The organism is Streptomyces sp. NPDC059874 (assembly GCF_042731135.1).
GTDB lineage: Bacteria > Actinomycetota > Actinomycetes > Streptomycetales > Streptomycetaceae > Streptomyces.
Genome location: NZ_JBHWJY010000002.1, coordinates 159,017 through 213,905 on the forward strand (window position 1 = coordinate 159,017; position 54,889 = coordinate 213,905).

At 73.4% G+C, this 54,889-nt stretch carries 51 protein-coding genes and 1 pseudogene (1 of these 52 only partly in view); 21 read left to right on the top strand and 31 right to left on the bottom strand.

Translation table 11 applies throughout. The features are described 5' to 3' along the window. Positions 1–162: 162 nt before the first annotated feature. Positions 163–366, bottom strand: a complete 204-nt coding sequence (locus ACFV9H_RS01945) for a cold-shock protein (protein WP_030036890.1) — start codon at positions 364–366, stop codon at positions 163–165. A gap of 535 nt (positions 367–901) precedes the next feature. On the opposite strand from ACFV9H_RS01945, the gene ACFV9H_RS01950 reads away from it, so the two are divergent. The 3 genes from ACFV9H_RS01950 to ACFV9H_RS01960 all read left to right on the top strand — a co-directional run bounded on the left by ACFV9H_RS01950 (position 902) and on the right by ACFV9H_RS01960 (position 3,045). Next, complete coding sequence (locus ACFV9H_RS01950; RefSeq protein WP_385391914.1) at positions 902–1,399, top strand: SigE family RNA polymerase sigma factor; 498 nt, start codon at positions 902–904, stop codon at positions 1,397–1,399. Next, the gene (locus ACFV9H_RS01955) at positions 1,392–1,748 is read left to right on the top strand and encodes a hypothetical protein (RefSeq protein ID WP_385391916.1); all 357 of its coding nucleotides are present in this window, start codon (positions 1,392–1,394) and stop codon (positions 1,746–1,748) included. The genes ACFV9H_RS01950 and ACFV9H_RS01955 overlap by 8 nt, the downstream gene beginning before the upstream one ends. A 79-nt stretch (positions 1,749–1,827) precedes the next feature. Beyond that, positions 1,828–3,045, top strand: coding sequence for a mannosyltransferase family protein (locus tag ACFV9H_RS01960; protein ID WP_385391919.1), 1,218 nt, complete (start codon positions 1,828–1,830; stop codon positions 3,043–3,045). 32 nt (positions 3,046–3,077) lie between these two features. On the opposite strand, the gene ACFV9H_RS01965 is transcribed toward ACFV9H_RS01960, so the two are convergent. Together ACFV9H_RS01965 and ACFV9H_RS01970 are read right to left on the bottom strand one after the other, a co-directional pair. Continuing rightward, positions 3,078–3,746: a response regulator gene (locus ACFV9H_RS01965; RefSeq protein WP_385391922.1), complete on the bottom strand. Its 669-nt coding sequence runs from the start codon at positions 3,744–3,746 to the stop codon at positions 3,078–3,080. Further along, complete coding sequence (locus tag ACFV9H_RS01970) at positions 3,743–4,984, bottom strand: sensor histidine kinase (protein ID WP_385391925.1); 1,242 nt, start codon at positions 4,982–4,984, stop codon at positions 3,743–3,745. Before ACFV9H_RS01970 ends, ACFV9H_RS01965 begins: the two co-directional genes overlap by 4 nt. 263 nt (positions 4,985–5,247) lie before the next feature. Here ACFV9H_RS01970 and ACFV9H_RS01975 point away from each other — a divergent pair, with 263 nt between their 5' ends. From ACFV9H_RS01975 to ACFV9H_RS01985, 3 genes are all read left to right on the top strand, one after another. Next, positions 5,248–6,615, top strand: coding sequence for a tannase/feruloyl esterase family alpha/beta hydrolase (locus tag ACFV9H_RS01975; RefSeq protein WP_385391928.1), 1,368 nt, complete (start codon positions 5,248–5,250; stop codon positions 6,613–6,615). A 40-nt stretch (positions 6,616–6,655) separates the two neighbouring features. Continuing rightward, entirely contained in the window at positions 6,656–6,895 is a 240-nt protein-coding gene (locus ACFV9H_RS01980; protein ID WP_385391931.1) for an antitoxin MazE7, read from the top strand. Between the two features lie 142 nt (positions 6,896–7,037). Next, positions 7,038–7,616 carry a hypothetical protein gene (locus ACFV9H_RS01985; protein WP_385391934.1) on the top strand — a complete coding sequence of 193 codons (579 nt, stop codon included), beginning with the start codon at positions 7,038–7,040 and terminating at the stop codon, positions 7,614–7,616. On the opposite strand, the gene ACFV9H_RS01990 is transcribed toward ACFV9H_RS01985, so the two are convergent. The 10 genes and pseudogenes from ACFV9H_RS01990 to ACFV9H_RS02035 all read right to left on the bottom strand — a co-directional run bounded on the left by ACFV9H_RS01990 (position 7,607) and on the right by ACFV9H_RS02035 (position 18,985). Beyond that, a complete protein-coding gene (locus tag ACFV9H_RS01990) occupies positions 7,607–9,040 on the bottom strand; it encodes an ABC transporter ATP-binding protein (RefSeq protein ID WP_385391937.1) in 1,434 nt (477 codons plus the stop codon). The two genes, ACFV9H_RS01985 and ACFV9H_RS01990, sit on opposite strands and share 10 nt — an antisense overlap. Continuing rightward, on the bottom strand, positions 9,037–9,831 hold the full coding sequence (locus ACFV9H_RS01995; protein ID WP_385391940.1) for an ABC transporter permease subunit: 795 nt from the start codon (positions 9,829–9,831) through the stop codon (positions 9,037–9,039). The genes ACFV9H_RS01990 and ACFV9H_RS01995 overlap by 4 nt, the downstream gene beginning before the upstream one ends. After that, the gene (locus tag ACFV9H_RS02000) at positions 9,828–10,784 is read right to left on the bottom strand and encodes an ABC transporter permease (protein WP_385392120.1); all 957 of its coding nucleotides are present in this window, start codon (positions 10,782–10,784) and stop codon (positions 9,828–9,830) included. Before ACFV9H_RS02000 ends, ACFV9H_RS01995 begins: the two co-directional genes overlap by 4 nt. Then, on the bottom strand, positions 10,772–12,331 hold the full coding sequence (locus tag ACFV9H_RS02005; RefSeq protein ID WP_385391943.1) for an ABC transporter substrate-binding protein: 1,560 nt from the start codon (positions 12,329–12,331) through the stop codon (positions 10,772–10,774). The genes ACFV9H_RS02000 and ACFV9H_RS02005 overlap by 13 nt, the downstream gene beginning before the upstream one ends. After that, a complete protein-coding gene (locus tag ACFV9H_RS02010) occupies positions 12,328–13,146 on the bottom strand; it encodes a class I SAM-dependent methyltransferase (RefSeq protein WP_385391946.1) in 819 nt (272 codons plus the stop codon). Before ACFV9H_RS02010 ends, ACFV9H_RS02005 begins: the two co-directional genes overlap by 4 nt. 353 nt (positions 13,147–13,499) lie before the next feature. Continuing rightward, positions 13,500–14,729 (bottom strand): annotated as a pseudogene (locus tag ACFV9H_RS02015) (MFS transporter); the annotation flags it as partial. After that, on the bottom strand, positions 14,726–15,781 hold the full coding sequence (locus ACFV9H_RS02020; protein WP_385391949.1) for a dipeptide epimerase: 1,056 nt from the start codon (positions 15,779–15,781) through the stop codon (positions 14,726–14,728). The pseudogene ACFV9H_RS02015 and the gene ACFV9H_RS02020, both read right to left, overlap by 4 nt. After that, positions 15,778–16,866: a PLP-dependent cysteine synthase family protein gene (locus ACFV9H_RS02025; RefSeq protein ID WP_385391951.1), complete on the bottom strand. Its 1,089-nt coding sequence runs from the start codon at positions 16,864–16,866 to the stop codon at positions 15,778–15,780. Before ACFV9H_RS02025 ends, ACFV9H_RS02020 begins: the two co-directional genes overlap by 4 nt. Then, positions 16,863–17,699 (bottom strand): Rossmann-like domain-containing protein, encoded by an 837-nt coding sequence (locus tag ACFV9H_RS02030; RefSeq protein ID WP_385391953.1) that lies wholly within the window; start codon positions 17,697–17,699, stop codon positions 16,863–16,865. The genes ACFV9H_RS02025 and ACFV9H_RS02030 overlap by 4 nt, the downstream gene beginning before the upstream one ends. Beyond that, complete coding sequence (locus tag ACFV9H_RS02035) at positions 17,696–18,985, bottom strand: ATP-grasp domain-containing protein (protein ID WP_385391956.1); 1,290 nt, start codon at positions 18,983–18,985, stop codon at positions 17,696–17,698. Before ACFV9H_RS02035 ends, ACFV9H_RS02030 begins: the two co-directional genes overlap by 4 nt. Positions 18,986–19,132: 147 nt before the next feature. Here ACFV9H_RS02035 and ACFV9H_RS02040 point away from each other — a divergent pair, with 147 nt between their 5' ends. Both ACFV9H_RS02040 and ACFV9H_RS02045 read left to right on the top strand, forming a co-directional pair. Beyond that, entirely contained in the window at positions 19,133–19,705 is a 573-nt protein-coding gene (locus ACFV9H_RS02040; RefSeq protein WP_385391959.1) for a GNAT family N-acetyltransferase, read from the top strand. A gap of 112 nt (positions 19,706–19,817) precedes the next feature. Next, on the top strand, positions 19,818–20,648 hold the full coding sequence (locus tag ACFV9H_RS02045) for a class I SAM-dependent methyltransferase (RefSeq protein WP_385391961.1): 831 nt from the start codon (positions 19,818–19,820) through the stop codon (positions 20,646–20,648). Here the strand turns inward: ACFV9H_RS02045 and ACFV9H_RS02050 are convergent. Beyond that, positions 20,602–21,594: a LysR family transcriptional regulator gene (locus ACFV9H_RS02050; protein WP_385391963.1), complete on the bottom strand. Its 993-nt coding sequence runs from the start codon at positions 21,592–21,594 to the stop codon at positions 20,602–20,604. The genes ACFV9H_RS02045 and ACFV9H_RS02050 overlap by 47 nt on opposite strands. 181 nt (positions 21,595–21,775) lie before the next feature. Between ACFV9H_RS02050 and ACFV9H_RS02055 the strand changes: the two genes are divergently transcribed. Then, complete coding sequence (locus tag ACFV9H_RS02055) at positions 21,776–25,249, top strand: M28 family peptidase (protein ID WP_385392122.1); 3,474 nt, start codon at positions 21,776–21,778, stop codon at positions 25,247–25,249. Between the two features lie 153 nt (positions 25,250–25,402). On the opposite strand, the gene ACFV9H_RS02060 is transcribed toward ACFV9H_RS02055, so the two are convergent. Next, entirely contained in the window at positions 25,403–25,927 is a 525-nt protein-coding gene (locus ACFV9H_RS02060) for an FxLYD domain-containing protein (protein WP_385391966.1), read from the bottom strand. A gap of 134 nt (positions 25,928–26,061) precedes the next feature. Then, positions 26,062–26,670 carry a TetR/AcrR family transcriptional regulator gene (locus tag ACFV9H_RS02065; protein WP_385391969.1) on the bottom strand — a complete coding sequence of 203 codons (609 nt, stop codon included), beginning with the start codon at positions 26,668–26,670 and terminating at the stop codon, positions 26,062–26,064. A 132-nt stretch (positions 26,671–26,802) separates the two neighbouring features. On the opposite strand from ACFV9H_RS02065, the gene ACFV9H_RS02070 reads away from it, so the two are divergent. Next, positions 26,803–28,296 (top strand): APC family permease, encoded by a 1,494-nt coding sequence (locus ACFV9H_RS02070; protein WP_385391973.1) that lies wholly within the window; start codon positions 26,803–26,805, stop codon positions 28,294–28,296. A 5-nt stretch (positions 28,297–28,301) separates the two neighbouring features. Beyond that, on the top strand, positions 28,302–29,159 hold the full coding sequence (locus ACFV9H_RS02075; RefSeq protein WP_385391975.1) for a carbon-nitrogen hydrolase family protein: 858 nt from the start codon (positions 28,302–28,304) through the stop codon (positions 29,157–29,159). 69 nt (positions 29,160–29,228) lie between these two features. On the opposite strand, the gene ACFV9H_RS02080 is transcribed toward ACFV9H_RS02075, so the two are convergent. Together ACFV9H_RS02080 and ACFV9H_RS02085 are read right to left on the bottom strand one after the other, a co-directional pair. After that, positions 29,229–31,016 carry a DUF2264 domain-containing protein gene (locus ACFV9H_RS02080; RefSeq protein WP_385391977.1) on the bottom strand — a complete coding sequence of 596 codons (1,788 nt, stop codon included), beginning with the start codon at positions 31,014–31,016 and terminating at the stop codon, positions 29,229–29,231. A gap of 64 nt (positions 31,017–31,080) precedes the next feature. Continuing rightward, positions 31,081–31,371: a hypothetical protein gene (locus tag ACFV9H_RS02085; protein WP_385391979.1), complete on the bottom strand. Its 291-nt coding sequence runs from the start codon at positions 31,369–31,371 to the stop codon at positions 31,081–31,083. Positions 31,372–31,437: 66 nt separating this feature from the next. Between ACFV9H_RS02085 and ACFV9H_RS02090 the strand changes: the two genes are divergently transcribed. Beyond that, a complete protein-coding gene (locus tag ACFV9H_RS02090; RefSeq protein WP_385391981.1) occupies positions 31,438–31,827 on the top strand; it encodes a two-component system response regulator in 390 nt (129 codons plus the stop codon). A gap of 195 nt (positions 31,828–32,022) precedes the next feature. Here the strand turns inward: ACFV9H_RS02090 and ACFV9H_RS02095 are convergent, their stop codons facing one another. Beyond that, on the bottom strand, positions 32,023–32,433 hold the full coding sequence (locus ACFV9H_RS02095; RefSeq protein WP_385391984.1) for a rodlin: 411 nt from the start codon (positions 32,431–32,433) through the stop codon (positions 32,023–32,025). Positions 32,434–32,544: 111 nt separating this feature from the next. Beyond that, complete coding sequence (locus ACFV9H_RS02100; RefSeq protein ID WP_385391987.1) at positions 32,545–32,733, bottom strand: hypothetical protein; 189 nt, start codon at positions 32,731–32,733, stop codon at positions 32,545–32,547. Positions 32,734–32,811: 78 nt separating this feature from the next. On the opposite strand from ACFV9H_RS02100, the gene ACFV9H_RS02105 reads away from it, so the two are divergent. The 4 genes from ACFV9H_RS02105 (at position 32,812) to ACFV9H_RS02120 (ending at position 37,736) form a co-directional block, all read left to right on the top strand. Then, the gene (locus ACFV9H_RS02105) at positions 32,812–33,243 is read left to right on the top strand and encodes a GNAT family N-acetyltransferase (protein ID WP_385391990.1); all 432 of its coding nucleotides are present in this window, start codon (positions 32,812–32,814) and stop codon (positions 33,241–33,243) included. A 70-nt stretch (positions 33,244–33,313) separates the two neighbouring features. Next, positions 33,314–34,159, top strand: coding sequence for a PhzF family phenazine biosynthesis protein (locus ACFV9H_RS02110; protein ID WP_385391992.1), 846 nt, complete (start codon positions 33,314–33,316; stop codon positions 34,157–34,159). Between the two features lie 408 nt (positions 34,160–34,567). Next, on the top strand, positions 34,568–34,996 hold the full coding sequence (locus ACFV9H_RS02115; protein ID WP_385391994.1) for a hypothetical protein: 429 nt from the start codon (positions 34,568–34,570) through the stop codon (positions 34,994–34,996). A 199-nt stretch (positions 34,997–35,195) separates the two neighbouring features. Continuing rightward, positions 35,196–37,736 carry a D-alanyl-D-alanine carboxypeptidase family protein gene (locus ACFV9H_RS02120; RefSeq protein WP_385391996.1) on the top strand — a complete coding sequence of 847 codons (2,541 nt, stop codon included), beginning with the start codon at positions 35,196–35,198 and terminating at the stop codon, positions 37,734–37,736. Positions 37,737–37,760: 24 nt separating this feature from the next. Here ACFV9H_RS02120 and ACFV9H_RS02125 read toward each other — a convergent pair whose 3' ends face one another. The 3 genes from ACFV9H_RS02125 to ACFV9H_RS02135 form a co-directional block, all read right to left on the bottom strand. After that, positions 37,761–39,560: a serine/threonine-protein kinase gene (locus ACFV9H_RS02125; RefSeq protein WP_385391998.1), complete on the bottom strand. Its 1,800-nt coding sequence runs from the start codon at positions 39,558–39,560 to the stop codon at positions 37,761–37,763. Between the two features lie 97 nt (positions 39,561–39,657). Continuing rightward, entirely contained in the window at positions 39,658–40,482 is an 825-nt protein-coding gene (locus tag ACFV9H_RS02130; protein ID WP_385392000.1) for a hypothetical protein, read from the bottom strand. Continuing rightward, entirely contained in the window at positions 40,482–41,759 is a 1,278-nt protein-coding gene (locus tag ACFV9H_RS02135) for a VWA domain-containing protein (protein ID WP_385392003.1), read from the bottom strand. The genes ACFV9H_RS02130 and ACFV9H_RS02135 overlap by 1 nt, the downstream gene beginning before the upstream one ends. Positions 41,760–41,889: 130 nt before the next feature. Here ACFV9H_RS02135 and ACFV9H_RS02140 point away from each other — a divergent pair, with 130 nt between their 5' ends. Further along, entirely contained in the window at positions 41,890–42,255 is a 366-nt protein-coding gene (locus ACFV9H_RS02140; protein WP_385392005.1) for a DUF6204 family protein, read from the top strand. Positions 42,256–42,375: 120 nt separating this feature from the next. Here ACFV9H_RS02140 and ACFV9H_RS02145 read toward each other — a convergent pair whose 3' ends face one another. Both ACFV9H_RS02145 and ACFV9H_RS02150 read right to left on the bottom strand, forming a co-directional pair. Continuing rightward, positions 42,376–44,010 carry an FAD-dependent monooxygenase gene (locus ACFV9H_RS02145; RefSeq protein WP_385392007.1) on the bottom strand — a complete coding sequence of 545 codons (1,635 nt, stop codon included), beginning with the start codon at positions 44,008–44,010 and terminating at the stop codon, positions 42,376–42,378. Between the two features lie 75 nt (positions 44,011–44,085). After that, the gene (locus tag ACFV9H_RS02150) at positions 44,086–44,496 is read right to left on the bottom strand and encodes an organic hydroperoxide resistance protein (RefSeq protein ID WP_328929362.1); all 411 of its coding nucleotides are present in this window, start codon (positions 44,494–44,496) and stop codon (positions 44,086–44,088) included. 127 nt (positions 44,497–44,623) lie between these two features. Here ACFV9H_RS02150 and ACFV9H_RS02155 point away from each other — a divergent pair, with 127 nt between their 5' ends. Both ACFV9H_RS02155 and ACFV9H_RS02160 read left to right on the top strand, forming a co-directional pair. Continuing rightward, positions 44,624–45,109: a MarR family winged helix-turn-helix transcriptional regulator gene (locus ACFV9H_RS02155; RefSeq protein ID WP_385392009.1), complete on the top strand. Its 486-nt coding sequence runs from the start codon at positions 44,624–44,626 to the stop codon at positions 45,107–45,109. A gap of 46 nt (positions 45,110–45,155) precedes the next feature. Continuing rightward, positions 45,156–46,190 (top strand): PHP domain-containing protein, encoded by a 1,035-nt coding sequence (locus ACFV9H_RS02160; protein ID WP_385392012.1) that lies wholly within the window; start codon positions 45,156–45,158, stop codon positions 46,188–46,190. A gap of 27 nt (positions 46,191–46,217) precedes the next feature. On the opposite strand, the gene ACFV9H_RS02165 is transcribed toward ACFV9H_RS02160, so the two are convergent. The 3 genes from ACFV9H_RS02165 to ACFV9H_RS02175 form a co-directional block, all read right to left on the bottom strand. Then, positions 46,218–46,706, bottom strand: coding sequence for a hypothetical protein (locus tag ACFV9H_RS02165; RefSeq protein ID WP_385392014.1), 489 nt, complete (start codon positions 46,704–46,706; stop codon positions 46,218–46,220). Positions 46,707–46,742: 36 nt separating this feature from the next. Then, entirely contained in the window at positions 46,743–47,531 is a 789-nt protein-coding gene (locus tag ACFV9H_RS02170) for an ArsR/SmtB family transcription factor (RefSeq protein ID WP_385392124.1), read from the bottom strand. 135 nt (positions 47,532–47,666) lie between these two features. Next, positions 47,667–48,653, bottom strand: a complete 987-nt coding sequence (locus ACFV9H_RS02175) for a hypothetical protein (protein ID WP_385392016.1) — start codon at positions 48,651–48,653, stop codon at positions 47,667–47,669. A gap of 174 nt (positions 48,654–48,827) precedes the next feature. Here ACFV9H_RS02175 and ACFV9H_RS02180 point away from each other — a divergent pair, with 174 nt between their 5' ends. After that, entirely contained in the window at positions 48,828–50,492 is a 1,665-nt protein-coding gene (locus ACFV9H_RS02180; protein ID WP_385392127.1) for a carboxylesterase/lipase family protein, read from the top strand. Here the strand turns inward: ACFV9H_RS02180 and ACFV9H_RS02185 are convergent. Further along, positions 50,476–51,177: a hypothetical protein gene (locus ACFV9H_RS02185; RefSeq protein ID WP_385392019.1), complete on the bottom strand. Its 702-nt coding sequence runs from the start codon at positions 51,175–51,177 to the stop codon at positions 50,476–50,478. The two genes, ACFV9H_RS02180 and ACFV9H_RS02185, sit on opposite strands and share 17 nt — an antisense overlap. Positions 51,178–51,242: 65 nt before the next feature. On the opposite strand from ACFV9H_RS02185, the gene ACFV9H_RS02190 reads away from it, so the two are divergent. Continuing rightward, on the top strand, positions 51,243–51,731 hold the full coding sequence (locus ACFV9H_RS02190; protein WP_385392022.1) for an HAD domain-containing protein: 489 nt from the start codon (positions 51,243–51,245) through the stop codon (positions 51,729–51,731). Here the strand turns inward: ACFV9H_RS02190 and ACFV9H_RS02195 are convergent. Both ACFV9H_RS02195 and ACFV9H_RS02200 read right to left on the bottom strand, forming a co-directional pair. Then, positions 51,721–53,595 carry an SWIM zinc finger family protein gene (locus tag ACFV9H_RS02195; protein WP_385392024.1) on the bottom strand — a complete coding sequence of 625 codons (1,875 nt, stop codon included), beginning with the start codon at positions 53,593–53,595 and terminating at the stop codon, positions 51,721–51,723. The genes ACFV9H_RS02190 and ACFV9H_RS02195 overlap by 11 nt on opposite strands. Further along, positions 53,592–54,889, bottom strand: the 3' end of a protein-coding gene (locus tag ACFV9H_RS02200; protein ID WP_385392026.1) for a DUF5682 family protein. 2,962 nt of this gene lie beyond the right edge of the window; the window shows 1,298 of its 4,260 coding nt (coding positions 2,963–4,260); its start codon lies off the right edge, out of view; the stop codon is at positions 53,592–53,594. The genes ACFV9H_RS02195 and ACFV9H_RS02200 overlap by 4 nt, the downstream gene beginning before the upstream one ends.

The following is a 54,889-nucleotide window of genomic DNA, read 5'->3' on the forward strand; positions in this document are numbered from 1 at the left end:
GTTTCGCGCCTGTCCGTCCGCTTCCGCCCTGTCATCCCCCACCCAATCTGGCCCCCCGGGCGGGGCGGCGACCGCCCCACGGCCCTGGTGTGTCGTACTCCTACCGCTTCAGCGCCTCGGCGGTGAAACGGTTCCTCGCCGTCCGAAGACCGGCGTCGGAGATCAGGCGGGGGTGATGTTCTCCGCCTGCGGGCCCTTCTGGCCCTGCGTGATGTCGAACGTCACGGCCTGGCCCTCCTGGAGCTCGCGGTAGCCGGTGGCGTTGATCGCGGAGTAGTGCGCGAAGACGTCCGGACCGCCGCCGTCCTGGGCGATGAAGCCGAAGCCCTTTTCAGAGTTGAACCACTTCACGGTTCCCGTAGCCATGTTCATGCCTTCCCGTTGACGTACGTCTCCCACACCGCGTGGGAAACGGAGGTGATCGCCCTGGTCCTACGGCACAACACAGCAAAACTGCCCACACCCAGGGGTGCGGGCAAGGCACTTGGAACCACGACAGCTACCCGTGAAGGTACACGTCTGCACGCACTGTCACCAGGGGGTTTGATCGTCCCTTGACGGAGGGGCCCGGATCCGGCCGGATCCGGGCCCCTGACCGGGCACTCTGGGGCCCGTGGGCAGGTGACGGTGAAGGACGGCCGGCCGCGACGCAGGCCCTGCCGTCCCTCCCCGCGCCGCCCTCGATCGTCTTCCTGACCACCTTCAACCCGGACGAGTACCCGGGTGGCGGACCCGGCCGGCGAGGCGCGGACCGACTCCCGGACGTCGGCGCACGAGCAGGGCCGCACCAACGCCGACACCTGTGACGGCACTCACATGATCTTCCCGAGTCCGGTGCAGACCGGATCCGTCGCGGCGGGCGTATGCCCGGTGAGAGGGATACACGGATCGGGAGTGATTGTTGACCGTCGAGGAGTTCGAAGAGTTCTACGCCCAGGCGGCGGGACGGCTGACGGGGCAGTTGTACGTGATGCTCGGCGACCACCACGAGGCCCAGGACGTCGTGCAGGAGGCGTTCGTCAAAGGGTGGAGCCGGCGGCGTCAGCTGGAGCGGGACGGCCGGCCCGAGGCCTGGATCCGCACCGTCGCCTGGCGGCTCGCCGTGAGCCGCTGGCGGGTGCGGCGCCGCAGCGCCGACGCCTGGCAGCGCACGGGCCCACCGGGCCATGTGGAGGGGCCGGGGCCGGAAGCGGTGGCCCTGATGGAGGCGCTGCGGCAGCTGCCTCGTGGGCAGCGCCGGACGATGACGCTGCATTACGTGTGCGATCTGACCGTGGAGCAGATCGCCGCCGAGACCTCGCTGTCCGCGAGCACGGTCAAGACGCACCTCTCGCGCGGCCGGGCCGCCCTCTCCCGTCAACTGCAGGACCCCCGTATTGAGGAGGCGCCCGATGCCTGACTCCCACGATCCGCTGCGGTCCCTGTTCCGGGACGCCGCCTCCGCCGGACAGTCCCGAGCCACCCTCCCGCCGGCGTCCGTCATCACGCTGCGCGGGGAGAAGGCACGCCGGCGCCGGATCGCCGGCTACGCCCTGGCCTGCTGCCTCGTCCTCGCCGGATCCGGGGCCGCCATCGCCTCGTTCGTGCCGCGCGACAGCGGCCCCACCCTCCCGGCGACCACTCCCTCTCCCCTGGCGCCGTCCCCGGCACCGACCGATTCCCGGCTCGCGACGACGGGGCCGCCCCCGGCTCCGACCGAGACGGCGACCGTCGGCGCGTCCGCCACCGCCACGCGGCCACCTCGATAGCCCTGTATCCGCCGCCGGCCCGGTCCTTGGACCCGGGCCGACGGTGCCGCACGCCCTCAGCCGATCAGGAGAATCCCTCATGCCCGTTTCCGCCCCGCAGCGGCCGCCCGTGACGCCCGCTTCCCCCGCCCCGGTGCGGTACCCGAAGGTCGTCTCCCTCAGACCGCGGCTCGGCCCGGACGACCGCGAGGTGCTCTGGCTGTACGTGCTCACCCGCGTGGGGATCTGGACCACCGCGGGCGCCGTCCGATGGCTGTTCCCCGCCGGCGGGGACCGGGCCCTGTGGCCCGGCTCGCTCCTCTCGCCCTGGCAGCAATGGGACTGGTGGCACTACCTCCACATAGCCCAGGACGGCTACTTCCCCGCCGGCGCGGGCCCGTGGACCGCCGGCTGGGACAACCGGGAGGCCTTCCTGCCCGGCTTCCCGCTCGTCCTGCGCGCCGTCCACGCGGTGGTCCCCCACTGGGCCGCGGCGGGAGCGCTGATCTCGTTCGTCGCCGGAGGCGTGGCCGTCCTGGCGCTGGCGCGCATCGCCCGCCGGCAGCTGCCCGACGCCGAGGCGGGCCGGCGCACGGTGCTGTTCTTCCTGCTGTCCCCGTGCGCGGTGTTCCTCGCCGCCGGCTACACCGAGGCCCTGTTCCTGGCCCTGGCCCTGCCCGCCTGGCTGGCGGCGCAGCGCCGGAACTGGCCCGCGGCCGGGGTGTTGGCCTGCCTGGCCTGCTCGGTGCGCGCCACGGGACTCTTCCTGCTGGCCGCGCTGGCGCTCCTCTTCGTCCTCACCGCCCGGGGCCGCGGCGACTGGCGGTCGGCGCCGTGGCTGTGCCTGCCCGCGCTCGCGCCGGTCGCGTACAGCTGGTTCCTGCATGCGCGGACCGGGGACTGGATGGCCTGGAAACACGCCCAGGAACGCGGCTGGTACCGGGACTTCCACGCCCCGTGGGAGGCCTGGTCCCACACCTGGGACGCCGCCTTCCACCACACCCAGCCCACGGGGTACGCCGTGATGTGGCAGGCCGAACTGCCGGCGATGGCGACCGGCCTCGCTCTCGTGGTCCTGCTCCTACGGCACCGGCAGTGGCCCGAGGCCCTGTACCTCGGCCTGACCCTGTGGGCCCTGGGCACCTCCTACTGGTACACCTCCATCCCCCGTTCCACGTTGCTGTGGTGGCCGCTGTGGATCGCCCTGGCCTCCTGGAGCCTGGGCCGCCCACGCGTGCGGACCGCGTACCTGTGCGTCGCGGGCCCGCTGTCCACCCTGGTCGCCGTCACCTTCCTGACGGGGCGCTGGGCGGGCTGACCAGGTGATCGTCGGGCTCGCCCCCGGAGCCGTCAGAGCAGGCCGTGGTCCCGGGCGTAGATGGCGGCGTGCGTGCGGTCGCGGAGACCGAGGCGTGACAGGACGCGGGAGATGTGGTTCTTGACCGTGCCCTCGCTGAGGTAGAGGCGGGTTGCGATCTCGCGGTTCGTCGAGCCCGTGGCGATCAGCCGCAGTACGTCCGTCTCGCGCTCGGTCAGCGCCGGGAGGCCGGTGGGGCCGGCCGGCGGTTCCGGGGGCGTCGGGCGGGCCGCGTTGGCGGCCAGCCGGCGGGCCACCGCCGGGTCGAGCTGGGCCACGCCGGCGTGTGCGAGGCGTACGGCCGCGGCCAGTTCGGCCGAGGGCAGGTTCTTGAGGAGATAGCCGACGGCTCCCGCCGCGAGCGCCTGGGTCACGTACTCGTCGTCGTCGAAGGTCGTCAGCATGATCACCCGGCAGTCGGGGGCGCGGTGGCTGAGGACTCCGACGGCGGTGACACCGTCCATGACGGGCATCCGGACGTCCATGAGGATCACGTCGGGCCGGTCGGCGAGTGCCGCCTCGACGGCCTGCCGGCCGTCCGGGACGGCCCCGGTCACGGTGATGCCGGGCTGGATGCCGAGCAGGGAGGCGATCCCCTCGCGGACGAGCTGCTGGTCGTCCACGACCAGCACCCGTACGTCGGGACGTGCCGGTGTGATCATCGGTCGGCCTCCGGTGCGGGGGCGGGGATGCGGGGCACGCGCGCGGTGACGACGGTGCCGCGGCCCGGTCCGGTGTCGACGTCGACCCGGCCGTCCAGGAGGACCAGGCGCTCGTGCATCGCGCGGAGTCCGAAGCCGCTCTCGAGGGCGTCGGCGCGAAAGCCCCGTCCGTCGTCGGCGACGACGAGCCGGGCTTCGTGCTCCGCGTACTGCGCCGACAGCCGGACCTTCGTCGCGCCCGCGTGCCGCCGCGCGTTGGTGAGTCCCTCCTGGGCCGCGCGGTACAGGGCGGCGAGCGCTTCCGCGCGGTGGCCGTGTTCGTCTCCGGACAGGTCGAGGGTGACCGTCGGCCCTCCGCCGTCCGCGTGGCGCACCAGGTCGGCGAGGGCCGCGGAGAGCGAGAAGGGTTCGGGCCCGTCCTCGTCGCGCATGGCCCGGACCGACCGGCGGACGTCGTCGAGCGCGTGGTCCGCGGAGCGGCGGGCGTCGACGAGGGCCTGCCGTGCGGTGTCGGGGTCGCGTTCGTGGAAGGCGGACGCCTTCTCCAGTTGGATGGCGATCGCGGTGAGGTGGTGGCCGAGTCCGTCGTGGAACTCCCGGGCGAGCCGGTTGCGTTCACGTACGGTCGACAGCCGCGCGACCCGGGCCGCGTAGCCGGTGAGTCGTTCGTGCGCGTCGCGCAGTTCGTCCAGGGTGTGCGCGAGCCGCAGGCGGGAATCCTGTTCGCCCGCGGCGACGGTGGCCGTCGCGACGGCGAGGACGAGGGCGAGGCCGGACATCAGCAGGTCGGTGACGTCGTCCGGCCGGACGTACCAGCCGGGCTCCCACAGGGTGTTCCCGGCGAGGACCACCGCGACGCACCCCGCGCCCAGCGCGACGGCGACCCGGCGGCCGAAGGCGAAGTACGCGGTCAGGGGCAGCAGGACGAACAGGGCCCGCGCCACCCCGGAGCCGTCCAGGGCGCTCGCGGCGGCGGACAGCGCGATGCGGGCGAGGAGCAGGACGAGGGCGGGGCGGACGGGTGGGCGCCCCGGGTGGCGGTGGATCTCGACGCGGTCGAGGACGGCGAGGAGGAGCAGGCACGTGGTGAACCCGCCCAGCCGCAGCGGGTCGGCGGACGGCCCGGCCGCCACGGTGCCGGCGTAGAGGCCGCCGCCGAGGACCACCGCGTGGACGAGGGGCGGCAGCCACGGCAGGGGCTTCGGGGGCCCGGTGGCCGAGTTCGGCGACGCGGTCATGGGCTCCCTCTCGTGGGCTTCGGCTGCCGCGAACGATACGCGCGGGTCGGGGATGGCGGGGGGCGTGCGCGTCGGGTCGTGACGGACCTCGGCCGGAGGTCATGTGCCGTTCGGCCACGGTGCGCGGGTCGGATGTGGTCGCTCGGCATCTGGGGCCGGGCGCCCGGGCGTTCATAGCCTCGGGGCGCCGGATGACCGTGGGTTCCGGCTCACCTCAGACAGCCGAGACGACAGGGATGCCGCCGATGCCCCCGATGCCCCCGATGCCCCTCATGAGAATCGCCCGACCGGTCGCCGCCGCCGGCGCGACGCTGCTGGCCGCACTCCTGGCCCCGCCGAGCGCGAACGCGGCCCCGGCCGCGGCGTGTACGGCCCGGGTGCCCGGCGCCGAGCACGTGACCGGTGCCTGCCTGGCCGACCTCACCACCGCCGGGACCACGGCGACCGGTCACACGGACCCGGCCGACTGGGCCGGGCTCGAAGCCCCCGGCGCGGTCAATCCGTCCGGGGTGAAGGGGGTCCAGCTCGACGGCTACTTCCCCGACACCTCGACCACGAACACCAACCACGGCTGGAACCAAGACAGTCAGTTCGTGATCCGGCTCCCCGACCACTGGAACGGCGGTCTGGTCGTCGCCGGACCACCCGGTGTGCGCGAGCAGTACGCCAACGACCGCCTGATCGCCGACCACGTCCTCGCGCGGGGTTACGCGTACGCGGCGACCGACAAGGGCAATACGGGGGCGCGGATCCACTCGGACGGGCGGCGCCCCGGCGACACGGTGGCCGAATGGCACGACCGGGTGACGCAGTTGACGGTGGCCGCCAGGCGGACGGTCGCGCGCCACTACGGCCGGGCGCCCGGGCACACGTACATGGCGGGCGCCTCCGCCGGGGGCTATCTGGTGCGGTGGCAGTTGGAGAACCACCCGGAGCTGTACACGGGCGGAGTGGAGCTGCACGGCCTGCTGTTCACCCCCGACAGCCCCAACATCCTGGACACCGCCCCCGCCGCGCTGCGCGCCTATCCGCGCTACGCGGCCGGCGAGCCGGGCGCCCTGGAGGAGATGTACGCCGCCGGGTATCCGGAGGAGTCCAGGCCGATGTGGGAATGGCACTACCGCAATCAGTGGGACTCCCTCCAGCGGATCATGCGCGAGGAGGTCGACCCGGGGTACGACGGCGACCGGGAGGCCGGATTCCCCTTCTGTCCGGCGGGAGTCCAGCAGGGCTGCGACACCGACTACGTCTACGCCGACCGGCCGCGGCGCGTGCACAGGACGGTCGAACGGCTGTCCCTGACCGGCCGGATCGGCCGGCCGCTGATCACCCTCCAGGGCACGCTCGACACGCTCCTGCCGATCAGCAGGAGCGGTGACATCTATGCCCGGATGGTCGAGGACTCCGGGCGTGGCGATCTGCACCGCTACTACCGGATCACGGACGGGACGCACTCCGACGGCCTGGTGAAGGCCTTCCCCCAGCTGGTCCGGCCGATGTCGCCGTGCCTGCGGACGGCCTTCGACGCGATGGCCGCCTGGACGGGGCCGGCCGGCACGCTCCCGCCGTCGAGCCGTACGGTGCCGAGGCCCGCTCCCGGGAGCGACACCGTCAACACGTGCTCGCTGTGAACGGGCCCCCGGCCGGGCCCCGGACGCGCATACTCGGAGCATGGCTGACACCACCACAGTCGAGGTCGACACCGATGTGCACGAGCGGCTCACCGCGCTCGCCACGGCCCGCGGACTGAGCCTGCGCGCGTACCTCGCCGAACTCACCGCCGCCCAGGAGAACGAGGCCGGGCTCGCGCGCGCCGCGCACGCCTTCGAGCGGGCGGTCGAGCGGCCCGGCTTCCGCGAGGGCTTCGAGCGGGACTTCGGGCCCGGACGTGGGGACACCCGGGCGGCATGAGCACGCCAGGGCCGACCGTCACGTCCAGTGAGTGAGATTGCGCCACAGGTCACATTGACGAGAAAAAGCCCTTAGGGCAGCCTTACCTTGCTCACCCCGTGCGGGTGTGAGTACGACCTCACGTCACCGCCATCGGAGCACCATGTCCACCGCAGATGCAGCCTCGCTCGACCGAAGACCAGGACAGCCCTCGGATCTGCTGCAGCTCCCGCAGTGGTGCGGCCCCGCCGCGGCCTCCGTCGCCGTGTGCGCGGCCTGGGCGGTGACCACCTGGGTCGCCCTCCATCTGCGGGCCGACGCCACGCTCCACACCGTGGCCCTCTTCGTCCACCTCGCCTCCCTGGTCCTGGGGTTCGGCGCGGTGCTCGCGATCGACTACTTCGGCGCCCTGTGGCTCGCGGGCCGCAAGTCGCTGCGCGAGGTGGTCGACGCCACCGCCCCGCTGCACCTGCCGGTCTGGGCGGGCCTCGGCGGTCTCGTCCTCAGTGGCGCCTTCCTCCACCCGGACCTCTCCTCGCCGCTCACCTGCGTCAAGCTCTGCCTCGTGCTGCTGCTCTCGCTGAACGGCGTCCAGGCGAGCGTCCTGCACCGGCGGCTCGCGGCCCTCGACGGCCGGCCCGCCACCCGCGCCCTGCTGCTGCGGGGCGCCCTGACCGGGACCGTCTCCCAGGTCGCCTGGTGGGGCGCGGTCGCCATCGGCTTCCTCAACAGTCAGCGCTGACCGCCACCTCCACCGGCGCACTCGATGCGCCCCGCGTCGAGCACGGCGGTACGGTCGGCCAGCGCGGCCGCGGCCGCCAGGTCGTGCGTGATGAACACCAGGGCGAGCTCCGTGCGCTCGCGGAGCTCCGCGAGCAGTTCGAGCACGGCGCCGCGGGTCGCAGGGTCCAGCCCGGAGGTGATCTCGTCGCAGACGAGCACCCGCGGCCGGGCGAGCAAGGCCCGGGCCAGCGCGGCCCGCTGGAGTTCCCCGCCGGAGAGCGATCCCGGTCGACGGACGGCCGTGCCGGCGCTCAGGCCCAGCTCGGCCAGCACCCGGGAGGCTTCCTCGCGCGCCGCCGCCGGGTCCGCTCCGCGCAGCCGGACCGCGGTGCGGGCGACCTGGTCGAGGACCGGCCGGTGTTCGTCGAAGGCGGCCTTCGCGTCCTGGAACACGTACTGCACGGCGGCCAGCTGGGCCCGGCCGCGCGCACGCAGGCTGTTCGGCAGTGGAACGCCGTCGAGCAGGATCCGGCCCCGGTGCTCGGCGTGCAGCCCCGCCAGACACCTCCCCAGCGTGGTCTTGCCGCTGCCCGAGGGGCCGACCAGGGCGAGGCACTCCCTCGCCCCGACGGTGATCCCGACATCGTGCAGGACGTCCACGGTGCCGCGGGCCGTGCGGTGCCGGGCCGTCAGGGCCTCGACCCGCATGCGCACCGGCCCCACCGGGCGGCGTGCGCGCGGGACGCGCGGCGATGCCTCGGGCTCCGGTTCGTCGAGCACGGCGCTCGCCGGTCCGCGGTCCACGATCCGGCCGACGCGCATCACGACGACCTCGTCGGCCAGTTCCCGCACCACCTCCAGGTCGTGGCTCAACAGGACGACGGCCATGCCCCGCCCCGCGAGGGCCGCCAGTTCGGCCACGATGCCCGCTTTGGTGTGCGCGTCCTGCCCGGTCGTGGGTTCGTCGGCGACGATCGCCGAGGCTCCGAGCAGCAGCGCCTGCGCGAGGACCACGCGCTGCTGCTGGCCGCCGGAGAGCTGGTGGGGGAACCGCCGCAGCACCTGGTCGGGGTCCTCGATCCGGGCGAGCCGCAGGGCCTCGTGCACGCGCCGCCGGTTCTCCCGGCGCCCGCCTCCCCTCAGGGCCGCGATGTCGCCGAGCAGGGCGCCGACCCGCCGGGCGGGGCACAGTACGGAAGCCGGATGCTGGGGCACGTAGCCCACCGCGCCCGGCCGGGTGCGTACGAGCCCCTCGACGCGGGCGCCCGGCGGGTACTCGCCGAGGAGCGCGAGGCCGGTGGTGGTCTTGCCGCTGCCGGAGGGTCCGATGACGGCCGTGACGCGGCCGGCCCGGGCCGCGAGGCTGACGCCGTCGACCAGGGCCCGGCCCCCGACCTCCACCCGTAGGCCCCGTACCTCCGCCACCGCCGCGACCGTCTTCATGTTCTGGTTCCTTTCCGGAGGGCCGCGTCGAACAGCAGGTTGGCGCCCGTCGACAGGGCGGCGATGAGGACGGCGGGCACCACCACGGCCCAAGGCTGGAGGAAGAGCCCGGTGCGGTTGCGGTCGACCATCACCGCCCAGTCGGCGGCGTCCGGTTGCACGCCCACGCCCAGGAACGCGGCCGTGGCCACCAGGTACAGGGCCCCGGTGAGCCGGATTCCGGCGTCCGCGGCGAGGGTGCGCCGCATGGACCGGGCCACGTACCCGAACGCCGTGCGCTGCCAGGATTCGCCCTGCATGCGCAGCGCTTCGACGGCCGGCCGGGACGCCACCTCCACCGCCGCCGCGTGGACCACGCGCGCCGCGTCCGGTACGGCGGCCAACCCGACGAGAACGGTCAGTGCGGCGGGGCCCGGCGTCAGGGTCGCCGCGACCAGCAGCACGAGGAGCAGCGAGGGCACGGCGCTGAGCACGTCCAGCGGCCGCATCAGCGTCTCCTCCAGCCAGGCGCGGCGGGTGAGCGCCGCGGCGAGGCCGGCGGGCAGGGCGACGAGGTAGGCGAGCGCGGTCGCGGCGAGCGCCACGAGCACCACGGAGCGGCCGCCGAGCAGCACCTGCCGCCAGACGTCCCGGCCGGTGAAGTCGGTGCCGAGCCAGTGGCCCTGGCCCGTGGCGAAGGACACGGACCTCGGTCCGGCGGGCCCGGCGAACAGCGGTCCGAGGAGGGCGAGCAGCAGCGGGACGGCGACGAGCACGGCGCCCAGGGCGTACCGGGCGGGGGCGCTCTTCACGCGGCCACCCCCGCTCGCGGGGCGAAGCGGCGGGCGACGAGGTCGGCGCCGAGGTTGGCCAGGACGGTGACGACTCCGAAGACGACGGCCATGCCCTGGACGACGGGTACGTCGCGGGCGGCGACGGCCTCGATGAGCACGGTGCCGAGCCCGGGGACGACGAACAGGGCCTCCACGACGATCACCCCGCTGAGCAGCCAGTCGGCGGTGCGCGCCAGCTGCTGGGCCGCGGGCGCCAGCGCGCTCGGCAGGGCGTGCGCCCAACGGATGCGGGAGCCGGAGATTGCGTACCGGCGCGCCTGGGCCACGTACGGGGAGGCCATCGCCTCGATCATCCCGGCGCGCACGAGACGGCTGAGGGTGCACACGGGGCGGGCGGTGAGCACGAGTACGGGCAGGACCAGCACGACGGGGTCCGCGGCGAGGTCCGTGCCGACGGCGGTGGCCGGGAGCCAGCCCAGGTGGAGGGCGAACAGCGCGGCCAGCAGCACGCCGAGGGCGAATTCCGGTACGGCGTGCACGGCCAGCGTCAGGGCGCTGACGGCCTGGTCCACCAGGCCGCCCTCGCGGCGGGCGGCGAGTACGCCGAGGCCGACCGAGAGCGGGACCAGCAGGGTCAGGGTGGTGGCGGCCAGGATCAGGGTGGGGCCGAGGCCGGCCGCGAGGTGCCCGGTGACGGGCCGTCCGGTGACCAGCGAGGTGCCGAGGTCGCCGTGGAGCAGGCTCGCGACCCAGTCCAGGAGGCGCTGCGCGGCGGGCCGGTCCAGTCCCATGGCCTCGCGGATGCGGGCGATGCGCTCAGGGTCGGGCTGGTCGCCCGCGAACGCGACGGCCGCGTCACCGGGCAGCGCCTCGGTCAGGAGGAAGATGATGAGGACGACGGCCGCCGTCTGCCCCAGGCCGAGGAGCAGGCGGCGGCCGATCCAGGGAAGTCCCGTGGTCACGCGAGCCAGGTCTTGTCGAAGCGCGCCCAGTCGAGGGTGTTGGCGGGGGCCGTCTTCGACACCCCGCGGACCTTGGGCGAGGTGGCGACGATCCAGTCGGCGAAGCCCCAGATCAGGAAGCCGCCTTCGTCGTGCAGCCGGCGCTGCATCCGCTCGTGGAGGGCGGTGCGTTCCTTCTCGTCGCGGGTGGACTGGGCCTGCTGGTAGAGGTCGTCGAAGTCCTTGTGCTGCCACTTGGTGGCGTTGGTGGTGGATCCGGTGAGCAGCCGCTGGCTGACGTGGGACTCGATGGGCATGGCGCCGGAGCGGTAGGAGGCGAAGGTTCCGCCGGAGAGGATGTCCTTCCAGTACGTGTCCTTGTTGCCGACCTTGACCTCCACGGTGACTCCGGCCTTCGCCGCCTGCTCCTTGAAGATCCCGGCGGCCTCGACGAAACCGGTGGCCGCGGGGGCGGTGTCGAGGGTGACCTTGAGCCCTTCGGCGCCGGCCTCCTTGAGGAGGGCGCGGGCCCGTTCGAGGTCCTGGGTGCGCTGGGGCAGGTCGGCCGCGTAGTACCGGCAGCCCTTGCCGAAGAGGTCGTTGCCGATCTCGCCGGCTCCGGAGAGGGCGCCGTCGAGGAGTTCCTCGCGGTCGGCGATGAGGAAGAAGGCCTGGCGGACCCGCTTGTCGTCGAAGGGCGGCCGGTCCGTCTTCATGACGAAGCCCTGCATGGCGCTGCCGGGCAGTCGTACGACCTCGATCCGGCCCTTGCCCTCGTGGGCGCGGGCGCCGGCCGGGGTGAGTTCGTGGGCGTACTCGACCTGGCCGCCGAGGAGTGCGCTGACCCGCGCGGATTCCTCGGCCGCGATGACGAATTCGAGCTCTTCGAGGTGGGGGGCGCCCTCCCAGTAGGCCTCGTTGCGCCTGACCAGGAGGCTGCTGCCGGGCTTGAAGGAGACGAAGCGGAAGGGGCCGGATCCGACGGGCCGGTCGAAGGTGGTGGTGTCCTTGGGGACGATGTACGCGCCGAAGGCCGCGAGGGCGTTGGGGAATTCGGCGTAGGGGCGCTTGAGCCGGAACTCGACGGTGGTGGCGTCCACGGCGCGGCTCGCCGTCAGGTCGATCGGCTCCAGGGAGGCCTTCGCGCGGAAGGTGCCCTTGGGGTCGGCGATCCGGCGGTAGCTGTACAGGACGTCCTCGGAGGTGACGGGCCGGCCGTCGTGGAAGGCGGCCTTGCGCAGGGTGATCCGCCAGGTGTCGAGGGTCTCGTTGGGCTCCCAGCGTTCGGCGAGGCGGGGTACGGGGGCGAGGTCGGCGCCGAAGTCGGCGAGCTTGTCGAAGAGGGCCTTGGCGCGGGCGGCGTCGACGAACAGGTTGGCCGCTTGCGGATCGAGGGTCTCGGCGGCGCCGCCTCCGGCGAAGGCGGCGCGCAGACGTCCCCCGGGCTTGGGGGTGCCCGCCTTGGCATCGCTCGCGCCGCCCTCGGGGGTTCCGCAGCCGGTGGCGAGGGCGAGGGTGGTGGCGGAGCCCGCGATGAGGAGGGTTCTGCGAGCGAGGCCCGTCTGGCGGTCGTTCATGAGGTGCTGTCTCCGTTGCTGTGGTGATGGGGTTTCAGGCGCGCTACGAGGTGCAGTCGGTCGGCACTCGCCGTCGCACGCGGGGCGTCGCCTTCGCTCCAGGGCGGGTCGGTCCGGGGGCCGGGCCCGTCGTGGAGGTCGAGCGCCTCGAAGCCGGCGGTGGCCAGGAAGTGGCGGAGCTCCTGCGGGAAGAGCAGGCGCCAGGCGGAGTGCTGCTCTTCCGGGGGCGTGCCGTCGTCCGCGGTCCAGATCCGGCGGCGGCGCAGGAGTTGCGCGGCGTGGTCGATGTGCAGGGTGGTGCGGGAGGTGTACGTGATGCCGTGCCGGGTGAATCCGGCGGTGCGCGGGCCGTCGAGCAGTTCGGTGTTGCCGAGGAAGAAGGCCCCGTTCCGCATTTCCGCGACGAGCAGCCCGCCGGGGGCGAGGTGGGCGCGGCAGCGGGCGAGGAAGGCGGTGAGGTCCTCGTTGGTGTGGCAGTAGAGCAGGGCGCTGTCGAGGCAGACGACGGCGTCGAAGGTCTGCGCGAGCGCGAAGTCCCGCATGTCGGCGTGGTGGTAGGTCGGCCCGGGGTGGTGGCCGCGGGCATGGGCCAGCATGGCCTCGGAGGTGTCGATCCCGGTGACCCGGCGGTCGGCTCGGTGGTGCAGCCAGGCGGCGTCGCGGCCGGTGCCGCAGCCCACGTCGAGGACGCGGGGGCCGGCGCCGTGACGGGCCAGGACGGACTCGGCCCAGCGGGCGGCGAGGTGGTGGGGGTCGGGGAAGCGCTCCTCGTACAGGTCGGGGCGGTCGGTGAGGAGGTTGCCGGAGGCACTCATCGGCTCTCACTTCTCTGGCGGACCCTGGCGGGCAGGGCCCGGGTGGGCTGGGGCGTGGCCGTCGGTGGTTCCCCGGGCAGGTATCCGGCCGGCACGGGTCCCGCGGGCACGGCCCCGGCAGGCGCGGCCCCTGCCCGCGGTGCCCGGCGGGGCGGCGGCTCTTCGCTCACGGACCCGACCGGCGCGGGCTCCGCTTCCGGAGCGCCGCCGGGCAGGGGCTGTTCGGCCACGGACCCGGCAGGCGCAGGCTCTGCGGGCACCGACCCGACCGGCGCGGGCTCCGCTTCCGGAGCCCCGCCGGGCAGGCGCTCTTCTGGCACGGACCCGGCAGGCGGGGGGTCTTCGGGCTGGGGCGCGGCCGGCTCGGCGGTCCCCGGCAGGGTTCGCCTCCGGTGCAGGCGGGCGACGGCCGCCGCCGAGGCCAGGCCGAGGGCGAGGCAGCAGGCGAAGGGCAACCAGGCCAGGCCGGTGTGCCCGGCGGTGTCCATGGCCCAGCCGACGGCGGCGCTGCCCGCGGCGGCCGCGATGCCGGACACGGCGTAGAAGAGCCCGTAGTAGGTGCCGGTCAGGCTCTGGCGGCCGAAGGCGGGTATCAGCTCCATCACGAAGGGCTGGGCGGTCATGACGCCGAGGTGCAGCAGCAGGACGCCGGCGAGCACCGGCAGGAGGTACGCGGGGTGCGGGTCGGTCGCGCCCGAGACGAGCATCGGGGGGACGAAGCCGAGCCCCATGAGGGCCGGCCCCGCCGCGATCCAGCGGGCACGGCTGCCGGTCTCCTTCAGGCGGCGGGTGATGCGGAGCTGGAGGAGCAGGTTGGCGACGGTTCCGGTCAGGAAGAGCAGGCCGATCGAGCCCTCCCAGCCGGAGGCGCGGACCGCGGCGTGCGGCAGCAGCAGGTACAGCTGGTTCTCCAGTCCGTACATGCCGATCATGGCGAGGGAGAAGGCGAGGAACCCCCGGCTGCCCGCCGCCTCCCGCCAGTCGCCCGTCAGCCGGGTCTTGGGGGCCGGAACCTCCCGGGCGGGCAGCACGAGGAGTTGGGCCAGGGTGAGCGCCGCGAAGATCCCGGCCGCGGTGACGGCCGCGGCCCGGAAGTCCACGAGGAGCAGCAGGGTCCCGAGCAGCGGGCCGAGCAGCGCACCGGTGGTGGCGAAGACGTTGAACAGCGCGAAGGCCTCGGCCTTGCGCTCGCCGGCCTCCTGGGCGACGTAGGTCCGTACGGCGGGGTTGAACAGGGCCCCCGCCAGCCCGCTGAGTATGGACGCGGCGAGCAGCAGGGCCAGGGCGTCGCCGAGCGCGAACATCGCGAACCCCGCCGTCCGCAGGGCGCAGCCCGCGATGATCACCCCGCGCGCGCCGAGCCGGTCGGCGGCCGAGCCGCCGAGCAGGAACAGGCCCTGCTGGCTGAGGTTGCGCAGGCCGAGGATCACGCCGACGGCGGCCGCGGAGAGTCCGAGGTCCTGGGACAGGTGCGTGGCGAGGTACGGGATGAGCAGGTAGAAGCCGGTGTTGACGCCGAGTTGGTTGACGAGGAGCAGGCGCACGGCGAGCGGGAAGCCGCGGACGGCGCTCGGGGTCTTCACCGTTCGCCCTCCGCCCGGGCGGGTCTGACGCCGAGGCCGGCCCGGTTCGCGGCGCGTACGGTCCCGTCCGCGCCGCCGATGCCGGTCCACGGGTCGTCGGCGAGCAGCAGGTGCCCGTCGAGGTCCACCCAGCGGGCCCGGTCGGCGAGGTGCACGGCGGGGGCGATGCCGAGCGAGCTGGCGGTGAGGCAGCCGAGCATCAGGTCGGTGCCGCTGCCCCGCAGGGCCTCGTGGATGCGCAGGGCGGCCCGTACCCCGCCGCACTTGGCGAGTTTGACGTTGACGCCGTGGACCAGGCCCGCGAGCCGGGCGGCGTCCTCGTACGAGACGGCGTCCTCGTCGGCGATGACGGGGATCGGGGATTCCTTGGCCACGCGGGCCAGGGCGTCGGGCCGGCCAGGCGCGAGGGGCTGTTCCACGGCGCCGACGCCGAGGCCTGCGAAGCGGGGCAGCAGGTCGAGGGCCTGACGTTCGGTCCACGCGCCGTTGGGGTCGAGGAGCAGGGCGGCCCCGGGTGCTCCGGTGCGTACGGCTTCCACGCGCGCGAGGTCTTCGGCCGGATCGGGGGATCCCGCCTTGACCTTGAGGACGGTGAAGCCGCTCATCGCGAGGCGGGCGGCCTGGGCGGCCGCCGGTACGGGCGTGGTGATGCCGATCGTCCGGGCGGTGGCGGCGGCCGGGGCGGTGGGCGTGCCCAGCAGCCGGTGTGCGGGCTCACCGGCCCGCTTGCCCACCAGGTCCAGCAGGGCGGCCTCGATGGCGGCCAGCACGCCGGGCGGCAGCCCGTCCCAGGCCGGGTGACCGCTGCCGGTCTCGGCCCAGGCGGTCTCCGGGTCGGGGAAGCGTTCGGTCGCGGCGCGCACCGCCGCCAGGTGCCGCAGGATCCGGGCGGTGGGCAGCCCGAGGTAGTCGCTGCTGACGGCCTCCCCCCGGCCGCGCAGCCCGCCGTGCTCGATCACGACCTGGACGGCGTCACGGCGGGACATGACCGAGCGGGAGATGCGCAGCGGTTCGGCGAGATCCAGGCCGACGGTGTCCCAACCGAGCTTCACGCGGCGCCTCCCCGGGTCGGTGCGAGTACGGCCTTGCAGCGGGCCCAGCCGGTGGCCTCGACGGCGTGGGGGTGCGGGATCTCCAGGGGGCGGACGGCGCGCGGTGCGGTGTCCAGGCCGTGGGCGCGGCAGAAGTCGTCGTCGTAGACGGTGTCGAGGTAGCGGTGCGGTCCGTCGGGGAAGACGGTGGCGACGACCGCGCCCGGCTCGGTGCGGGCGGCCCAGGCGGAGACGAGGGCGACGGCTCCGGTGCTCCAGCCGCCGCTGACGAAGGCGGAGCGGGCGAGTCGGCGGCAGGCGTCCACGGCCTCGGCGGGCCCCACCCAGTGCACTTCGTCGAAGGCCTCGTGGGCGACGTTGGCGGGGTGGATGCTGCTGCCCAGTCCGCGCATGAGGCGGGGGCGGGCGGGCTGTCCGAAGATGGCCGAGCCGACGGAGTCGACGCCGATGACCTTGAGGCGGGGCCAGCGGCGGCGCAGCGGGGCGGCGAGTCCGGCGCTGTGGCCGCCGGTACCGACGCTGCACACGAGGACGTCCAAGTGGTCGATTTGGGCGATGAGTTCGGCGGCCAGTGAGCGGTAGCCGGCGGCGTTGTCGGGATTGTTGTACTGGTCGGGCCAGTACGCCCCCGGCATCGAACGCAGTACCTCGCGCAGCCGGGCGATCCGGGCGGCCTGCCAGCCGCCTTCGGCCGCCGGGCGGTCGACGAGTTCGAGGCGGGCTCCGTGGCTGCGCAGCAACTGCCGCATGGATGGTTCGAGTTCGGTGTCGCCGACGAGGACCACGGGGTGGCCGAGGGCCTGGCCGGCGAAGGCGAGGCCGATGCCGAGGGTGCCGGAGGTGGATTCCACCACGGGGGCGCCGGGCAGCAGTTCGCCGCGGGCGCGGGCGCCGGTCAGCATGGAGACGGCGGCGCGGGCCTTCATCCCGCCGGCGCCGAGGCATTCGAGTTTCGCCCAGAAGCCGGGGTGGTGGTGCGGCAGGTCGGCGCGGATCCGGGCGAGGGGGGTGCGGCCGAGGAGCGGCAGCAGGTCGGGGTTGGCGGCCCGGGTCTGCGGGCGGGGCAGGATCGGGGTGACGGTCATCGGGCACCCCCGTAGCGGTGGATGACGCCGGGGCCGCCGTCGAGCCAGAAGAACGGGTACGGCTCGGCGCAGACCGCGTGCACGCCGGCGCCGACGAAGCGCGGGAGTACGGCGCTGCCGGTCTGGGCGAACATGACGAGGGGTTTGCCGGTCGCGGCGGCGTGGTCGAGCAGCGGCTGGAAGGTGCCGTTGCCCAGCGTCATCCCGGAGGCGAGGACGGCGTCGCAGTGGCCCAGTTCCGCGAGCGCGTCGGTCCGTACGGGCTCGCCCCATTCGGTGTAGCCGCCCTTGAGGTCACAGGGGGTGTAGGGGGTGCCGCGCTCGCGCAGCCGCTCCAACAGGGAGTTGACGACTCCGATGACCAGGACGCGGCTCACACCTTCGGGCAGGAGGTCGACGACGGCTCGGGCGCGGGCCCGGGAGCGGAGCAGCGAGGTACCGGCCGGGATCGCGTAGGGGCGGGCGCCGTGCTCGGGGGTGTGCGGGCGGACGTGCGTCAGGTAGGCGTCGAGGGCGGCGATCCGCACGGGTTGGAGCGGGTGGTCGAGGAGGTCGGCGACGGTGGCGCCGACGCAGTCGTCGAGTGCGGCCGGAGGCAGGGCGCCCGGTTCCACCGCGCAGGAGCCGACGGCGGCGGCGAGGCGCAGGCTGAGCACCTCGTTGCGGTATCCGGACGTCCGGCCTTCGTGGCGTACGGCCTGGACGGTGGTGAAGGCGAGGGCCACGCGCTGCCCGGCGGGGTCGGGGCCGTGGGCGCCGGCGCGGACCTGCCCGATGAGGTCGTCGACGGTGCGCACGCGGGGTTCGCGCAGGGTGGGGGCCGGGGAGGTCACGCGTTCACCGCCGCGGCCTGCTCGGCGGAACACAGCTCGTAGGCGGGGCGCAGGCGGGCGATCAGCCGCTCGGCCAGCGCACGGGCGCCCGGGCCTTCGGTGTCGGCGGTCATGACATGGCCGAGGTACTCGTTGTTGCTGGTCGCGGGCCGGACGACGCGGCCCGGTTCGGCCAGGGTGAGCTCCACCACCCCGGGCCCGCCCCGTACCTGGTCGGCTCCCTCGACACCGGTCAGGATGCCGCCGTCGGTGGGCAGCAGGAAGGCGATGGCGGCGCTGCGCACCCCGGTCGGCCGGACGGTGAGGTCGGGCGTGCGGCCGAGGGCGACGTCCACGCAGGCGGCCGCGAGGTCGACGCCCGTGACGTGGCGGACCAGTTCGGTGATGCGGTTGCCGGCGGGGCGGGGGTTCACCTCGATCAGGCGCGGTCCGGCGGGGGTCAGCTTGACTTCGGTGTGGCAGACGACGTGGTCCAGGCCGAGGGCCGCGACGGCCGCCACGGCGGTGTCGGCGGCCGCTCGCGTCTGTTCCGGGCCGAGGTCCGCCGGGAACATGTGGCCGGTCTCGATGAATGCGGGTGCTCCTCCGATGCTCTTGTCGGTGACGCCGATCACGTGCGTGGCACCGTCGAAGGACACCGTCTCGACGCTGACCTCGGGGCCGGTGAGGAGCTCTTCGAGGAGGATGACGGGGGCCCTTTGCCGGCCCCGGGCGTTGACGGGGAAATCGGCCAGGGCCCGGCAGGCCCGCTCCAGCTCGGATTCGTCGTCGACCTGGCGCACGAGCATGCCGGCGCACAGGTCTGCGGGTTTGACCACGAGCGGGTAGCCGATCTCGCGGGCGGCGGTCAGCGCCTCCTCGGTGTCCGCGCAGTGGGCGAAGCGCGGGCCGGGCACCCCCGCCTCGGTCAGTACCCGGCGGGTCCGGTCCTTGCGGCAGGCGTTCTCGACGGCTCCGGCGGCGGGGCCGGGCAGGCCGAGGCGTTCGGCGACGCGTGCCACGGCGGGCAGGTAGTAGTCGCAGGAGGAGACGACGCCGTCGAAGCCGAGCACGGCGTGCAGCCGCTCGACGAGCGGGAGGAGGGCGTCCATGTCGTTGGTGTCGGCGGTGATGAGGTTGCGGGCCGCGAGCAACGGGTGCGGGCCGCCGTCGGCCGGGGCGGCGCGCAGGTAGTGGTGCAGGTCCCGGGTGAGGAAGGTGAACTCGTGTCCGCCTTCGCGGATCGCCCTGGGCAGGAGCCTGCTCATCGACCCCACCCAGCTTTCGATAACCAGTACGTGTCCCACGGAACTTCCTCTCGACCGCCGTCACAGCTCTTGGGCATGCGTCCGGAACGGCGGGCGCCCGACAGCGGGCGTCCGGACCGGACCGAGAGGAAGCTATCGGAAATCGTTTTCATTTCCAATAGCTCGATTTTCCGCTACGGTGGGATCATGGAGAATCTGAGAGAACGTCAGACGCCGGTGCTCCACGACCTGGGTGCCTACCAGGTGCGGCACGCGGGACCGGAGGACGTACGGGGCGCGCGCAGCGTCATGCTCGACACCTTCTACCGGGAGTTCGACTACGGGTACGTCCCCGAGTGGCACGCCGACGTGGTCGACATCCGCGGCACCTACCTCGACGACCCGCGCCACGCCCTCGTCGTGGCCGTACGGGACGACGAGGTGGTGGGCACCTGCGCCGTGCACTCCCGGGGGCCCGCCCACCCGCCGCATCCGCGGTGGCTGGCCGAGCGCTACCCGTCGGGCCGCACCGCCCAGCTCCTGCGGGTGTACGTGCGCCCCGAACACCGGCGGCACGGGCTGGCCCGCGCCATGGTCCGGGCGGCCTGCGCCTTCGCCGCCGGGGTTCCGGGCTACGAGACCGTCTACCTGCACACCAATGTCGACATTCCGGGCGCGGAGGGGTTCTGGCGGAGCCTGGCCACCGAGGTCTGCGACGCCCGCACGACGGGCGAGCACGGCGGCTACGGGACGGTGCACTTCGAGATCCCGCTCGCATAACGCCTGCTCAGCGCCCGCCCCCGCGCCACCGACGGCCGCCAACGGGCCGCCGCCCCGGAACGTACCTATGCTCGAAGGAGGGGCTGACCCGACTCCTCGGAGGGCGGCTGTCATGACCGAGTCGATCGACGCGGCCCAGGCGGACCGTACGCTGAAGGCCAAGCACCGTGCGATGTGGGCCCTGGGCGACTATCCGTCCGTGGTCTCGCACCTCATCCCCGACCTGGGTGCCGTGCTCGTCCGTGAGTGCGGCGTGGGCCGCGGCGACCGGGTGCTCGACGTCGCCGCGGGCTCCGGCAACGCGGCCATTCCGGCCGCGCTGGCCGGAGCCGACGTCGTGGCGTCCGATCTCACGCCCGACCTGATGGAGGTGGGGCGGCACCTGGCCTCCGTACGCGGGGCCCGGCTGGAGTGGCGGGAGGCCGACGCCGAGGCGCTGCCCTTCGCGGACGGCGAGTTCGACACCGTGATGTCCTGCCTCGGCGTGATGTTCGCGCCGCACCACCAGACCGCCGCCGACGAGCTGTTGCGGGTCTGCCGCTCCGGCGGCACCATCGGGCTGCTCAACTGGACTCCGCAGGGCTTCATAGGTCGGATGTTCGCCACGATGAAGCCCTACGCTCCCCCGCCGCCGCCCGGCGCGCTGCCGCCGCCGTTGTGGGGGGACCCGGAACACGTCCACGAGCTGCTGGGCGAAGGGGTGAGCGACCTGGTCGCCCGCCGCGAGACGGTCCGGGTGGACCGGTTCAAGAAGCCGTCGGAGTTCCGGGAGTTCTTCAAGGCCCTGTACGGGCCGACCATCGCCGTCTACCGGGCGATCGCCGACGACCCCGAGCGGGTCGCCGCCCTGGACGGCGACCTCGACGCCCTCGCCGCCGAACACACCTCGGACGGCGTCATGGAGTGGGAGTACCTGCTGCTGACGGCTCACCGCCGAGGCTGATCTGCAGTTCCGGGTGGGCGTCCCACCAGTCCTTGTGGAAGCGGTTGTTGTCCACGTTGGCCAGATAGGCGCGGGCCGCGGCCCGGTACAGCAGTTCCGCCTGCCCGGCCGAGACCGCCGAGCGGTTCCAGGCGAGCCGGATGCGCCCGTTGATCGGATTGCCGATCAGCGGGCGCATCACCGTACCGGCCGCCTGCGGGGCCGTGGGCTGGCTCAGCGAGATCGCGCGGCCGGCGGCGATCAGGTCGTAGTGCATCATGCGGTCGGTGATCCGGTAGCGCAGTGACGGGCTGAACCCGGCCTTCGCGCAGGCGGCGACGAGGGCCTCCGGACCGCCGTCGTCGTCCTCCACCAGGGTCATCCACGACTCCTCGGCGAGGTCGGCGAGGTCGATGCGCTCCCGCCCGGCCAGCAGGTGTTTCGCCGACAGCCGGATGCAGAAGGGCTCCTTCGGGACGAGCGTCCTGGCGAGGACCCCCGCGGGGAGCGGCACCTCGTGGTCGTTGACCTCGCCGTAGACGATGGCGTCGTACCGTCCGGTGCCCAGCATCCGTGCCAGCGCGGTCACCGAGTCCTCCAGGTCGACGGTGATCTCCCGGCCGGCCATGAACAGGTCGGTCTGGGCGAGGAGTCCGTCGATCAGCACGAGCAGGATGCAGCCCAGCCGCAACGGGGTTCCGGCGCCGATCGCCCGCGCCTCCGCGCCCAGCGCGTCCATCTCGCTCAGCACGCGGCGCGCCTTGGCCAGCACGAAGTGACCCAGCGCGGTCGGCTCCACCCCGCTGCGCCCCCGTACGAAGAGCTCCCCGCCCGTGACCCGCTCGATCCGGCGCAGCTGCGCCGAAAGTGCCGGCTGGGACACCCCCAGCCGCCGCGCCGCGCCCCCCAGGCTTCCCGCCTCCGCTATCCGGCAGACGGCTTGCAGATGCCTCAACTCCAGCTGCATCCGGGCAGCGTACGCAGCGCGCCGCCGGCGCACCATAACGCGGACCTTATGTCCGCCGGGATGACCCAAACCCGTCATGTACACGCTCATACTCGGCCGCGAGCGAACACTCATCCCACCCAACCCCCCACGATCGGAGTGGACGTTGCAGCCCACCAGATGGACGGCGGCCGTGGCAGCGATGGCGCTGACCGCGAGCCTCGCCGGCACGCTGGCCGGGACGGCGTCGGCGGCGCAGCACGCGCAGCCCGCACCGTCCCAGAAGGACACCCCGGCCGCGCGCGCGGTCGCGGCCGCCGACCAGGCCGTCGGCAGCGGTCTCGACACCCTGGTCAACTCCGCGCAGGAGCGGTACGAACGCCGGCTGGTCACCCCCTGGGTCAAGGACCTGTTCTCCGTCGCGTACGAGCGCAGTTACCGCGGCCTGCCGGTCGTCGGCGGCGACGCGGTGGTGCTCGCGGACGGCGCGGGCAAGGTGCGCGCCCTCCAGTCGGCCTCCTCCGTACGGATCGACGTGTCGACCCGGGCGACGGTCAGCGCCAAGGACGCCGAGTCCACGTCGCGTTCGAAGCTGGTCGCCGTCGACAAGGTCGACAGCAGCCGGCTCGTCGTCCGGCTGAGGGACGACGAGCCCGTACTGGCCTGGGAGACCGTCCTGATCGGCCGGACGAAGACGGCGCCCAGCAAGCTGCACGTCTTCGTGGACGCGCGGACGGGCTCCTTCGTCGACAGCTACGACGACGTGGTCGCCGGCACCGGCAACAGCAAGTGGAACGGCCCGAACCCGCTCACGATCGACACCACCAACTCGGCTGGCTCGTACTCCCTGCGCGACCCGAACCGGACCGGCCTGAGCTGCGCGGACTACAGCAGCGGCACGGTCTTCACGAAGTCCTCCGACTCCTGGGGCACCGGCAACCCCACGAGCAAGGAGACCGGCTGCGTCGACCTGATGTTCGCCGCGCAGAAGCAGTGGGACATGCTGAGCCAGTGGCTGGGCCGCAACGGCGTCAGCGGGAACGGCCGCAGCTTCCCCGCCAAGGTCGGGCTGAACGACCTCAACGCCTACTGGGACGGCAGTTCGGTCACCATCGGGCGCAACAGCGCCAACGAGTGGATCGCCGGCGCGGACGTGGTGGCCCACGAGTACGGGCACGCCATCGACTCCAACACCCCCGGTGGCACCAGTGGCCAGGAAGCCGGTCTCGGCGAGGGCACCGGTGACATCTTCGGTGCGCTGACCGAGGCTTTCGCCAATGAGCCGTCCCCGTACGACACCCCGGACTACACGGTCGGCGAGGTCATCAACCTCCAGGGCCAGGGTCCGATCCGCAACATGTACAACCCGTCGGCCATCGACAACGACCCGAACTGCTACAGCTCGGCGATACCCGGCACCGAGGTCCACGCGGCGGCGGGCCCGCTGAACCACTGGTTCTACCTGCTCGCCGAGGGCAGCAACCCGGGCGGCGGCAAGCCGAACAGCCCCACCTGCAACCAGTCCACCGTGACCGGCGTGGGCGTCCAGAACGCCGGGAAGATCTTCTACGGAGGCATGCTGCTCAAGACGAGCAGCATGTCGTACAAGAAGTACCGGACGGCGACGCTGAGTTCCGCCAAGTCGCTCGACACCACCTGCGACCTCTTCAACAAGACCAAGGCCGCCTGGGACGCGATCAGCGTGCCCGCCCAGTCCGCGGACCCGACGTGCACGCCGAGCGGTCAGAACAACGACTTCTCGATGACGCTGAACCCCGCGTCGGGCACCGTCCAGCAGGGCGGTACGGTCACCACCACGGTCGGCACCACCGTCACGACCGGCACCGCACAGTCGGTGACCCTGACCGCGACCGGCCTGCCGGCCGGAGTGAGCGCCTCCTTCAACCCGGCCACCGTGCAGTCCGGCCAGTCCTCGGTGCTGACCCTGACCGCCACCGCCAACGCGACTCCGGGCGCGGCCACCGTGGTCGTCAAGGGACAGGGCAGCACCCTGTCGCACACCGTCGACTTCGCGCTCAACGTCGGCGGCACCCAGCCCGGCAACGACCCGCCGAACATCAACGTGGCCAACGTGCAGGCGCACCTCACCCAGTTGAACACCATCGCCTCGCAGAACGGTGGCAACCGCCGTGCGGGCAGCGCCGGTTACACCCAGTCGGTGGCGTACATCAAGGGCAAGCTCCAGGCCGCCGGCTACACGGTCACCGAGCAGAACTGCTCCTCCTGCACCTACCCGTCGAACAACCTGATCGCCGACTGGCCCGGCGGCCCCGCCGACCAGGTCGTCATGTTCGGCGCCCACCTCGACAGCGTCTCGGCCGGTCCCGGCATCAACGACAACGGCTCGGGTTCCGCGACCCTGCTGGAGAACGCGCTCGTACTCGCCCAGAAGAACCCGACGATGACCAAGCACGTGCGCTTCGCCTGGTGGACGGACGAGGAGCAGGGCCTCAACGGCTCCGAGTTCTACGTGGGCCGGCTCAGCAGCACCGAGAAGGCCGCCATCAAGGGCTACTACAACTTCGACATGGTCGGCTCCACCAACGGCGGCTACTTCATCAACAACCTCAACTCCGCCACCGCCGCGCCGCTCAAGGCGTACTGGACCTCCCTGAACCTCGCTCCCGAGGAGAACACCGAGGGCCAGGGCCGCAGCGACGACTACTCCTTCCAGCAGGGCGGCATCCCGACCTCCGGCTACGCAGCCGGCGCCAGTGCCCGCAAGACCTCGGCGCAGGCCGCCAAGTGGGGCGGCACCGCGAACGCGGCCTACGACCCCTGCTACCACAGCTCCTGCGACACCACGAACAACATCAGCGCCACGGTCCTGGACCGCAGCGCGGACGGTGTCGCGTACGCCGTCTGGAAGCAGGCCGTCGGCGGTGAGACGCCCGCGCAGGACTTCTCCATCGGCGTCAGCCCGACCGCGGGCAGCGCGGCCCCCGGCGGTTCCACCTCCGCCACGGTGAACACCTCCACCGTGAGCGGCGCCGCCCAGACCGTCGCCCTCTCCGTCTCGGGCGCCCCGGCCGGGGTGAACGCCACGCTCAGCCCGACGTCCGTGCAGTCGGGCAGCTCCTCGACGCTGTCCGTCCAGGTCGGCGCGAGCACCGCGCCCGGCACCTACACCCTGACGGTCACCGGCTCCGGCACCGTCAGCCACACCACCACGTACACGCTGACCGTGACCGGCGGCGGCAGCTGCACGCCGCGCCAGCTGGTGGTCAACGGCGGCTTCGAGAGCGGCTCCGCCCCGTGGACCGCGACCGCCGGCGTGATCACCAACCAGTCCGGACAGGTCCCGCGTTCGGGCAGCTACATGGCCTGGCTGAACGGGTACGGCTCCAGCCACACGGACAGCGCCTCGCAGTCGCTGACGATCCCGTCGGGCTGCTCCTCGTACCAGCTCTCGTTCTTCCTGCACATCGACACGGACGAGAACGAGAACGTGGTCTACGACAAGTTCACCGTCTCGGTGGGCGGTCAGACACTGGAGACCCTGTCCAACCTGAACGCGAACTCCGGCTACGTCCAGAAGACGTACAACCTCTCGCAGTTCGCCGGTCAGACCGTCACCCTGAAGTTCAACGGCGTGGAGGACCAGTCCCTGCAGACCTCCTTCGTCGTGGACGACGTCACGGTCCAGGTGAGCTGACGCCCGCCTGAACGGCTGAACGGCTGAACACCCGATAGTCCGGCCCGGTCCCCGTCTGCCGCGGGGACCGGGCCGGACCCGTTCGGTCCGTCACCTTCCGGACGGCGCCGCCGCCCGCCTCCACGGTCCAGGCAGGGGGCTCCGCCCGACCGGTCAGGACGCGAACCGGATGACTTTGACGATCCGGCAGGTGATCGTCTCCGAGATCTGGCTCAGCCCCTGCGCGGTGACCTCGGCGTGCTGTCCCGGGGCCAGCCGGAGGGTCGACGCGTAGGCCTCGCCGAGCCGCTTCCCGGCCGCGTTGACGAACTCGACCTCGACGCTGTAGTCGCTGCTCTTGCTCGAGCGGTTGTCGATCAGGAGCCTCGCACTGGCCCACTTCGTCACGGAGCTGAGCTCACACCCCGTGATCTTCACGTCGCCCTCGGGACCGCGTTCCTGCGTCGCCTCCCGGGTGGACCGTGACGGGGTGATCCGATCCGGCTCCTTCGCCCCGTCACCGCCGATCAGCAAGCCGGCCAGGAGGAGCAGCACCACCAGGGCCAGCGCTCCCAGGCACGAGCAGCCGATGACCTTCCCCGTACTGCGCTTCGGCGGCGCGGGCGGCCGGGGCGGCCCCCAGCCCTCGGGGGGCTGCTGCGGGTGTCCCCAAGCGGGCGGGGGCTCCTGGTGCGACATGGATCCAGGGTCCGCCCGGTCGCGCGGGGCCGCATCCGGGCGCCAGGTCTTGTCGTCAAAGTGACGCCGGGCCAGGCGCCACTTTGACGACAAGACCTAGTGCTGTGACCCGGTGAACCCTTCCGGTCACAGCACTACGGAGCCTCCGCGCCGGGGTCGTACCCCGTGACGGCGCGGGCGTAGGCGTGCAACGCGGTGAGCACCTCGGAGCGGGTGCGGCGGCCGGCGAGGATCTCCATCTGGTAGCCGTCCTCCATGGCGACGAGGCTCGCCGCCAGCAGCCTCGGCGCGTCGGTCAGCCGGAAGTGCCCCTGCGACTCGCCCAGGACCAGGATCCCGTAGTACACCGCTACCTGACGCTCGGTCAGGGCGCTGTCCAGGGCTGCGGCCTTGGGGTCGCGCAGGCTGCGCGGCCAGTACTCGAAGAGCAGCCGGGGCAACAGGTCGTCGGGCCCCGAGGCCACGCCCGAGGAGATACAGCCGGCCAGCCGCAGCCGGGCGTCCGGCAGCCGTTCGGCGGCCTGCTCCCGCTCGCGGCAGAAGCGTTCGATGGCCTGCTGGAAGGTCTCGTACATCAGCTCGTCGAGATCGCCGTAGTAGTACAGGACGGCGGCCGGCGTGACCCCGGCCTCGGCCGCCACGTCCTTGAGGCGCAGGCCCTCCAGACCGCGGCTGAGCAATGCTCGCTGCGCCGCCGCGCCGAGCTCGGCGCGGCGCGCCTCCTGATCCTTGCGTCGCCCCACGGCCCTCGCCTCCCGACTGTCGCTGCTTGATCGCTGAACTCAGTCGTAACGATACCCGACCGGCTATTGACGGATCGCCTGCGGTTTTCTTAAATCGGCGTTTAACAAATCCCGCGCACCCGGAGGCCCCTCATGACGACCACCGCGAGACACCAGGACCCAGGGACGGCGCCACCCGGAAAGGGCCTGCGGGCCGGCACGGTCGGCCTGCTCGGATCGGTCGCCCTCGGCCTCTCCTCCGTCGCCCCGGCCTACTCGATCGCCGTCACCCTCGGCTTCGTCACCGTGGTCGCGCAGACCGCCGCGCCCGCCGCCCTGCTGCTCGGCTTCGTCCCGGTGCTGCTCACCGCGTACGCCTTCCGCGAGCTGAACCGGGAGATGCCCGACTGCGGCACCACCTTCGTCTGGACCACCCGCGCCTTCGGCCCCTTCGCCGGGTGGCTCGCCGGCGGCTGGGTCGTCCAGTGCGCCACCCTCATCGCGATGACCGCCCTCGCCCGGGTCGGCGCCGGCTACCTCCTCGGGCTGCTCGGCCTCGACACGCTCGCCGGCCACAGCCTGGCGGTCACCGGCACCGCCGTGCTGCTGCTCGCGGTCGTCACCCTGGTCGCCCGCCGCGGACTGCAGCTCGCGGCCTCCGTCCAGTACGCGCTGCTCGGTCTCCAACTGCTGGCACTGCTCGCCTTCGGCGTCGCCGCGCTCTCCCGGGACGGCGCCGCCACCCCCTCGCTCGCCTGGTTCGATCCGTTCGCCTTCGACGGCTTCGGACCGTTCGCCGAGGCGGTGCTGCTCTGCCTGTTCATCTACTGGGGCTGGGACGCGCTGATCACGGTCAACGAGGAGACCACGGACAGCACTCGCACGCCCGGCCGGGCCGCCGTCCTGTCCACCGTGATCCTGCTCGCCACCTACCTGTTCACCGCCGTGGCCGCGATCTCGTACGCCGGCGCCGGCGACACGGGCAGCGGCCTCGGCAACCCCGACAACGCCGCCGACGTCCTGGCGGCCCTCGCCCCCTCCGTCCTCGGCGAGGTCCTCGCCAAGGTGGTGCAGCTCGCGGTCTGCGTCTCCGCCGTCTCCGCGCTGCTCACGTGCACGGTCGGCAGTTCCCGCAGCACCCTCTCGATGGGCGCGCACCAGGCCCTGCCCCGGCGGTTCACCCGGATCCACCCGCGATTCGGCACCCCTAGCTTCGGCACCGTCTTCTTCGGAGCGGCCACGGCCCTCCTGCTCACCCTGCTGACCCTGGTCTCCGCGGACTTCCTCGGGGACGCGATCCTCTCCGTCGGCCTGCTCATCGCCCTCTACTACGGCGTCACCGGCCTGGCCTGCGCCTGGCACTTCCGCCGCAGCCTGCGCGGATCCGTCCGCGACCTCATGCTCAAAGGCCTCATGCCCCTCGCGGGCGGCCTGATGATGATCGCCGCGTTCGCCCGGACCGCCTACGACATGGTCGACCCCTCCTACGGCTCCACCTCCTTCGGCGGCATCGGCGGCGTGTTCCTGCTCGGAGCCGGATCCATCGCGCTCGGCGCGCTGGTCACGCTCGTCGTCGCCATCCGCTTCCCCCGCTTCTTCCGCGAAGGCCGCAGCGCCGTCGCCGAACTCACCGTCAAGGACAGCTGATCCCCATGCGCACCCTCGCCGTCGCCGCCCTCCAGACCTCCCCCGTCCCCCACGACCTCGAAGCCACCTGGGAGCGCTACGCGGACCGCGTCCGCGCCGTCCGCGCCACCTTCCCGCACGTGCAGCTCGTCGTCGTCCCCGAACTGCTGCTCGCCGCGGAGGCGCCCCTGCTCCAGGCCCGGTCCGACTGGATGCACGAGGCCGCCGTCACAGTCCCCGGCCCGCTCACCGACCGGATCTGCGCCCTGGCCCGCGAGACGGGCCTGTGGCTCGTCCCCGGAAGCCTCTACGAGCGGGCGGGCGACGGCCGGATCCACAACACTGCGATCGCGGTCTCCCCCGAGGGCGAGATCGCCGCCTCCTACCGCAAGGTCTTCCCCTGGCAGCCGTACGAGACCACCGCGCCCGGTGGCGAGTTCGTGGTCTTCGACCTGCCCGGCATCGGCCGCGCGGGGCTGGCGATCTGTTACGACGGATCGTTCCCGGAGACCGCCCGCCAACTCGCCTGGCTCGGCGCCGAGGTGATCATCCAGCCGACCCTCACCACGACGCGGGACCGCGAGATGGAGCTGGTCTGCGCCCGCGCCAACGCCTGGACCAACCAGGTCTACGTGGTCAACGTCAACGGCGCCGATCCCGCCGCGGTCGGCGCCAGCGCCATCGTCGACCCCGAGGGAATCGTCCGCCAGCAGGCGGGCGGCGGCGAGGAGGTGCTCGTCGACGTCCTCGACCTCGACGCCGTCACCCGCGTGCGCACCCATGGCAGCGCCGGCCTCAACCGCCCCTGGGAGCAGCTCGCCCGCTACGGCTCCACCATCCACCTGCCCGCCTACGGCGCGACCTTCCAGCCCGTGCCACGGTGACGACCCGGGCCGTACGGGATCCCCGCTCCCGTACGGCTCCGTCGTGTGCGCCCTGCGCCGAAGGGGCCCCTACTGGCGCTTGCGGGCGTGGTCCACGGTGAGCGGTGCGAAGGAGACCCGGGTCACCGATCCGTCGTCCGCCCACCGCACCTCGACGGCGTCGGTACCCGCCGCCGTCACCCCGGCGGCCGCTTCGTCCAGGGGGTCCTCCCGCGGATCGTCCGCGAGTCTGGCGAGGCAGGCGTACAGCGCCGTCCCTTCCGCGTCGGCCGAGAGCCTCGGCATGCGGGCCGACGCCGTGTAGGCGGTGCCGGCGGGCGCCCGTACGTCTTCCGCCTCCGCCCATCCGTGCAGCGGGTGCAGCTCGGAGCGCGGGGGTTGGTCGGGGCCGGTGGCCCAGCCCGTCTGGTGGACGCGGGCGCCGGGCGGTGCGCCGAGCACCCGGTGGACGCGCAGCTCGAACGGTCCCCTGGCCACGGTGACGCTCTCCACGCGCAGTCCGGGCACGGTGGCGGGGCCGCTGCCGAAGACCGGCAGGTGCCACGAGCCGGCCCAGCCCCAGCCGTCGCCCTGCCCGGCGCCGAGGGGGTGGATGCGGCGGCGGGCGCTGCGCACCCCGGCCACCTCCACGCCGAGGTGGTTGTCGGGGACGTTGGAGTACGCGGTCGGGCCGGTCCGGGTCGAGTACGCCTGGCGCGCGTACAGCGGGTCCTCCTCGGCTGCCGACTCCCCCTGGGCCGGGCCGACGTGGTCGCTGCCGTGATTGTGTAGCGGGTGGCCGGCCGGCGCGAGCAGGCAGACGAAGGCCTTGGACGCCCAGTACGGCGACGCGGGCCCGGAGTAGGGCTGGAGCGTCGCCTCGTGCGGGCCGTGCCAGCCGAGGGTGAGCAGCCCGTCGGCGTCGACCGCGCCGCGGTCGAGGAAGTAGCGCAGCGACCCGCTGAGCAGCCGGCGCGAGGTGCCCGGGGTGAGCGGTGTGTGGCCGGTGACCGCGCCGAGGCCGACGGCGGAGGCGGCGGCGAAGCGGTAGGTGAGGGAGCGCCCGAAGTGGACGGGCGCGCCGTCGGCCCCGAAGAGCAGGGAGAGGCCGTCGAGGTGCTCGCGCAGCCGGTCGCCGTGCGGGCCCGCGGTGTCCGCGCCGTCGGCGAGGTGGGCGTCGAGGACGGGATACAGGTGCAGGGCCCAGCCGTTGTAGTGGTCGAAGGCCCGTCCGTCGCCGTCGGCGTACCAGCCCTGGCCCCGGTACCAGACCTCCAGCAGATCGAGTCCGCGTCGGCGCGCCCGGGCGGTCTCCGCGTCCCCGCGCCCCACCGATTCCAGGAAGCCGGCCACGGTGAAGGGGAAGAGGTACCAGTTGTTGGGAGAGGGCAGGTGTCTCAGCGCTCCGCGCAGCCAGCGCTCGACCCGGTCCCGCACGCCGCTGTCGAGGCCGTCCCACAGCCAGGTCCTGGTCAGTCGCAGCCCCAGCGCGATGGAGGCGGCCTCGACCATCGGCTGACCCTGGTCGTGGCAGTCGCGCACGACCGGCCAGGACTCGGCGTCGTCACGGCCGGGTGTGCGGGTGCCGGCCGCCAGCCCCTCCGCGTACCGGTCGAGCCAGCCGTACGGGTCCTTGCCGTCGGCGCCCGCGACACGGAAGGCGGCGGCGAGGAAGGTCCGGGCGTACCCTTCGAGCCCGTCGGAGCGGACCCCCGAGGCGGAGGGCCGTCCCGGTAGCTCGAGCAGGGCCCCGCTCGCGGTGGCCCACCGCCAGGCGGCACGCAACAACCCGTCGGCGGCCGCCTCCCAGTGGTCGCGGGTGTAGCCGGTGTACGGGCTCAACTCGCGGTCTTCGGAGGGCAGTCCGGGGATCGTCATGCGAGGATCCTGATCGCGCGGCCGCCCGGGGTCAACGACTCGCTCCAGACACGCCCACCTCGGGCTACGGCGTCGCGCCCCCGGAGCCCGTCCCGGTCTCCGGGGCGATCATGGCGCTCATTCCGAGGTCCAGTTCCGCACCGTCGACGAGCAGCGCCTCGATGGAGCGCGTGCGCGGGTCGATGTCGGCCTCCACGCCCTGACCTCGGTAGTGGGGGTAGCCGGAGGCCCCGGTCTCGCCGGTCGCCTCGACCACGGCCACGCGCAGGGCCCTGTCGGCCGCGGAGCCGCCGCGCAGGTTCTCGATGTGCTCGGGTACCAGCAGGATCTCGAAGCTCTGCGGCTCAGGCGTCATGTCCCGAAGCTACCCGATCTCTCGTACCCTCTGCGGGAGCCCCACCAGCGGAAGAAGAGGAACACGATGAACGGCGAGCCCCCGAGCAAGATCCTTCTCGTGGCGAAGGACAGCACGCTCAAGGGCCTGCTGGAGCGCCTCCTCCTGGCCCGGGGCTACGCCGTGGTCGACGGCGGGAGCGGGGCGGACACCGTCGCGCTGCTGGGCAGCGAGGGCCCGGTCGCCCTGGTGGTCTGCGAGCGCACCGGGCCGGGTCTGGACGAGGTGGCGCTGTTCGAGGAGATCCGCCGCCACCCCGATCACGGCCCCGTCCCGATCCTCGCCCTGCCGCCGGCCGACCCGGAGTGCACGGCCCGCGCCTTGGAGGCCGGAGTGAACGACTGCCTCGCCAAGCCCTTCCACCCGACGGATTTCCTGAACCGCGTCGAGCGCCTGGCCGCCGGGCGGGCGTCCTAGCCCCTGCCACAGAGCCTCCGGCCCGATCTTCGGGCGGAGGCTCTGTGACGTGCGTACGTACGTGCTTGCGCATGGATCGGCGCCCACCGCGACGGCCTCGTGGCCGGCGCGCGCCTGCTGATGGGGTGGAACAAGCCGGGGCCCCGTGGGCACTCGCGCAGGCATCGGAGGCCCCGGCTCGCAGAGGGGACTGCGTCAGCTGCCGGCCGAGACGTTGCCCGAGAGGACCGGGATGTTGTCCAGGATGTGCGAGAGCGACTCGTCGCCCTTGGCCTGGGTGGAGTTCTCGGTGCACTGCTGGTTCTGCGGGTTGGACAGGACGTTGATGTCCTGAACACCGACGTTGACCAGGGCAAGCAGCGACTGGGCGTTGACCTTCGCCGGCAGGCCGATGCAGGGCTTGTTCAGGGTGCCCTGGACCAGGCCGAGCTGCGGGCTCAGGTCGCCGTGGGTCTTCTGGTTGCCGTAGATCTGCGCAGAGTTGTTGCCGTTGACGGTGTTGATCCCGTTGTCGTTGCCGATGGCCATGGCCGGTGCGGCGACTGCGGCGCCCGCGCCGAGGATGGATGCGGTGGCGGCGGCGGTGGCCATCATCTTCTTGATCATCGTTGGTCCTTCTCTTGCACGAGTGCAGGGTGGTAAGCACCTTGATCAACGCCCACGATCACGAAGGGTTATGGGGCTTCACCCGATCAGCGGCCAACGGGACCGCCGGCCTTACGCGGCCGGTACGACCGAGGCCCGTATCGCCGCGGCCCACTCCTGCAGCAGAAACGCGTGTCGGACGCGCTCCGCGTCGGACAGGCGGCCTTCGGCGCGGGCGAAGAGGCAGCGGATGTCGGCGTTGATCTCGGCGAGGGCACGCTCGGGGGCCGGGTGGGTGTCAGTGTCAGGAGTCGGGCTCACGTGATCAAGAGTAGGCGGGGCATCTGACAACGGTGGACCACGTCCGACATCCGGACGGTCCCGGATTAGTCTGACCACATGAAGATCATTGACCTTGAACCCGGCGACCCGCGACTGATCGAGGACCTGCTCCCCGTACTGCGCGAACTCCGCCTCCATCTCACCGAGGAGCTCTTCCTCACGATCCTCGCGGAAGGGCAGGGCCAGGGGCTGCGCTTCACCGCCGTGTACGACGAGGCCGGCGTGTGCGTGGGCGCGGCCGGCTGGCGCCTCGTGGCCAACACCCACCTGGTCCGCAAGCTCTACGTCGACGACCTGGTCACCTCCTCCACCGCCCGCTCGGGCGGCGTTGGGCACGCGCTGCTCGCGCACCTGGAGGAGCACGCCCGAGCCGCCGGGTGCGCCGCGCTCACGCTCGACTCCGGAACCCAGCGGAGCGACGCGCACCGCTTCTACTTCCGCGAGCGGATGGCCGTGACCGCCTTCAGCTTCGAGAAGCCTCTCGTCTGAGGAAACGGGCAGTCCACTCTCCCGGAATTGGCCTTGCCGGGGCGGTGATCGGCCTCGGTACGTTCGCGGCATGCGCATCCACGTCGTTGACGCCTTCGCCACTCGTCCCTTCGCCGGAAACCCCGCCGGTGTCTGTCTGCTCCCGGCCGGAGCCTGGCCACAGGACTCTTGGCTGCAGCGGATCGCCGCCGAGCTGAACCATCCGGAGACGGCCTTCGCGCTGCCGATCCCGGCCGGGGGCGAGGCCGAATGGGAGATCCGTTGGTTCACCCCGCTCGTCGAGGCCAATCTGTGCGGGCATGCCACATTGGCCACGGCGCACACGCTGCGCCGCGAGGGGTTGTTGACCGGCGGCTCGGTGCGGTTCCGCAGCCGGTTCAACGGCGTGCTGATCGCGCACGCCGGGGAGGACGGGGAGTTCACCCTGGACTTCCCGGCCGCCCCGGCGAACGAGGTTCCCGTCCCCGACGGCCTCGCCGACGCGCTCGGGGCCCGGCCCGAGAGCACCTTCCGTACCGGCGCGCTGGGCGATCTGCTCACCGTGCTGCCCGACGAGGCCGCCGTACGGTCGCTGCGCCCCGATCTCGGAGCGGTCGCGGCGCTGACCGTGCGCGAGGGGCTGCGCGGGGTCATCGTCACGGCGGCCGCGTCCGCGACCGCGGCGGGGGAGGACCCGGGCTACGACTTCGTCTCCCGCTTCTTCGCGCCCGCCAAGGGAATCCCCGAGGACCCGGTCACCGGTAGCGCCCACACTTCCCTGGCGCCCTTCTGGTCGGCGCGGCTGGGCGGGCGCGACGGGCTCGTCGGGTTCCAGGCCTCCGCACGCACCGGTTTGGTCAGGACCGCGCTGCGTGAGGACCGCGTACTGCTCACCGGGCATGCGGTCACCGTGCTCGAGGCCACTCTGACCGCATGAGAGCCCGGGTCCGCACCGGTCGGCCCGTGACCGAAACGTCGCCCGTCCGAGGCCCGCTCGGCCTCGTGGGTGCGGAGCCCGCCTTGTTAGGTTCCTGCCGATACCGACCTCGGGGAGACCGATCGCATGCCCGCATCCGGAGCCCGCGGGGGCCTGTACGCGACGGCCGTGGCCGCCGCCCTGCTGGCGGGCTCCGCCGGGTGCGCGGACAAGGGCGGCGGCACGTCGCCGGCTTCGGCTGCGGCCTCCGTGTCGGCATCCGCCTCTTCTGCTTCTGCTTCCGCCTCAGCGTCCGCTTCGCCCGCCTCGTCGCCGTCGGTCGCGGCATCACCCTCGGCGGCGGCCGCCGTGTCGGCCTCACCGTCGCGTACGCCGGCAGCGCCTCCGGCGCCACCGACCCGGCTGACGGTGTCCGTCGACACCCGGGGAGGCCGGCTCGCCCTCGTGCGCGGAGGGGCCGCGCAGGAGTTCACGGTCACCCTGCGGAACGGGAACTCCGCCGCGTACCGGCACGTGCTGGTCGCCTTCCAGATGGAGCTCCTCGTGGGCGAACCCGGGGACCAGCCGGGCAGCGGGCCGGGCTTCGTGCTGGAGCGACTCGACCCCGCCTCGGGCGTCTGGCGCCCGGCCGACCTGCGCATCGCCAACGACGTGAAGCCGCCTTCCCTGTTCACGGGCGGTACGCCGCTCGCCCGCGAGGCCGTCCGCGTCGAGCGCTACCGGATGCGCGCCACCGCCGGCGGGCCCACGGGCAGTAGCCCGGTGGTCGTGTCCTTCATCGACACGGACGCCGACCAGGTCGTGGGCCACATCTCCCTCGGACACACCACGCGCTGAGTCGCCTCGCCGGACCGGCCGAATATGACCGAACGGTCACAGGATCGGACACGGGGAACGCGCGCGGCACCTCGGGCATCTAGGCATGCGGCGAGGTCCCGTCGGGGTTTCGCCGCACGGTATCGGCAAGGACCGGATCGCCGCCGGACACGCGTGGGCGGGGGCGGCGACCGGGTGTGAGCGGCAAGGCGGGGCTGGGATGAAGGCAGTAACGGCGGCGGGCGGTTCCTCGGACGACCGGGAGGCGGAGGAGAGCACCACCCTGGGGGCAGAGCCCCTGACCGCGGCCGGAGCCGACCCCGACACCGAGGTCGCCCGGACCGAAACCGACACCGAGGTCGAAACCGAGGTCGAACCCGGTGCCGGCGCGGAGCCCGAAGACGAGCCCGCGGCCGATGTCCCGGCCGGGGCCGAGGCCGAACTCGATGGGGGAACCGGGGCAGGGGCCGAGGCGGAGGTCGAGGGCGAGGGCAAGGCGGAGGCCGAGGTCGAGGCGGAGGCCGAGGTCGAGGTCGAGGCGGAGGCCGAGGTCGAGGCGGAGGCCAAGGCCAAGGTCGAGGCGGAGGCCAAGGCCAAGGTCGAGGCGGAGGCCGAGGCCAAGGTCGAGGCGGAGGCCGAGGCCAAGGCGGAAGCGGGGGCCAAGGTCGAGGCGGAGGCCGAGGTCGAGGTCGAGGCGGGAGCGGAGGCCGAGGGCGAGGTCGAGGCGGAGGCCGAAGCGGTGACCGTGGCCGAGGCCGGACGTGGTGCCGAGCAACAGGCCGGGGCTGGTCCCAAGGCCGGGACCAGTGCCCACGCCGAGGTGGGGACCGCTGCAGGGGCCGAAGGCACGACCGGCACCCGGGCCGGGGCCGAAGGCGGACGCGGCGACGCCCAGCACCAAGCCGAGGCCGAGACCGAGACGCATGGCGCAGCCGAGGCCGAGGCGGGGACCGCAGCCAAGACCGAAGGCACGCCCGGGAGCCGAGCCGGGGCCGAACCCGAGCACCGAGCGGAGGCCGGGCCCGGGGCTGGGGCCCAGGGTGTGGCCGGGAGCGAGAGGGCTGCCGAGGCAAGGCCCGGCGCCGGGAGGGACGGCACGCGCGGGATCGGGACCGGCTCCGGCCGGGACGGGGTGCCTGACGGAGATGGGGCCGGCGGCGAGGGAGCGGGCACTGTCGGCTCGGGCGACCCGCAGTCGGGAGCCGACAGCGGGCGGAGCGTCCCCTCCTGGGCTCGGGGCGTCGAGAGGGATGCCGAGCGCACCAGTCAGTTCGTCGCGCTCAAGGAGCTCGACGTCCAGCAACCCGACGCGGCGCAAGCGCATCCGCATCCGCAGCCGCCCACGGAAACGGTCCCGACCCCGGCGGCGGGGACGGTCCCAAGCGCAGGCACCGGCGCGGGCGCAGAGACAGGCGCCGGTGCGGTGGCCGGGCCGCACGTCGGGGTGGGGGGCGCCCCGCCGCTGCAGTTGTTGGCGGAGCTCACGAACACCCCTCCCCCGCCGGAGACGCCCCGGCGGACCGTCGTGCGCCGCGTCAAGGTGTGGACGCCCGTGCTCCTGCTCCTCGGCGGTGTCTTCGTCGGCGCGCAGCTGCTGCGGCCGCTCCCCGCTCCCGCGCTCGTCGCGGCCGAGCCCGTCCACGCCCTCGACGGGCAGTTGTCCATCCCTTGGCCGGCGCAGGGCCAGGGGGCCGTCCGCGTCCCCGGCTCCGGTGACATCGGTACGTTCGGCGAGCAGAAGCCCGTCCCGACGGCCAGCGTCGCCAAGGTGATGACGGCCTACGTGATCCTCAAGGACCACCCGCTGCGCGACAAGGCGGATCCGGGCCCCTCCATCGAGGTCGACGCGAAGGCGGTGGCGGACGGCACCTCCGAGCACGAGTCCCGGATCGAGGGCCTCACCGCCGGTACGAAGTTCAGCCAGCAGGACATGCTCAAGATGCTCATGATCCCCTCGGGCAACAACGTCGCCCGCCTGCTCGCCCGGTGGGACGCCGGCACCGGCGACGAGACGGCGTTCGTCGCGAAGATGAACGCCGCCGCCAAGGAACTCGGGATGAAGGACACCACGTACACCGACCCCAGCGGTCTGGACGCGGCCACCGTGAGCACCGCCGTCGACCAACTCAAGCTCGCCGAGGCCGTCATGAAGCACGAGGCGTTCCGCGCGGTCGTCGCCATGCCGAACGCCACCATCAAGGGCCTGCCCAAGCCGATCTACAACAACAACGACAGCCTGCTCACGGCGACCGGCCTGAGCATCCGGGGCATCAAGACCGGTTCGAGCACGCCGGCCGGCGGGACGCTGATGTGGGCGGCGTACAAGTCCGTCGGCGACGAGACCCCGCTGGTGCTCGGCACGATGATGGACCAGCACGCGGCCGGCCCGGACCCGGACGGCAGGGACAGCCTGGCCCTGGTGAAGGAGAACAGCAGGAAGGTGATCGAGACCGTGCGGGCCGCGCTGGCCGCGGCGCCGGCCGTCCGCAAGGGCCAGACGGTCGGGTACGTGGACGACGGGCTCGGTGGACGTACCCCGCTCGTGGCCACGAAGGACCTGAACGTGATCGGCGTACCGGGCCAGCGGATGCGGCTCTCGATCGGGTCCGGGTCCTCGCCGGTCCCGCGTACCGCGAAGGAGGGTGCCGAGGTCGGCGTGCTCACGGTGGGCGACGGGGACGGGGCCAAGAGCGTGCCGGTGGCGGTGCGGGGGGATCTGGCCGAGCCCTCGTTCGGGACCAGGCTCACCCGCCTGCGGTAGCGGCAGGACGGGTGAGCGCGGCCCTCAGTCCTTGCGGGCCGCTCCGCGCCAGACCGTGACGTCCAGGGTCGCGTACTTGCTCGGGTCGTTCTTCGCCGAGCTGCCCTTGTAGACGATCAGTGCGATGGTCCCTTCCTCGGTCTTCACGCACATCGCGCCGCCCTTGGAGAGCGCCTCGACGGGGATCTTGTCGGCGAAGCGGGTCTCCTGACGGCAGGCCTGGAGCGAGCCCTCGGTGCCGCTGTCCAGGCGTGCGAGTTTGGCTTGGGAGACGCCGAAGCGGCAGTCCTGGGAGGCGCAGTAGTAGTAGAAGTCGTCCCCGGTGCCGTCGTGCGGCTCCAGCGTGTCGTCGGCGAACTTGAGGTGATAGTTGCTGGTGAGCTTGAAGTCCTTGGAGATGACGGGTGCCGGGTCGGGGCGTGGCTGCCCCTTGGCCGTGGCCGTGGGGTTGGCTCCGCTCGCGCTGTCACGGGAGGTCGTGCTGTCGCCGATGGCCTTGAGCATGGCGCCGCAACTGGCCAGGAACAGGAAGAGGCCGCCGAAGACGGAGACCAGGATGATCGCGGTCCGGTTGCGCCGCTTCGGGGGATGCGGCATACCGACCTGGATGAGGGGCATCTGGACGGGTACGGCCGTGGGCGGCGGCACGTACCTGGCCTGCGGCGGCCCGAAGGCCCCGGGCGGGCCGTAGCCCTGGGGGCGGGGCCCGGTGACCGGCTGGGCGGGAGGGGCGGTGGGGTGGCTCGCTCCCGACGGGTAGGCGGTGGGTGCGGCGGGCGCGGTGGCCTGCTGCGGCGCCTGCGTGGGTGCGGCCGGGGGCGCGAACCGGGGCGCGCCCGGTGTGGCGGTCGGCGCGGCCGTGGGTGCCGGCGAGGCCGGCGGCGCGGTCGGGACCGAGGTCGTCGGGACCGGGGCCGGGACCTCCTGGCGGTTCGAGATGCCCTCGGCGACCCCGCCCGGCAGCCAGTCCTCCGGCCGGCGCAGTTGGGTCTGGTCGGCGGCGGTCCGGCACAGGTCGAGGATTTCGGTCAGCGAGGCCCGCCCGGCCGGATCCTTCACGAGGCAGCGCGTGATCAGCGGCCGCAGTTCGGCGGGGACCCCGGAGAGGTCCGGCTCCTCGTGCACGATCCGGTACAGCACGCCGTGCGAGGGCCCTTCGCCGTAGGCGGGCGCGCCCAGCGCGGCGTACGCGGCGACCTGGCCGAGGGCGAAGATGTCGGTGGCCCCGCTGATCTCGCGGCCGGCGGCCTGCTCGGGGGCCATGAAGGCGGGGGTGCCCACGGCGACTCCGCTGGCGGTGAGCGAGGTGGCGTCGGCGGCCCGGGCGATGCCGAAGTCGATGACCCGGGGGCCGTCTGCGGCGAGGAGGACGTTGGAGGGCTTGAGGTCGCGGTGGACGATGCCCGCGCCGTGGATGACCTGAAGGGCCTCGGCGATCCCGGCGACGAGCATCAGGATGGTCCGGGCGGGGAGCGGGCCGTGTTCGGCGACCGCCGCGGAGAGGGTGGGCCCCGGTACGTAGGCGGTGGCGAGCCAGGGGTTGGGGCCGTCGGTGTCGCTGTCCATGACCGGCGCGGTGTAGAGGCCCTGGACGCGCTGCGCGGACTGGACCTCCTGGCGGAACCGGCGCCGGAATTCCGGGTCTTCGGCGAACTCGGGGCGGATCACCTTGATGGCGACCGGCCGTCCTCCCGGTGTGTGCGACAGGTACACCTTGCCCATGCCGCCGGAGCCGAGCCTGGCGGCGATCCGGTAGCCCGCCACCATCGGCGGATCGTCGCCCTCCAACGGCTGGAAGACTCCGCCCGCCACGTCCCCGTTCATCAATTCCCCTTGCGTTCCGTGATGTTGAGCCCACCCTAGACGTACGGGTGCGGCCGGGGCCGTACGGGAGTGCCGTACGGCCCCGACCGCCGCCTGGTCAGGCGCGTGGCGGGACCCCGGACGGCCGGCCCGAGCCGCGCGTCAGGGAGTATCCGAAGAGGCCCGCGAGGGCCGCGAGGACTCCGCCGGCCGCGGTCCAGATCCAGCGGTCCGACCACCAGCCACCGGACCAGCCGTCCTCCGGCTCGCGCAGGGTGCCGGTCACGGTGGCGGGGACCAGGGGCGTGGAGAGGGTTCCGTCCACCGCGAGGGCGCCGCCGGTGTCCTTCACCTCGGCCTCGACCGCCGCGCGTACCGGCAGGCCCTTGTCCTCGTCGGGCAGCTCGACGACGGTGAGTCGTACGTAGTAGCTGCCCGGCAGCGGGTCGTTGGCCCACTGCTCGGCGGCGGCGCGGACCGTGCGCAGGGTGCAGGACAGTTCGACCGTCGGGGCCTCCTTGGCGACGGCGCGGGTCTGGGTGCCGTAGGCGCACGCCTGCCGCCGGCGCAGTCCGTCGTACACGTCGATCTGCCAGGTCGCGGCGCCGTGCCGGGACGCGGACTCGGGCAGGGTGACCGTGGCCTTCACCGTGGCGCGCTGCGAGGCGTCGACGGGGAGCACCCAGTAGAGGTAGTCACCGGTGGACGCGCCTGCCGTGGCCTTCTGGCCCGGGCGGAAGGCCGTGGCGGTACGGAAGCTGGTGCCCGCCTCGGTCGGCGCCGCCTGCTCGGCCTTGTCCGAACTCCCGCCGGCGCTCGGGGTGGCCGACGAAGTGGCCGAAGAACCGGCCGACGGGGTGTCCGCCTCGGCCGTGCAGCCCGCGACGCCGAGGGCGGCGGCGCCGGCCAGCAGGGCGGCGGTCAGTGTGCGTACGGTACGCATCAGTTGGTCCTCCAGACGGAGATGCGCCAGCGCGAGATCCAGCCCCACACCAGTCCGGCCAACAGTCCGACGAGCGCCAGGGCGGCCAGCAGCCACCAGCCGCGCCCGAGGCCGAAGGAGGCGGCGTCGGAGGCCGCGTCGGGGCCGTCGACCAGCTCGATGGTCAGCTCGACGGGCATGCCCGGGGTGGTCTTGACGGAGGCGGGTGCGGAGAAGGAGTTGCTGACCTGGACGCAGACGGTCTCGGCGGCCGGTTTGGTGTCCCCGTCGACCCCGTCGATCTCGGCCTTCGGGTAGCGCAGGCCGGTGGAGATGACGTCGGTGCGCCCGTCGCCGGCCTCCGAGCCGCGGACGATCTCGCGGCCGTGGACGGTCGTGGCGCGCAGCAGGACGCCGTAGTCCCGGTTGACGGCGCGGTCCGAGGCGATGCTCACGGAGGCGCGCAGCTCCTGGCCGGGGAGGACCTCGACCCGGTACCAGCGGTGCTCGCCGAAGCTCTCGCGGTCGCTGTAGAGGCCGGGCTTGAGCAGCGGGGCGCCTTCGCAGTGCTTCGCGCCCTCGGTCGCCACCGGGTTGACGACCGGGTCGGCTGCCCGGTCGACCAACTGGCGTACTCTGCTGGAGAGTTCCGCCTTGTGCTGTACCGAGGTGTACGTCCCGCCGGTGGCCTCGGCGATACAGGTGAGCTGGGCGCGGGTCTTGGCGTCCGGGACCAGGCCGAGGGTGTCGATGGTCAGGTGGATGCCCTTGGCGGCGATGTCGCGCGCCACTTCGCACGGGTCGAGCGGGGCACAGGTGTCCTCGCCGTCGGTGATCAGGACGATCCGCTTGGTGGCGTCACCGCCGTCGAGGTCCTGGGCCGCGGCCAGCAGGGCCGGACCGATGGGCGTCCAGCCGGTGGGGGCGAGGGTCGCCACGGCGGTCTTCGCCTCGGTGCGGTTGAGCGGGCCGACCGGGTACAGCTGCTTGGTGTCCTTGCAGCCGAGCGCCTTGTCCTCACCGGGATAGGTGGCCCCCAGGGTGCGTATGCCGAGCCGCACTTCGTCGGGTACCGCGTCGATGACCTCGTTGAAGGCCTGCTTCGCGGCGACCATCCGGGACTGGCCGTCGATGTCGGTGGCCCGCATGGAGCCGCTGACGTCGAGGACGAGATCGACCTTGGGGGGCTCCTTCGCCGTCGTTCCGTCAGCGGCGCCGGCGTTCGCCGGGAAGAGCCCGACGGCGAGGGCGGCGAGCAAGCCGCACGCCCCGGCCGCAAGCCGTTTTCTTGTGATCATCGCCGGATCGTATTGAGGATCGTCCGTCAATCCAAAACGTGATCCCGGCACCGGTTTTCAGGGGGTCGCGGTCGCTATCCGGACGGAAATCCGCGTGCGTGGGGCGCGGGGCCCGATCTAGGCTGCCGAGATGAGCTCCCGTACCTTCCGTATCACCGTCCGCGGCTCCTTCGACGGCCTCACCGACGACCAACGGGCGGAGCTGCTCGCGGCCGCGCCCGAGCACGACATGCTGCACGCGACGTTCACCGCCGAGGGCCACCTCACGTACGACCTCGCGGCCCGCCCCTTCTTCACGTTCCGCTTCCTGGACTCGGGTGAGGCCGAGGAGGACATCCTCGACGCCACGGCCCGCGCGGAGTTGGCGGCGGAGAGCTGGCTGGCCGAGCGGGGGTACGGCTTCAAGCAGCTCAAGTCGCAGGCCGAGGACCTCTCGCAGGCTCCGCTGGGCAAGCGGCAGCGCCGGGAGGCCGCGAAGGCCGAGGGCCGTTCGTGACCGGCGCGCCGGACCCACGGGGCAGGCTCGAACTCGACGGATCCGGACCGTGCACCACCGGGCCAACGCGACGGTGATCGCGATGAACCGGAAGCCGGCGTACGTCGACGCCGAGTGGGATTACCCCTGATCCGTGGCGGCGAAGGTGTCGGCGAGGTGGGTGCGCAGGGCCTGCGCGGTGGGTGGGCCGAGACGGGCGCCGAGGTAGCCGTCCGGGCGGATCACGAAGGCCGTCGGGCCGTCCGCCGCGTAGAGGCGGGCGAACTGGCCCGCGGTGTCGTGGTACACCGGTAGCCCCTCGGCAGCGGCGGCGACGGAGGAGGCCGCGCGGACGGCGAAGGTCTCCGTCCGGCCGCCGGAGGCCTCCCGGGCCGTGCGGGCGAGTTCACCGGGGTCCTGGACGTCTCCGTAGAGCAGCAGGACGTGGTCGCGGTCGCGCAGCAGGTCGTACAGGCGCAGCGGGTAGGCGGCGATCTCGCCGGTGAGGCCCACGCAGTCGGGTGCCCGGTCGCCGGGGCCGGGGAGCGGGCCCGCGCCGGGCGGGGCGGTGATCGGGCCGCCCCGGTAGCCGACGAGGAGTTGGGCCTCGCGCAGCAGCAGGGTCTGCGGGTCCTCGGGATCGGCCTGGACGCCCTCCTGGGCGTGGCGGACGGTGCGGCCGACGACTTCCTCGCCGACCGGCCGGCGCTCGGCGTCGTAGCTGGCGAGCAGGTCGGGGTGGGCGGCGCCCTCGACGGCGAGGGCGAGCTTCCAGGCCAGGTTCCAGGCGTCCTGGATACCGGTGTTCATGCCCTGGGCGCCCGTCGGCGGGTGGATGTGCGCGGCGTCCCCGGCGATGAAGACCCGGCCGTCGGAGTATCGGTTCACGATCCGGTGGCTGATGCGGAACACGGAGGACCAGCGGATGCCGGAGGCGGTGGTGGGTCGCGGTGACAGCCGGTCCAGGACGGCCTGGATGTCGGGGAGTTCGGGGGCCCGGCCGCCGCCCAGTCCGTGCGTGATGCCGTCGGGGTCCTCCCCCACCCGCTGGGCGGTGGAGAGTTCGGGCGGGACCATCATGGACATCCGGTAGCGGCCAGGGCCGGGCAGCGGGATGCACACCAGTACGTCGTCCACGGCGCCGGAGGCGTCCCGGTGCATGGCGCGCACGCCGTACTCGTGCGGCAGGTCCCAGTCGACCTCCACGTCGGCCAGCATGAACTCGTCGGGGAAGGCGCCGCCCTCGAAGGAGAGTCCGATCCCCTTGCGGACGATGCTGTGCGCGCCGTCGCAGCCCACGAGGAACCGGGTCCGCACCTCCTCCTCCGTTCCGGAAGGGGTACGGACCCGGTTGGTCACTCCGTCGGCGTCCTGCGCGAACGACACCAGTTCGGCGCCGCGTTCGACCTCGGTCCCGAAGCGGGCGAGGTGTTCGGCGAGGAGGCGTTCCGTCTCGTACTGCGGCAGCGCCGCGAATCCGTACGGGACTTCGGGCGGCAGCGCCAGTTCGAGGCGGGGCTGCTCGACGCCGTTGACGTACGCCAGTTGCCCGCGCAGCGGGACGGCCGCGTCGAGGGCGGCGCGCACCAGGCCCATGCGGTCCCAGAGTTCCAGGGTGCGCGGCTGGATGCCCACGGCCTTGGCGAACGGCAGCCGGGCGGGCAGGCGGTCGACGATCCGGCAGGACACACCGCGTCTGCGGAGTTCCACGGCCGCCGTCAGCCCGACCGGGCCGGCGCCGGCGACGAGTACGTCCGTTGCGTAGGTGTGCGCCATGGGCGCCTCCCGGCGTGCGGCCCCGTACGGGTCGGTGCTCCTCCATGGTGGCCGCCCACCGGATGTCCGGCATCTTTACTCGATGACGAGGTCCACGTCGATGTTGCCGCGCGTCGCGCGGGAGTACGGGCAGACCTCGTGCGCCTGCTTGACGAGCAGGGTGCCCGTCTCGCCGGCCAGGGACTCGGGGAGCTCGACGCGCAGGACGACGCCCAGGCCGAAGCCCGCGCCGTCCTTGCCGATGGAGACCTCCGCGGTGACCGAGACCTCGCTGGTGTCGGCCTTGGCCTGGCGGCCGACCAGGCCGAGCGCGCTGGCGAAGCAGGCGGCGTAGCCGGCCGCGAAGAGCTGCTCGGGGTTGGTGCCCTGGCCGTTGCCGCCGAGCGCCGGGGGCATGGCGAGGGCGAGGTCGAGCTGACCGTCGGAGCTGACGGTGCGGCCCTCGCGGCCGTTGGCGGTGGCGACAGCGGTGTACAGCGCGTCCATCGGAGTTCCTCTCGCAGAAATCAACCGTGCGGCGGCCGGTGGTCGGCCTCGCCCCATGAGTAGAGCACACAATTCAGTTGTGCACAATTCAATGCCTCGCAAGGGTGCTCCGGGTACACTGGCCCTCATGACCGAGCAGCCGACCGCCACCCACCCCGACCAGGACTTCCTGCGCCTGGACGGCCAGATCTGCTTCGCGCTGAACGCCGCGAGCCGCGCCTTCGGCGGGCTCTACCGCGTCGTCCTCAAGGACCTCGGGCTCACCTACCCGCAGTACCTGGTGATGCTGGTCCTCTGGGAGCACGGGGAGATGCCGGTCAAGCAGATCGGGCAGCACCTGCGACTGGACTCGGGGACGCTGTCCCCGCTGCTCAAGCGGCTCGAGGCGGCCGGCCTGGTCCGCCGGGAGCGCAGCAGGGAGGACGAGCGTTCCGTGCACGCGCGCCTCACCGAGGACGGCGCGGCCCTGCGCGCCCGGGCCGCGGAGGTACCGCGCCGGATCGCGACGGCGACCGGCTTCGAGCTCGGCGAGATCCTCGACCTGCAGACCCGCCTGAACCGCCTCACCGCCGCCCTCGACGCCGCCGTGCCGCAGGAGTCGCGGGAGGCGTGAGCGCCTCCCGCGCCGGACACTGGGTCCGGGAGTCTGGAGGTGTGCGATGGACCCGGTTGCGGCGCTGGACCGGATCGCCTTCCTGCTGGAGCGCGCACAAGCCCCCACCTACCGGGTACGAGCCTTCCGCACGGCGGCGGCCACCCTCGGACGGATGGACGGCCAGGAGCTGACCGAGCGGGTCAAGGACGGATCCCTGGAGCAGGTCAAGGGCATCGGCCCGAAGACCGCCCTGGTCGTACGCGAGGCGCTCGCCGGGGAGGTGCCGGGCTACCTGCGGACCCTGGAGGACGAGGCCGCCGCGCTCCCCGACGCGCCACCGGCCACACCGGCCGCCGCCGCGCTGCGGGCGGCGCTGCGCGGGGACTGCCACGTGCACTCGGACTGGTCGGACGGCGGAAGCCCGATCGAGGCGATGGGGCGGGCCGCGGACGGGCTGGGGCACGAGTGGGCCGTGCTCACCGACCACTCACCGCGGCTGACGATCGCCCGGGGGCTCTCCCCGGAGCGGCTGCGCGAGCAGCTGCGGGTGGTGGCCGAACTCAACGAGACGTGGGCGCCGTTCCGGCTGCTGACGGGCATCGAGTGCGACATCCTCGACGACGGCTCGCTGGACCAGGAGCCGGAGCTGCTGGAACGGCTGGACCTCGTGGTCGGCTCGGTGCACTCGAAGCTGCGGATGGACGCGCCCGCGATGACCCGCCGGATGCTGGCGGCGGTGCGCAACCCGCTGATGGACGTGCTGGGTCACTGCACGGGGCGGCTGGTGACGGGGCGCGGACGGCCGGAGTCGCGGTTCGACGCCGAGGCCGTCTTCGCGGCCTGCGCGGAAACGGGCACCGCCGTGGAGATCAACAGCCGCCCCGATCGGCTGGACCCGCCCCGCCGGCTGCTACGGCTCGCCGTGGCGGCCGGCACCTTCTTCGCCATCGACACGGACGCGCACGCCCCGGGCCAGCTGGACTGGCAGATCCTGGGCTGCGAACGGGCCGTGGAGTGCGGGGTTCCGTCGGACCGCGTGATCAACACCTGGTCGGCGGAACAGGTGTTGACGTGGACCCGCACCCGGCGCGCGCCTTGATGCCCGTCTCGCCCGGAGAGGGTGGGATCACGCCGGCAGGAGGGACAGGAGCTGTTTGGTGTGGCCCGGCAGCTCCGATTCCGCGAGGCCCGTGAGGAGGTCCCGCAGCGGTAGGGGGCGGTCGACCAGGACAACGCCGTTGGACAGGAGCAGGGCGGGTACCTGCGTGTCGAGTTCGGCCTCGCTCAGGACGGGGCCGCAGAGGGCTCGGAGGGCTTCACCCTGGGAGCGGATGCGGTCCCGGAGTCCCGCGTTGCCGCCGGCGAGCGCGATGACGCGGTCGAGGGTCCAGGCGTCCTGCGCCACGCGGTTGTCGTACGTCGTGACGGCGCCCGAAGCGACGGAGCAGACGGCGGCGATGGTGGCGGCGTTGACGAGGGCCACGTGGGCCAGGATCCGGTCCGCGTCCCACTCGCCGGGCGGCGGGACCGGGCTCGCCGGGCCGGAGTCGGCCACGGTGGCGGCGGCGTCCAGCAGGGCGCGGTAGGCGTCCCGCAGCGGGGTGGTGTCGTGCATGACTGTTCCCCTTCCGATGGGGTTGCGCGGCCGGGCTCAGGCGTGCGGCTGGGACATCTCCCACGGCGCCTGCGGGAGCACTTCACCGGTCTCCAGAAGCGACTTGAGGTTCGCCAGCACCGCCGGCCAGCCGCGCGAAATGCCGCCGAGCATCTCCTGGTTGGGGAGGTTCTCGTGGGTCACGGTGAGCCGGACGATGTCCTCGTGCGGTTCGACGAGGAAGGTGACGACGGACGGCTCGCGCGCCGGTTCGACGTCGGGACGGTCCTCGAAGGTGACGACCAGCCGCGTCGGGGGCTCGGACGCGACCACCCGGCCGACGACGTCGACCGCGCCCGATCCGTCGACGCGCCGGTGTTCCCAGGTCGATCCCGGCTGCCAGTCGGAGACGTTGGCGTGTCCCCAGTAGCGCGCCGTCAGGTCCGCGTCGGTCAGGGCCTGCCACACCTGCCCCGCGCTCGCGCGGATGTAGGTGACGTAGACATAGGTCGGCACGGTCGTGCTTCCGCTGGTCATGGCGTACTCCTCTGCCTGGTTCTTGATGGCACTGAGCGCTTGCAGGCGGGGCTTGTCGAACCCCGAGATCCAGCGCTCCTCGATCTCGTGGATCGGCGCCGGGTTGAGGTAGTGGAGCCGTTCCCGCCCGCGCCGCACGACGGTCACGAGGCCGGCCTGCCCCAAGACGTCGAGGTGCTGCGTCGCCGACTGGCGCGCCATGTCCAGGCGCTCGCACAGCTCGCGCAGGGTCTGGCCGTTCTGCTCGCGCAGACGGTCGAGCAGGAGTCGTCGGGTGGGATCGGCGAGTGCTTTGAACACCGAGTCCACCTCTCTCGCTTCAAGGCTCACGACTCCATTATGCAGGTAATTACCTGCATAATGTCAAAGCCGCCGCTCGCACCACGTGAAGCGGCACCCCGCGCTCGGGGCGCCGGGTGCCGCTTCGTACCGGGTCGGCCGGGGTCAGGCCGAGCTCTCCTGGTCGTTCCTCAGGGCCAGGCCGGCGAGGACGGCGCCGGCCGCCGCGCACAGCATCACGGTGACACCCGCCCACGCCAGGGAGCCGCCCACCGCTCCGTCCAAGGGGTCGAAGCCCGCCACGCCCCCCGCCACGTGCAGGGCGACGACACCGAGGCCGGTGACGGCTCCGGCGCGCCACACCGTGGCGGTGTCCCGGAGCGCCAGCATCGCCCCGAGTCCGAGGCAGACCACGGTGACCAGCATCGGCAGGAACCGGCCCGGGCTCGCGGAGGGCAGGGCCGCCAGGTCCGCGGGCAGGTGGAGGGCGCCGCTGACCAACAGGACGAGGGCCACGGGCCAGCGCAGTACGTGCCTCAGCGCCCGGGAACCGCCCGACGGCGCCGGGGCGGAGGGGGCAGCGGCGGCGGGGGCGGTGCGTCCGGGGCGCTGCTGGTACGGGGCGTCGTAGAGCTCCGCGTAGGCGGGCTCGTGCGGCTCTTCGTACGGCTCGTCGTAGCGCACGGCGGGAACCTCCGGCTCGACCGCCACCGGGACCGGGTCTGGCCGTCGGTCCGGTGCGCGGTGCTCTTCGTGGCCGAGGATGCTCGCCAGCAGGGCGACGTCCTCGATCGGACGCCCGACGGCGGCGGCGCGCAGCGTGATGTCCGCCTCGACCGTCTCGTGCGGGAACTCGCCGAGGAGGGCGACCATCCGCTGTACGTCCTGTACCGACCGGGTCACGGCGGCCGTGCGCAGCGCCTCGTGTCCGGCGTCGGGGAGGCCGCCGCCCTCCTTGAGGAGGCTCACCAGCGCGGTGACCTCTTCGAGCGGGCGGCAGGTGGCCGCCGTCTCCAGCAGCGTGCGTATGGGCCGGGAATCCGGTGCTTCGTGCGCTTCCGGCGCTTCTGGTGCTTCCGGCGCGGCGGCGGTGTCGGGGGGCCCGTGGCGGTCTTCGTGGTCCGTCGCCGCGAGGGTGATGGGGTCATTCATGGAAAGCTCCGTTCGCCGACGCGCGGGTCTACACATCGCACGGCGGTCATCGTGCGTCATGGGAAGCGCACGCTTTGTTACATTTACTGTCTAATCCGCTCGCTGCGCCATTCGTGGCGGGCAAACGGGGGCTCGACCAACCCCCACGGGGAAAGGGCGTCAGCCGTGCCCGACATGCGTGCCGTCCGCCGGCGGTGCTCCGTAGCGCTCCCGGCCCTCGTCCTGCCCGCCGTACTGCTTCTGACGGGCGCCGCGCCCACGCCCGCGCGGGTGCCGGTTCCGGTTCCGGTTCCGGCTTCCGAAGCGCTCGTCGTGGAGACCGATCGGGGGTCCGTACGCGGGCGGGCGCACGGCACGTACCGGACCTTCGAGGGCATCCCCTACGCCGCTCCCCCGACGGGCGCCCTGCGCTGGCGGCCGCCGGCACCGGCGCCCCGGTGGAAGGGCGTCCGCGACGCCGGGGCCGCCGGGCCCCGGTGTGTGCAGCTGCCGCCGATCGGACCGGGCGGGCCGAGCGGCTCGGAGGACTGCCTGTTCCTCAACGTCACCGCGCCGACGGGGCACCGCCTCGCGGGCCCGGACGCGCGGCGCCTGCCCGTCATGGTGTGGTTCCACGGCGGCGGTTTCCTCAACGGCGCGGGCGATCTCTACCGGCCCGAGCGGCCGGCCGCCCAGGGCGACGTGGTGGTGGTGACGGTCAATTACCGGCTGGGCGTCTTCGGTCTGTTCGGCCACCCCGAGCTCGGCGGGGCCCCCGCGCTCGCCCTCGCGGACCAGCAGGCGGCGCTGCGCTGGGTGCGGGCGAACGCGGCACGGTTCGGAGCGGACCCGCACAACGTCACGGTGTTCGGCGAGTCGGCGGGCGCCCTCAGCGTGTGCTCGCACCTCGTCTCCCCGGAGTCTGCGGGCCTCTTCCACAAGGCGATCGTCCAGAGCGGATCGTGCTCGACCACGATGCCCCCGCGCTCGCTGCTGCCCGAGCTCGGCACGTACGAACCCTTCGTGCCCGAGGCGCGGATCGTCGCGGACGGAGCCCTGGCGGCAGGCCGGCTCGGCTGCGACCGGCCGGCGGGTGAGGTGTTGGACTGCCTGCGCCGACTGGACGCCCGTACCCTCGCCACGCCCGAGCTGATGCAGCGGTTCTCGCTCGTCCCGTACGGCAACGCCCTGCTGCCGATGGAACCCCGGCGGGCCCTGGAGGCCGGGCGGTTCCACCGCGTGCCGGTGGTGCAGGGGACCACCCTCGACGAGATGCGGGTCTTCGTCGCGCAGACGCTGGCGGCGTATCCGGTCGCCGACGAGGCCGCCTATCGGGCCCGGCTGGAGGAGTCCTTCGGCGCCGCGACCGCGCGGGTCGTCGAGGCGGCCTATCCGGTGTCCGGCCACCCGACGCCGGCGGTGGCCTGGGCGACGCTGCTGTCCGATGCCTCGTTCACCTGTCCGACCCTGCGGGACAGCGGCGCGCTGGCCCGGCACGTACCGACGTACGGCTACCGGTTCAGCGACCGGGACGCACCGAACTTCATGGGACTGCCGGAGGTGGCCGAGCTCCCTTACGGGGCCTCGCACGGCTTCGAACTGCCCTATCTGTTCACGATGGCACCCCTGGCGGCGCCGCAGCGGGAACTGGCGGACCGAATGACCGGCTACTGGACGGCGTTCGCCCGCACCGGCGTGCCGCGGGCGCAGGGGGCCCCGGACTGGCCGCGCCACCGGTCGGCGGGGCCGGTGCTCTCCCTGGCACCGGGGGCCGACGGGATCCGTACGGTGGACGCGCGGACCGCACACCACTGCGCGCTGTGGGACGCGCGGTGGCCCCAGGTCACCAGTTCTGGGTGACGACGGTGCCTTGGCCGGTACGGACGACCAGGGTGCCGCCGTCGCCGTAGACCTCGTGCCGCCAGGCGGTGAACACCTCGGCGATGCGGCGTGCGTCCTCCCCGACTCCCTTGCCCACGGATCGGGTGGCGAAGGTGATCCTGGCCTCTCCGACCGTGCGGACCTTGCGGACGCGGGTCTCCTTGACGATGAGGAAGCCGTCCTGGTCGGTGCGGTGCTTGGCGTAGTAGGCGTTGAAGTCCCGGGTCATGTCGAACCAGTCCGCCGGACCGCATGGGCCGCCGCCGTTGCCGATGTCGTCGGCGCCGTCGCCGTCGGTGGGCGGGCCGACGTACGGGCCGGTGTCCTGGTCGGTCGGCGGGCCCGCGTCGCCACCCGTCTCCTGATCCGTCGGCGGCCCGGCATGGCCGCCGGTCTCCTGATCCGTCGGCGGACCCGCATAGCCACCCGTCTCCTGATCCGTCGGCGGACCGGCAGGGCCACCGGTCTCCTGGTCCGTCGGCGGACCGGCAGGGCCACCGGTCTGTTCCTCCGTCGGCACGTCGAGCGCGCACTTCTCCGGCGTCAGGCTGGGGACGGGTGCGGGCCCCGAGGCCTGTCCCGCCCCTTTGGTCCCGCAGGCCGCCAGTACGGCGCACAGCAGCCCCGCCACCAGCACCCGGCCTGCCGTCGTCCTCTTCGTCATGGTCTCCCCCTCCGCTCCCAAGAGGGGAAAACACCGCCCCCGGTTCCGAGGCGTACGGTGCGAGCATGACCGTTTCCGCGGCCCGTCCGCTCCTCTACCTCGATGTCGACGGCCCGCTCATCCCGTTCGGGGCCGGCCCGTACCCGCAGGGGGACGACGCCAACCCTCTGCTCGCCAGGGTCGATCCCGCGCTCGGACCCCGGCTCGCGGCGCTGCCCTGCTCGTTGGTGTGGGCCACGACCTGGATGGAGGAGGCCAACGAGTGCCTCGCGCCCCCGCTCGGCCTGCCGGAGCTGCCCGTCGTGGAGTGGCCGGAGCCGTCCGCCGAGGACGGGCGCGGCGGGCCGGGCAGGATCCACTGGAAGACCTCCGCCCTCGTCGGGCACGCCGCCGGGCGCCCCTTCGTGTGGGTCGACGACGAGATCGGCGCCGCCGACCGGGCCTGGGTGGCCGCCCACCACCCGGGCCGGGCCCTCCTGCACCGGGTCGACCCGGGCCGGGGCCTCACCGACGCGGACTTCGGCGCGCTGCGCGCGTGGTTGCTCACCGGATAGCCGCCCACGAGGCCGCCACCAGCCGGCGTTCCGCCGCCGCTAGGTGGGTTGCCGCGGCCAGCCAGGCCCGGGCGTAGCCGTCGGCCGAGGGGTCGGCGAGGCGGCCGAAGGCGTCGCGGGGGCGGCGATCCGCCTCGGCGACGAGCGCGGCGGCCAGTTCCGCGGCCGCGGTGAGCCCGGCGCGGCGCAGCGGACCGTACGCCGCCTGGGGCGCGTCCGCCCGGGCTGCCTCGGCGACGGCTCGGCGACCTCCCGCGACCCCGGTCTCCACGAGTCGGCGCGCCCGCCAGAGCGGGGAATCGGCCGACAGGTCCGGGGCTTCGATCCCGGGGGCCGGTTCGGGGGCGGCGGGCCGGGGCGGGAAGTGCCTGCCCTGGAGGCGGTCGTAGCCGAGGTCGGCGCGGCCCAGCCACTCCTCGGGCAGCCGCAAGGTGTACTCCGCGCCGGGCACCGGGCCGACGGCGAGCGGACGCAGGGTGGCGGCGCGGTCCAGGTCGGGACGGCCCAGGACGCGGATCGCGAGCCCTGGGTACGAGGCGAGGCGCCGCAGGTTCTCCGCGTGGGGCAGCTCGGGGTGGGGGTGCGCGGGCAGCAAGCGCAGCAGCGGCGCGTGCTCGTGCACCTCGCGGACCAGGAGCTGCTCGCCCGACGCCCCGACGACCGTGACGGCACAGCCGAGCAGCGCGGGCTCGGTCGCCGACGGGCCTGCCGGACCTGCCCGGTCGTCCAGTAGCTCGGCGACGGCCTCGGCCGCCGGTCGGGCGAAGAGCGCGGCGGCGGGCCGCTCGGTCCAGGGCGTCCCGGGCAGCGGGGTCGCCCTGACCTCGCGTCCGGCACCGAGCCGGCCTTCGGGGGAGACCGTCGCGCCGACGATGCGCAGGCCGCCGCGGGCCAGACCGGCATGGTCGAGGGTGCCGCCGCCGAGGGCCACGGAGGCGGACCCCGCTCCGCGGGCGCGGGCCAGCCCGCCGGGGCGCACGTCGGACACCGAGTAGCGGGCGCCGTCCGGGGCCAGCAGGTGGGTGACCACTCCCCCGTATCCGGTGGCGGACAGTACGGGTTCCCGGCACAGCCCGTGCACTTGGAGGCTGCCCCCGGCGGCGTACGCGCGGCGGGCGGTGCCGGTGAGCGCGGGATCGGCGGAGCTGGCGGCCAGCAGCGCGGCGGTGTGGAGCAGTGCGCGGAAGGCGCCGGTGAGGTCGGCGAGCCGCAGGCCCGCGCGGCGGTCGCGGGCGGCGCGCAGGCCGCGTACGACCCGGAGGACCGCCGCCTCGGCGCCCGGCAGTCCGGCGAGGCGGGCGGTGTGCGCGGCGCGCAGCAACTCGGCCTGCACCACGGCTCCCCCGGCCGTCACTCCGGCGGCGAGGGCCTCGGCGGCGGCCTGCCAGAGCGCGGCGGCGGCGCCGGTCTGGGCCGAGGTGAGGGGCTTCGGGGGCTCGGCGGGCGCGGTTTTCGGCGGCACCTGCGAGGTGTGCGGGGTCTGCGAGCCCTCCGGGGCCTGCGCGCCCGGCGGCGTCCGCGGAACTTCCGGGGGGACCGGCGCCTGCGCCACCCGCGCGCCCTCCTGAGCCGGTTCCGCCAGTGGCGCCGCGCCCAGGACGGCGGCCCGGTGCAGGCAGCGGGGAGCCAACAGGCAGCTGCACGTGGCCTGTTCGGCAACGGCGACCGTGCCGTCCGGACCGGGCTTCAGGGTGACCAGGGCGTCCTCGCCGAAGCGGACGGTGACGCTTCCGTCCGCCGCGCGCGTCGCGCCCGAGCCGCAGCTCGCGGTGGCGGCGTCCAGCTTCTTGCGCAGCCGTGCGGTGAGGTTCTCGACGGCTTCGGCGAGCACCTCGGGGGCGACGGCGGGCAGTTCGGTGCTCAACTGGCTTCTCCACGGAGGCGGTCGCCCACCCAGCGGGCGAGGGCGAGGGGGCTGAGGGCGGCCACCGGCATGCCGGCCGCGACGAGTTGCCGGGCCACGGGAACGCTGTAGCGGGGCGTACCGGCGTCGTCGAGCGCGGCGCAGCCCAGCAGGTGGGCACCGGAGGCGGCCAACGCCCGGACCTCGCCGAGGAGTCCGCCGATCGGGGCGCCCTCCTCGAAGTCGCTGACCACGACCACGAGGGTGCGGCTCGGGACGGTGATCAGGGAGCGGGCGTGGGCGAGTCCGGCGGCGATGTGCGTGCCGCCGCCGACGCGGACCTCCAGGAGCAGCGAGAGCGGGTCGTCCACCCGGTCGGTGAGGTCCACCACTTGGGTGGAAAAGGCGAGGAAGTGCGTGGACAGGGTCGGTACGCCGCCCAGGACGGCCGCGGTCAGCGCCGACCAGACGACGGAGGCCTCCATCGAGCCGGACACGTCGACGACGAGGATCAGCCGCCAGTCGGCTTCGCGGCTCACCCGGGTGCTGAACACGGGCCGTTCGGGAACGACGACCACGCTGCCGTCGTCGCGACGGCGGGTGTGCGCGAGGTTGGCGCGCAGGGTGCGGGCCAGGTCGAGGGTGCCGCCGGGGCGGCGGGTCGGGCGCGGGGTGGCGAGGCCGGAGAGGGCCGGTCGCAGCCGGGTGGCCAGTTCCCGGGCGAGTTCGTCGACCAGTCGCCGGACCAGGGGGCGCAGGCGGGCGAGTTGGGCTTCCGGCATTCCGCCGGCCAGGGAGAGCACGGAGCTCAGGAGTTCCACGGAGGGCCGTACGGTAGCCGGGTCGAGCTGGGTGAGCACGTCTGTCCGGCCCGCTTCGGCGGCCCCGGCGAGTACCTCTTCCCGTACGTCGGCGCCGAACAGCGACTCCAGTTCCTCGGACCACTCGCGGGCCGTGGGGAACGAGGCCTCCTGGCCTCCGCCGGTGCCCGCGCCTCCGCCGTTCTCGGAGGCCCCTTCGCCGCGGCCGGCGCCGTACAGCTCGTCCAGGGCGTGGGCGTAGCGGCGGGCTCCGGCGGGGAGGCGGTCGCGTTCCCGGCCGAGGAGCAGCCTCCAGCGGTCGGCGGGGGCGAGTCGGGCGTCGGGCGACGGGGTGGGTCGGCGCGGGGGTTCGGCGGGCTCGTGCTCGGCGCCGGGGGCCTCCGTGACGTCCGCGACCTCCGGGGCCTGTGCCCTGGGCCACGGAAGGGACTCGACCGCGGCGAGTCCGGCCGCGTCGGCGGCGGCCCAGAGGGCGAGCAGGGCGGGCGGGGCAT

Excerpts from the sequence above, each read along its gene's own strand:
- ACFV9H_RS02160 (WP_385392012.1), top strand. The coding sequence starts at position 45,156 with ATGGACCCGGTTGCGGCGCTGGACCGGATCGCCTTCCTGCTGGAGCGC.
- ACFV9H_RS01975 (WP_385391928.1), top strand. The coding sequence starts at position 5,248 with ATGCCCCTCATGAGAATCGCCCGACCGGTCGCCGCCGCCGGCGCGACG.
- ACFV9H_RS02080 (WP_385391977.1), bottom strand. The coding sequence starts at position 31,016 with ATGACGATCCCCGGACTGCCCTCCGAAGACCGCGAGTTGAGCCCGTAC.
- ACFV9H_RS02175 (WP_385392016.1), bottom strand. The coding sequence starts at position 48,653 with ATGAATGACCCCATCACCCTCGCGGCGACGGACCACGAAGACCGCCAC.
- ACFV9H_RS01985 (WP_385391934.1), top strand. The coding sequence starts at position 7,038 with ATGTCCACCGCAGATGCAGCCTCGCTCGACCGAAGACCAGGACAGCCC.
- ACFV9H_RS02045 (WP_385391961.1), top strand. The coding sequence starts at position 19,818 with ATGACCGAGTCGATCGACGCGGCCCAGGCGGACCGTACGCTGAAGGCC.
- ACFV9H_RS02005 (WP_385391943.1), bottom strand. The coding sequence starts at position 12,331 with ATGAACGACCGCCAGACGGGCCTCGCTCGCAGAACCCTCCTCATCGCG.
- ACFV9H_RS02190 (WP_385392022.1), top strand. The coding sequence starts at position 51,243 with ATGACCGTTTCCGCGGCCCGTCCGCTCCTCTACCTCGATGTCGACGGC.
- ACFV9H_RS01970 (WP_385391925.1), bottom strand. The coding sequence starts at position 4,984 with ATGACCGCGTCGCCGAACTCGGCCACCGGGCCCCCGAAGCCCCTGCCG.
- ACFV9H_RS02085 (WP_385391979.1), bottom strand. The coding sequence starts at position 31,371 with ATGACGCCTGAGCCGCAGAGCTTCGAGATCCTGCTGGTACCCGAGCAC.
- ACFV9H_RS02010 (WP_385391946.1), bottom strand. The coding sequence starts at position 13,146 with ATGAGTGCCTCCGGCAACCTCCTCACCGACCGCCCCGACCTGTACGAG.
- ACFV9H_RS02140 (WP_385392005.1), top strand. The coding sequence starts at position 41,890 with ATGAGCTCCCGTACCTTCCGTATCACCGTCCGCGGCTCCTTCGACGGC.
- ACFV9H_RS01990 (WP_385391937.1), bottom strand. The coding sequence starts at position 9,040 with ATGAAGACGGTCGCGGCGGTGGCGGAGGTACGGGGCCTACGGGTGGAG.
- ACFV9H_RS02090 (WP_385391981.1), top strand. The coding sequence starts at position 31,438 with ATGAACGGCGAGCCCCCGAGCAAGATCCTTCTCGTGGCGAAGGACAGC.
- ACFV9H_RS02120 (WP_385391996.1), top strand. The coding sequence starts at position 35,196 with ATGAAGGCAGTAACGGCGGCGGGCGGTTCCTCGGACGACCGGGAGGCG.
- ACFV9H_RS02145 (WP_385392007.1), bottom strand. The coding sequence starts at position 44,010 with ATGGCGCACACCTACGCAACGGACGTACTCGTCGCCGGCGCCGGCCCG.
- ACFV9H_RS02185 (WP_385392019.1), bottom strand. The coding sequence starts at position 51,177 with ATGACGAAGAGGACGACGGCAGGCCGGGTGCTGGTGGCGGGGCTGCTG.
- ACFV9H_RS02130 (WP_385392000.1), bottom strand. The coding sequence starts at position 40,482 with ATGCGTACCGTACGCACACTGACCGCCGCCCTGCTGGCCGGCGCCGCC.
- ACFV9H_RS02150 (WP_328929362.1), bottom strand. The coding sequence starts at position 44,496 with ATGGACGCGCTGTACACCGCTGTCGCCACCGCCAACGGCCGCGAGGGC.
- ACFV9H_RS02125 (WP_385391998.1), bottom strand. The coding sequence starts at position 39,560 with ATGAACGGGGACGTGGCGGGCGGAGTCTTCCAGCCGTTGGAGGGCGAC.
- ACFV9H_RS02055 (WP_385392122.1), top strand. The coding sequence starts at position 21,776 with ATGGCGCTGACCGCGAGCCTCGCCGGCACGCTGGCCGGGACGGCGTCG.
- ACFV9H_RS01945 (WP_030036890.1), bottom strand. The coding sequence starts at position 366 with ATGGCTACGGGAACCGTGAAGTGGTTCAACTCTGAAAAGGGCTTCGGC.
- ACFV9H_RS02050 (WP_385391963.1), bottom strand. The coding sequence starts at position 21,594 with ATGCAGCTGGAGTTGAGGCATCTGCAAGCCGTCTGCCGGATAGCGGAG.
- ACFV9H_RS02155 (WP_385392009.1), top strand. The coding sequence starts at position 44,624 with ATGACCGAGCAGCCGACCGCCACCCACCCCGACCAGGACTTCCTGCGC.
- ACFV9H_RS01965 (WP_385391922.1), bottom strand. The coding sequence starts at position 3,746 with ATGATCACACCGGCACGTCCCGACGTACGGGTGCTGGTCGTGGACGAC.
- ACFV9H_RS01955 (WP_385391916.1), top strand. The coding sequence starts at position 1,392 with ATGCCTGACTCCCACGATCCGCTGCGGTCCCTGTTCCGGGACGCCGCC.
- ACFV9H_RS02075 (WP_385391975.1), top strand. The coding sequence starts at position 28,302 with ATGCGCACCCTCGCCGTCGCCGCCCTCCAGACCTCCCCCGTCCCCCAC.
- ACFV9H_RS02040 (WP_385391959.1), top strand. The coding sequence starts at position 19,133 with ATGGAGAATCTGAGAGAACGTCAGACGCCGGTGCTCCACGACCTGGGT.
- ACFV9H_RS02070 (WP_385391973.1), top strand. The coding sequence starts at position 26,803 with ATGACGACCACCGCGAGACACCAGGACCCAGGGACGGCGCCACCCGGA.
- ACFV9H_RS02095 (WP_385391984.1), bottom strand. The coding sequence starts at position 32,433 with ATGATCAAGAAGATGATGGCCACCGCCGCCGCCACCGCATCCATCCTC.
- ACFV9H_RS02025 (WP_385391951.1), bottom strand. The coding sequence starts at position 16,866 with ATGACCGTCACCCCGATCCTGCCCCGCCCGCAGACCCGGGCCGCCAAC.
- ACFV9H_RS02180 (WP_385392127.1), top strand. The coding sequence starts at position 48,828 with ATGCGTGCCGTCCGCCGGCGGTGCTCCGTAGCGCTCCCGGCCCTCGTC.
- ACFV9H_RS02060 (WP_385391966.1), bottom strand. The coding sequence starts at position 25,927 with ATGTCGCACCAGGAGCCCCCGCCCGCTTGGGGACACCCGCAGCAGCCC.
- ACFV9H_RS02135 (WP_385392003.1), bottom strand. The coding sequence starts at position 41,759 with ATGATCACAAGAAAACGGCTTGCGGCCGGGGCGTGCGGCTTGCTCGCC.
- ACFV9H_RS02165 (WP_385392014.1), bottom strand. The coding sequence starts at position 46,706 with ATGCACGACACCACCCCGCTGCGGGACGCCTACCGCGCCCTGCTGGAC.
- ACFV9H_RS01980 (WP_385391931.1), top strand. The coding sequence starts at position 6,656 with ATGGCTGACACCACCACAGTCGAGGTCGACACCGATGTGCACGAGCGG.
- ACFV9H_RS01960 (WP_385391919.1), top strand. The coding sequence starts at position 1,828 with ATGCCCGTTTCCGCCCCGCAGCGGCCGCCCGTGACGCCCGCTTCCCCC.
- ACFV9H_RS02105 (WP_385391990.1), top strand. The coding sequence starts at position 32,812 with ATGAAGATCATTGACCTTGAACCCGGCGACCCGCGACTGATCGAGGAC.
- ACFV9H_RS02110 (WP_385391992.1), top strand. The coding sequence starts at position 33,314 with ATGCGCATCCACGTCGTTGACGCCTTCGCCACTCGTCCCTTCGCCGGA.